Consider the following 41,176-nt stretch of genomic DNA (forward strand, 5'->3'; position numbering starts at 1 on the left):
CGAAGGGATCGTAAGAAATTGCTTCGTTCGACTTGCATGTGTTAAGCACGCCGCCAGCGTTCATCCTGAGCCAGGATCAAACTCTCATGTTAAAAGTTTAATTCCGAATCAGTATAAAACTGACTTGTTTACTATAAAGGTTTCGTTTCATTAAGAAACTTAAATGAATTTCAAGGATACATGTTTCATTTTGAAAATGTATTAATTCAAGGTTTGTTTCACTGTTCAGTTATCAATCTTCGTTTATTTGTTTCGCTCTGTGTGACTTGCTGTCCCTCAGTGCTCGATTATAGTATCATCCCAATCGTCTCGTGTCAACGCATTTTTTCATATTTTATTAAAGTAAATCTATAGCGCGAAACTGGAGATATTGTGCGAATTGTGTTAATTATTTACACAATAATCCATTAACCTCTTATTAGTGCAAATATACCCCCTCCGTACTGGAGGGTGGTCTAACACATTAAAACAATTACTGCTATTAGGATCTGATGCAGAATCTTTACTATTCTGAGCTCTAAATATCGATGCGGCATTTGTGATATTTTTAATACTAAATGGTGAGGCCACATCATGACCTCACCATTTAGTAATTATATCTTATTAAATTCTACAACTGCCTTAAATAAATCTCCATCAATGGATAGCTTAAGTGTTCCACCCATAGCCTCTGTTAGGCTGCGGGCGATGGAAAGGCCAAGACCATTGCCATCTGTGTAGCGGGACTTGTCACCACGAACAAATCTTTCCATAAGCTCATCTGCTGTGATGTTCAGCTCTTCCTTTGAAGTATTTCTAAAAACAAATCTAAGCTTCTTATCATCCTGCTCTAAATCCACATATGCTCTGGTATTTGGCTGAGCATATTTCACAATATTACTCATAAGATTATCAAATACTCGCCATAGGTATCTGTTGTCAGCCTGAAGATAAGCATCTGCAGCAGGAATGTTTGTCACTACTGTGATTTTATTGGCTTCAAGTCTGTCAGAAAATTCTCCAACGGACTGATTCAAAAGAGTTACTGCATTTACCTTTTCTATGTTAAATTTTATGTTTCCAGTAGAAACCTTTGATGCCTCAATTAAATCCTCGATAAGCTTCTTTAATCTCTTAGACTGTCTGTCCAGCACCTCCAGATATTCTTTAGCCTTATCATTTTCAATATCTTCTTTTTCAAGAAGATCCACATAATTGATTATTGAAGTAAGTGGAGTCTTGATGTCGTGAGAAACATTTGTAATGAGCTCTGTCTTCATACGCTCACTCTTGGTTCTTTCCTCAAGTGCAACTGTGATTCCAGATTGAATATCATTCATTGCCTTTGCATGCTCTTCAAGAAAAAGTGGCATTCCCTTTAAATCTACCTGAGCTGTGGTATCGCCCTCTGCGAGAGCTAAGGCTGTGCCCTTTATTCTTGCATAGCTTCTTAAAAAGATATGTAGAAGAATTCCAAAAGCCACTTTTTCCATAAACCACAGGAATAAAACATCCTGCGCATCTGTAACCATAATTCCAAGCCATTCAAGGATTACAATGATTACAAATATAGCCCATATTCTATAAGTCCACTTTATCGTGGAGCGTATATATTTTGTCTCCTGGTGAAAAACTCCAAGCCACTTTTTTATTATGCCTAATATCTTGCATATCAGACTATTCTTCCATACATGACGAAGCTTAACATTTACCGCAATATTTGAACTCCAAAGGAATCCTATAAGCACAGCAGCAATACCAGTAGCCGCAACAATCATTCCTATTAATCCAAAGGCTGATGAACCCAGTTCGTCAACTATAGAAACACAAACTCCAAACACAATAGACTCAGCAAATATAAATAACACAATCGCTAAATCAGCTGGAATTTTTTCAATAGGGCCTTCAACAATTCCCTCTACTCCCTTCTTATGTCCTGCTGCACATAAGAACATAATCCAAGAGCCAAATGCAATAACAAAGGAAAGAATAGCTGCCAATAGAAGAATAACCTTCAAGGTTGGTGCAAGGGATGCAACTGCCTTTGCCTGTGCATAAAAATCATTTGTATATGTGTTTGCTGCAAGCTTTGTCTCATTAGGGAAGCATACCACTGTGTAGTAGGTTAAAGCAGGGTTATCTTCATATATACCAAAGAATGAAATATTATCTATTGATACCTCATGCTTTAATTGAGTGAGTTCTCCATGTATGTCTGATAAGTCAGCAACATTATCAAGACTAAGTTTTCCTGTAGCTCCATCATCAGTGTTTAAGGCTAAAACATAACCCTGAACTGAGTCAGATAAAGGCTTGTAGCCCTTGCCATCTATATAAAGTAGATTAGTATCTTCACCTGATGCGCCACTTTCAATAACAGTTTCTTCTGGCAGATAATCTGTAGTAACTTCTGTTTTTTCTGTATCTTCTGATGATTCAGTCTCCTCAGAATCTTCAACTACATAATAGCTTTCATCTTCCTGAACTTTCTCTGTTTCAGATGAACTATAATAGTTTACGTATTCTCTTCCAGCTTCTAAATCTGCTTTATTATTATCCCAAATTCTAGAATAAATATTATTAGTATTAGGTGTTCCCTCAGGATGTTCACTAGTAACATAGCTACAATAATATTCCTGTATGGGATAGAATCTTCCATTACCAAAAACATAAGCCTTCTGTCCAATCAGGTCATATCCAATTCCTTCAATGCTAACACTTGTGTACACCCTTGAATAATCAGTACCAATGTAATTAGGTGTCCAAAAATCTAAAAGCTTCTCACTTAATTCAATTTCTGTATCACCATCGATTCCATAGTAATCTTTAAATGCATTCTTAGGAACTTTTACATCATTAAAATTTCGATATATGTAGGAGCTATCAGAATTGAGATCTATATCTTCAGTCTCCTTACCAGCGATAACTCCGTAGTAACAATTCATTCCTTCAAGTCGGCCTGAAGTAAATCCATTATCTGCATTATAGAGAATCCAGGTTGCATAATCTCTTCCAGCTTCCTTATATAGTTCGTTTTTGAACTCGCTGGTATTGCTTGAAAACAATCCCCAGTTTCCTAAAATGCCACATGCAAAAACACTAAATGCAAATATAAACGTAAATACGGTACAGGTTATACCTAAAAATATCTTTCCAGCTCTGCTGTAAAATCTTTTCATATCACCCTCCTAAAATCTCATCATTTGTTACTATTCACAGCAACATTATGAATCCATCTTATACCCGTGCCCCCAGACAGCCTTTAGGTATCTAGGATTGGCACTATCATATTCTAATTTTTCTCTGAGATGTCTGATATGAACAGCCACAGTGCTTTCAGCCCCTATTACTGTTTCCTTCCAGACATTCTCATAAATGTCGCGTGGGGAGAGCACTTCGCCCTTATGTGTCATAAGAAGCTTTAGAATGTCGTATTCTAATGGAGTAAGTGATACTGGATTTCCATCTAAGGTGACTTCCTTAGATTTATCATGTAATTCAATACCACCTATTGTGATAATATCCGTATTTACGATATTCGCATTTCCGTTCTGAGAGCCAAGCATGGTATAACGTCTAAGCTGAGACTTCACCCTAGCCATAAGCTCCACCGGATTAAAAGGTTTTGTAACATAATCATCTGCTCCTACTGTCAGGCCAACCACCTTATCAGCATCCTCACTCTTTGCAGTAAGCATGATGATTGGTACATTTGACTCCTTTCGAATCTCAGCCATGGCAGCTATTCCATCCATTTCAGGCATCATCACATCAAGTAAGATAAGCTGCATAGTTTCGCCTGCTGGGCTTTTCATTATTTCAACTGCCTCTCTTCCATTTGAGGCTGATGTTACATTCATTCCCTCACTCTCAAGATAAATCCTAAGAGCGGATACGATATCCTGTTCGTCATCACAAATTAGAATATTATTCATTTTTTCTCCCATGTAACTCCTGTAATTAATTACAAGGTTATTGTATTGAATAAATTTTTAAGTTCCAAGATGGTAAATCTTTAAGAATTGATTAAGAATCTCTCACACAGGTAAATAAATGCTGGCAAGGTTAAAAGCATAATTATTGTGTTCTGCATTATTGTTGTGGCAGCATATTTTACATCTGCATCATACTTGCGTCCTATGATTACATTAAGTGAGCCTGATGGCATTGCTGTCAACAGAACCATTGTCATAGCAAGTGACTTTTCCACATGTAAAAGAACTAAAACCACAAGTGTAATAGCTGGCACCAAAATCATTCTAAAGAAGGATGTAATGTAAGCCACCTTATCTTTTAGTACTTCGTCAGGCTTAATAGTATAAAGCTCCGCACCAATAATCATCATTGAAACAGGAAGCATACATCCGCCTAACACATCTACTGTCTCTGTTAAAACCACTGGGAAACGATATGGAATCACATAAAGAATAATTGCAGCGATAGCAATCCATATGATTACATTCTTCATAATTGCATAGATGGAAATCTTTTCCTTCTCGCTCTGCAATAGCATTACGCCTATAGAAAAATACACTACATCAAAAATGCAATTATATACTGCTGCATATAAAAGACCTGAGCCAGCCACAGTTTCTCTAATAATAGACATGCCAATAAAGCCAGTATTGGCAAATGCGATAAGCAAAGAAAACATTCCGCTCTTGGTCTTATCCTTAAAGAAAGGGCAACTGCCAAAATAACATAATGAAATAACAATAGCATAGTACACTAACGTAAATACGATAGTATAACCAATTCCTATCATCTGTTTGATAGAAAAATCTGCCTGTGATGACACAAACAAATTGGCTGGAAGAAAGATATATATCAACATTTCTGATAATCCTCTCTTCACAGCCTCATCCATAATTTTAAAATGTGCAGCAAAAAATCCTGCCGCCATCAAAACAAAAATTTTTAAAGTAATTGAAACTAATACACTCATCTTACCTAACTAATTCAGTAATCTCCTCATTTTTTCCAGCGAGGAAATATCCAAGATTTGCCCCACTGATTCTTTGCAGTTTCTCGATAGACTCCTGACTGTAGAATGCACTGTGAGGTGTTATGATTACATTTTTTCGACGAAGCAGACTACATCTGTTTAAATCTGGATTCTCTTCTTCAAGAACGTCTATGCCCGCGCCTCTAATCAATCCCCTATTCAGAGCATTTACAAGAGCCTGTTCATCAACGCTGCCTCCACGCCCTACATTAATAAATATCGGTCTACGCTTCATTTTAACAAAAGCATCCTCATTAAAAAAGTGTCTGTTTTCCTCGGTAAGATTCATATGATTAGTAATAATGTCAGCTCTGGAGAAAGCCTCCTTCTTGGTTACAAACTCCACTCCAGCCACATCAAACTGGCTGGCAGCATATGGGTCCACCGCCAGGACTTTCATTCCAAGAGCCAGAGCTATAGTAGCCACACGTCTACCAATTCTTCCAAAACCAAATATTGCCAGTGTCTGGCTGTTAAGATTAGGATTTCCATCTATGGAATAATATTTCCATTCCTTCTTATCATTAATCTGTCTGTCATAGAATTTCAGATTACGATTCAGCGCGCACATCAGCGCAATGGCATGTTCTGCCACTTCTTGAGTACAATATTCCTGAATATGGCACACAGCAATATCATTTTGTCTGGCACTCTCAAGATTAATATTGGAATAGCCTACGCCACTAACTGAAATACATTTTAAACTTGGGCAGGCGGCCAGTATCTCTTCATCAGCCTCAATAAATCCAGTAACCAGCCCATCTGCATCCTGCAATACCTTGATAAAATCATCCTTATCCTTATAGGCATGAACTACCGTATCAACTGGCTCGCCAAGTGCCTCCTCAATACTTTCAATTGTGATGGTATAATCCGCTTCCAATGCGCTTTCATAATCCGCAATTACGATTTTCTTCAAACCTTAACCTCCGCAAGTATCTCTTTGATGGCAATCAGCACCACTGCCATCTCCTGCTCTGTTCCAATGGTGATTCTTAAATATTTATCCAGTTTTGCATCTGCAAAATGACGTGTGAGAATTCCCTCTTCCTTCAACTTCTCACAAAGCTCTGAAGATGAAATTGTGTCATGATAGCAGAATACAAAATTAGCTTTCGATGGAATAACATGAAATCCCAAGTTCTCCAAATCTGATTTGAACTGCTCTCGATTAGTTACAATTCGGTTAATACATTTATCCAAATAATAGGTATCCTTTACTGCTGCAATTCCTGCTGCCATAGTAACTGAATTAAGATTAAATGGATTAAATGAAAACTTAATGCTGTTCATATCCGCAATAATCTCTTTTGAAGCAATAGCAAAACCTATATGTGTTCCCGCCATATTTCTAGATTTTGAGAAAGTACGAACAACAACAAGATTTGGATACTTGGTAGCAAGAGGCAAACAAGTCTCCCCCCAGTAGTCTGCATAGGCTTCGTCCACAATAACCATTCTCTCTGGATTCTTTTTAACAAGCTTTTCGATATCATCGATTGGAATTGCTCGTCCTGTAGGATTATTAGGGTTTGCAAAAATAATATCCCCTTCCAAATCCATATAATCATTTATGTCGATTGAAAAATCATCCTTTACAGGAATCTCTTCCATATCAAGTCCGTATGTCTTAGCATATGTGCGATAGAAGCCATAAGTAATATCTGGAAAATAGATCTTCATTCCTCTTCTGAAGAAACTCATAAGTACAAAGGAAAGAACTTCATCAGCTCCATTTCCAACAAAAACTTCTTCCTCGGTTACCCCATAAACAGATGCTACTGCCTTTCTAAATTCGTGACAATGTGGATCAGCATAGTAGCTCATGTTCCAAATCTCACTTTTTGAAATAGCCTCAAATACCTTTGGTGAAGGTGGAAGAGAAGTCTCATTGGCGTTTAATTTGATATACAGCTTATCCTTTGGCTGCTCACCTGGAACATAAGGCTCCATCTCTTTATATTCATCTACTAAAAAAATGCTCATTACAATAGTGTCCCTTCATAATTATTTATATGCGTACAAGTGGAAATGTCATACAGTGTGGTCCACCGCCCGCTTTTAAGATTTCGGTAATATCCATTTCGATTACCTTCATGCCTCGCTTAACAAGCTCCTCATTAACCTTTTTATTTTGTTTCAGCGATAGCACGCAGTGATTTCCAAGAGCCTGCAAATTACATCCATGGAGGAAAATTGCCTCCTCTGGAACGGGAATAAGCTCTATTCCTCTCTCTGCAAGGAGCTTCTTGAATTCCTCTGGTAATCCATCCACATATGCCACAGCCAGATGGTCATCCACCAGATTGAAGCACATGTCCAAATGTAAATATTCCCGCTTAAGAGGAACTCCAGTAACCTCGTATCCAAGTGGCTCAAGAATTGCTTTCAACTCCGCAAGTCCAGCCTCATCTGTTCTGTCAGCCATGCCAACTGCCACCCATTTTTCATTCATAAACATGAAGTCGCCCCCCTCAAAGAGACCTTCCTTCACTTCTCCAATTTTAGGAATTCCAAGCTCCGCCATGCGCTTTTCATAATCAACATGCTCCTTATAGCGCATATCCAGCTTAAAGTTTCCAAGTATATATCCTTCCTTAACGCATCCTCCGAAATCTCTTGCAAAAACTGAGTTTGGGCGCTCATCATCCGCATCTAAAAACTCTACTTCTACACCAGCATCCTCATAGCTTTTTACAAACTCCTCATGTTCACGAAGCATCACATCCACATCCATAGTGGTATCCTTCCACTTCTTTGCTATCTCATTGATTGGAGCTGGCTTTAAATACTCTGGTCTTGAAACCAAAACCTTCTTTAATTCCCCCGTTCCATTCTTAACAAACATTTAAAAATACCTCCGTAGTTTTCATAATCAGCTCAGGTAACACTCCAAAGCTGTATGGCACCTGCAATCTCTCAGTGCTTTTGTGTGCGTCCTTTCCATAGACTCCAAAATTGACTGCCTTAATGTTTAACTTTTTAATCAGCTCCAATGGAAGTGGATATAGCTGCTGCATCTGTGGAAAATTTTGTTTAAGTGTAGCAATTGATTCCATGGAATCATCCAAGGATAAATAACTGCTGTCCGACAGGCTAGGGAAGAATCCGTCCATTCTATATTCAATGTTATTTTCTTCCTCCACTACCTTGAGAATCTTTTCCAACTTCTCTAAAGCCTCATCATTTTTCTCTAAGGTATTATGTGGACAATAAGGTGTTGCATAGTAAAGCACTACAACTGGATGATAAATATTTGCCATTGCAAGCAAAATTCGTATATACGATACAGGAATCTCCCTTTTATCCACTCCAGCCTCCTGTAGCTTTACAGTCTCCTCAGCAAGAATTTTATCTATGGATTCATCCTGATTCTTTACCAGCTGATATAAATCTTCATATGACATAACAGACCAGCTGTTTTTTATCTGCTGAAAATCTTTTCCCGACTTTTCACAATAGCCTTTGTACTTAATATTCAAATCTGCCGATGCTCGTCTAACAGCCTTATCCCCTGCAGACACAAGCTTTTTAGTAATGTCTCTGACATCTGCATTCAGCACAAAATAATTAAAATATACCAAAGCTTCCTTGGCTGTCTGCACGTTATACCAGCCCTTCAAATCCTTACTTTTCAAAAGTGTAGGAGGCAGAGCATATTCCCCCTCGTAGGAATCCGAATACTCAGGATTCAAATTTAATTCCTTTATTAACTCTGCCATCACTGTAGTAGGATCATAGCCCTCGAAGCACTGTCCCACATGAGTCTCTCGACCCTGAATATAAAAACAGGGAAGAAGCTTTCCGCCAACACCTGTATAAATATAATGATGCTTATCTCCAGGATACATAGGACAGGTGTAGTCATTATTTATGGCAAGTACATAATCTAAGTCATATTCTTTCTTTAGCTTTTCAATTACTTCTATTCCCTCAATAATTCCAGTATGAAGATTTTCTTCAACAGGATTCAAAGACAAAAGAATATTTCCCGATAAATCACTGACGTGCTCTGAAAGCTCCTTAAGCAGTACCATAAATACTGCATCTCCGCTCTTCATATCACAGGCACCGCGACCAAAAAGATACTCACCAGACTCTAAATCCTTTTTTACTTCCTCTGGCAATTCAATTTCCTTTAACTGTTCTGCCAAGCCATCACAATCAAAGGCATAGCCGGCAAGAGCCCCATAATCTTCCACTCCCACCGTATCGGTGTGGCCATGGAAAATTATGGTTTTACTATTTTTATCCTTCTCCCCAAGTAAAAGTGCAAACACATTTCTTCGTTCTAACTGATCATTCTTTAATGTCTGCACTATAACCTGATTTGGATGTTCCTTGAAATAAGGAATTGACCTTAAATAATCTTCAATGAACACCCCTATATCTTTTTCTCCCTTTGTTGTATTTACACTGCTTACAGCCACCATATCTTTTGTCAGCTGCAACATTTCTTCATTTATTTTCAACATTTTCCCAAAATAAAAAGGCACTACATCTCTTACAATGTAAAGCGCCTTTGCTTTCTCCTATATTACTTTGTCTAAAAATGTTTTAAGTCTTTCTGACTGTGGATGCTCGAAAATCTGCTCCGGTGTTCCCTGCTCAATTAGCTGGCCTGCATCCATGAAGACTACCTTGTCTGCTACTTCCCTTGCAAAGCCCATCTCATGGGTAACAACCACCATACTCATTCCCTGGGATGCCAGTTCTTTCATTACATCTAAAACTTCTCCAACCATCTCTGGATCCAAAGCTGATGTCGGTTCATCAAACAACATAATCTTAGGATTCATGCAAAGTGCTCTTACAATTGCAATACGCTGTTTTTGACCACCTGAAAGTTGACTAGGATAAGCCGCCGCCCTATCCGCCAAACCAACTTTCTCTAAAAGCTCCATTGCATATTCTGTAGCTTCATCCTTAGACTTACCTAAAAGTCTAGTTGGTGCTATAGTAAGATTTTTTAATATGTTCATGTTAGGGAACAGATTGAAATGCTGAAATACCATTCCCATTTTTTGACGATGCTTGTTGATATCTGTCTTAGGATCTGTAATTAAAACATCATCTACAAATATATTTCCCTCTGTTGGAATCTCCAACAGGTTTAGAGAACGAAGTAATGTTGACTTTCCAGAACCAGATGGCCCTATAATTACAACCACCTCCCCCTCATCTACATTTATGGAAATATTATCCAGAGCCTTGATTGTTCCCCCTTTATAATATTTCTTCAGGTTTTCCACTCGAATTATTTTGTTATCTTTCATTAGCTCGTAACCTCCTTTCCAATTTTCCAACGAGATATGTTAATACAAGTACTAAAAGAAGGTAGATAGCTGCCACACCAAACAGTGGAAGAAATGCTGAAAATGTACGTCCTCGAATTAAATCTCCTGCCTTTGTTAAATCAGTAATTCCGATATAACCTGCAATTGATGTCTCCTTAATCAATACAATGAACTCGTTGCAAAGAGCAGGCAAAACATTCTTTACCATCTGCGGAATAATTATATGAAACATCGTCTGAAGGTAATTAAATCCTAATGAACGTCCTGCTTCAAACTGCCCCTCTGGCACAGCCATAATTCCTGCACGGATGATTTCTGCCACATAGGCACCTGAGTTAATTCCAAAAGCAAATACTGCTATCTGAACATCGTTATTTGATGTGGCAAATACAATAAAGTAAGCAATCAACAGCTGCACCACTGTAGGTGTTCCTCGAATTACTGTCAGGTAGATTTTGCAGATTACATTACAAACACTTAATATGTAGTATCCTAGATTTTTCCTTTTCTTCAGACTTTCAATGTTCTTATCGTATGTTGAACGAATTGAAGCCACCACTGTTCCAAGAGCAATACCGATTAGCACCGCGAACAATGTAATTTCAAGTGTTACAAACAATCCTTCAATGATTAGCTTATAGCGTTCGTTCTCAAGAAAAACAAATTTGAAATCTGAAATAAATTTACTGTGCCACATCATCCTTAGTCCTCAGCAGAAATATATTTGCTTACAATTGAATCAATTGTTCCATCAGCCTTAAGCTTAGCTAATGCATCATTAATCTTTTCAAGAAGCTCTTCATCATTCTTTGAAACACAGATTGCATATTCTTCTTCGGCGTATGCTGAATCAAGTAATTCAAGTCCATCATTTGCCTTTACATATGCTTTTGCTGGCTCGTTATCAATGATTACACAATCGACCTTTCCTGAAGCCAATGCCTGAACTGCATCAGGACCTGTTTTATAACGAACAATGGCATCATCACCGTAATCTTCTGTAGCGTAGATATCACCAGTTGTGTCCTGCTGAACACCAATCTTTTTCTCTGATGAAATATCGTCAATGGACTTAATATCTGAACCACTTGGAACGATAACTGACTGAACAGCCACAGCATATGTATCTGAGAAATTTACACTCTTTTTTCTCTCATCTGTAACTGTCATACCAGCCATTCCCATGCTGTATTTACCACTCTCTACACCCGCGATAATAGAACCAAACTCCACATCCTCAATAACAAGTTCAAAGTTCAATTCTTCTGCAATCTTTTCAGCTATCTCAACGTCAATTCCTTCGTACTCTCCATTTTCAACGAATTCATATGGAGGGAATGTAGCATTTGTTGCCATTATCAACTCACCTTCATAGTCTCCAGCCTTTGTCACACTAGCTGCAGACCCACAGCCTGTCATCACTGCCATAGCAACTACCAGTGTCATTATCAATGCTACTAATTTTTTTCGTTCCATCATACCATTACCTTCCTTTTCGTTTATTAACGTAAATGCGTTTTTGAATACAAAAAAAGGGCATATGTCATTTGACATATGCCCCTTTGCACATCGACGTTTTATTTATGTGCAAAATTATATCTATCCTTTATTTTGTTTGTCAACAAGAATGTTTATAACACTTTTGTGTATATTTATACTGCGTTAGAAATAGATTTTATTGTTAATTCTTAAAGCAAATTATCCTTTCTTTTTTCATATCATTACACAGCATAAATCCCATATTACTTACATCGTATATACGAATTATCTCCTTGAGACTATCATACTTTGAATCAAACTCCTCAAGTATATTTTTACAATCCTTCAAAAGCTCCATGTTGAAAATCTTAGTCTTATCATTTTCAAAAATAGCATTATAAAGAATTCCTGATTCCACCAAATCCTGAAAGAAATGGCTGCCATAAGAAAGCTCCGGATTGTATCCTGCTTCAGAATTTGCAATCTCACAAATGGCCTCGAATTCGCTGATATCTGCAAATGATGTTGGCACGCCAAGCTCTGGTGAAGTGGTACCAATGCGCCCCGGCACCATAAGAAGCAGCTTCTTGCCAGAATCCCTCATCTTCCAGTTTATAGTTCCAATGGCATTTGCGATGGTATATTTGTCCTTGTAGTCCATGTTGTAATAATTTACAGGATCCACATAGACAATCATATCAAGCTTCTCAGAACGAGACAGTCCCATTGCCGACTTCTCACATTCGAACAGTACCTTTTCAGCTCCAATCTCATCAGGCATTTCAAAGTCTCCCGAGTCCTCAAAAACCTGCAGAGGCCGGCACTGAAGTATGTTGATTACATAATCCCCATCCTCAGAAAAATTAATGGTAAACTCTGTATCCACAGGATAGTCATATTCCTTCTGAATTGTCCCCAATATGTCCTTCATCTGAGCCATAATCTCCTGTTTTTCCACAATGCCCTGACAGGATATAAACTGGATATCACGGTTGTGTCCCTGTTCCCTGAATAATCGCTCCACATCAAAGTCATGCTCCAACAATAGTCGCTGAAGATAATACGGCATAAACGGCTTAATCACATCCAGCTCCACCTGCTGCAATTTTCCTTCACTTCTGTTTATCAGTTCCAGCTTCTTCTGTGAATATTTATGCTTCTCCCCACAGTCTCTTGCAGTAGTAGCCTTTGGATTATCCAAACTTACAAGTCTTGGATAGGAGCCTTCCGTTCTATCTACTGCCGATGTTCCAAGTCCCATAACAAGGCGTAGCATTCCAGCCTCAGGGTCTAGGCTTTCCATAAATCTGTATGGACTGTAGGAATAGCCAACACCTGCCGCACAAGGCATATAATATTCACCATAATAGGAGCCTGATACTCTCTGAATCAAAAGTGCCATCTGCTCATCACGGGCCTGAAGACCACGTCTATTTCTGTAATCCAATGCAGACTTACTCATGGTGCTGGCATATACTGTTCTGATAGCATCCTCTAGCTCATTTAATCTCTGATCCATATCACCGGCATTTGGGCAGAAAACTGATTCGTATTTTCCAGCAAATGCATTTCCAAAGCCATCCTCCAGAATAGAGCTGGACCTTACGATAATTGGGTCCTGACCATAATATTCCAATAACTTTACCAGCTCCTCTTCCATATCACGGGAAAATTTTCCATCTAACAATCGCTGAGCAAATTCATCAGCCAGACTGAAGTATTCTTCTGGCTTTCTCTGACGCACCCTAATATCCCAAAAATGATTTTCCACAATGAATGTATAGAACACATCAGAGCCTACATAGAAGGAATCATGAGGCTCGAACTTTTCCAAAATATCAGGTCTGTTATTCTCTATTATCTTTCTTGCCAAAAGCATTCCGCATGCCTTACCGCCAATCATGCCAGTACCTATCATTCTGCTTTTCACATGAAGATAGTCCTCTGGCTTGAAGTTCTCCTTTATCATGACACGCATTCGCTCATCTCTTGTCATCATGATATTGCACATCCTGCTGCACTGTTCGGTCACATCAATGCCATTTTCATTCATGGTTGCAGTCATGTCGAAAAATCTATCCCAGCTGTCTTTGTTATCCCTGTCGGCACTGTTTGCTTCTTTTTCCAAAAGCTGATAAAAATGGCTGGCTCTCACACCGTCAAGCATCGGTGCAAACGTCCCTGCCTCTGGCTCATAAACGTGTGGTAAAAACATTGTTTCAGAATAACGGTTCCACACCTTATCCGGTCTTACAAATACATTATTCTTGTCAGAATATACATCTAAAAACAACTGGGTTGTATCACGAATTTTTGCAATAGCTTTAAAAGAATGTTTTCCTCGAATCAGAGGGAAGAATGCAACTGTATCCAGTTGAAAAAGATATGGACAGGTCACCTGGAAGAAATTTCCCATCATAAGGTCTGTGGCCCAGGCAGTCTGTAGCTCAGAAAGGCAGTCGAAAACATAGAAGGCGTCAACGCCCTCCTTCTCAATTATTTCATGGATGTCCACTGTGAAGGTTTCAAATCTGTGGGACAGCTCCACATTTACAATCTTCAAGCCTTCCTGTGGCTCAAACAGGGGCTCATGGCTGGCAAACCTGATATAAATCAGGTTTTTTCCATCCTCTATTGCCTGCTGCACGTATGGCCCTGCAAACAGTTTAAAATCTTTCAGACTATCCACTCGCCAAACCACATTATCCCCCAGTCGAATGTTATCAAACTGCTCATCCATCTGTGGAATTCCAGAACACACTCTATCAAACGCTGCCATAAAAACCTCCCCTAATCCAAGTCCGTATAATAAAAAAGGGCGCATGCTACCTGTAGCAAACGCCTTTGTCTTTATTTAACTTTACATCTATTTGGGCTGATATTCAACCCTCGTTGTAGTCCGGTCCTGAAATTCCGTATCTATTCCATAAACATTATTCAACTGTAACAACTTTTGCCAAATTTCTTGGCTTATCCACATCAAGCCCCTTATCAGCAGAAACAAAATAGCAGTAAATCTGCAGGGCTACGATTTCTGGGAACGCCATATACTCATCTTCCAGATCTGGCAATCCGATAACATGATATTCCTCAGAAAACTCTCCTTTTAGTTCGTTCTTTGCAAGCAGTACGACATTTGCACCACGAGCCCTTATCTCCTTAACATTTGAAAGAGATTTAGGTATCAAATGAGTCTGTGTAACTGCTGCAATAACTGGAGTTCCCTCTGAAATAAGTGCAATTGGTCCGTGCTTAAGTTCACCGGATGCATAGGCTTCCGAGTGAATATATGAAATCTCCTTAAGCTTAAGAGCACCTTCCATGAGAACATAATAATCAAGTCCCCTGCCTATCATAAACAAGTCTGATGCAGTAATTACTTCCTTTGCAAGCCTGTGAATAAAGTCCTTCTGTCCAAGGACTGTCTGAATTGCCTCTGGCACTTTTCGTAAGTTATCAATAGCTGAAGCAACATCTTCCTCACTCATCTTACCTCTGACAGTAGCAGTTTTTAATGCAACCAAATAGAAGATAAGAAGCTGAGTTGTATATGCCTTTGTACTGGCAACAGCAATCTCTGGACCTGCATCTGTATAGAGTGTATAATCTGCCACTCTTGAAATGGAAGAACCACGAACATTAAGAATAGCAAGGCAAAGTGCTCCGTTTTCCTTAGCCTTGTTCATGGCTTCAAGGGTGTCTATTGTCTCACCTGACTGTGAAACAGCGATAAACAAAGTATCACTGTCAAGAACAGTGTCTGAATAGATAAATTCTGATGCCATCTCGATTTCCACAGGGATACCACACCATTTCTTAAAGAGCTGTGCCCCCATCATGCCAGCATGCAAAGCTGTTCCACAGGCCACTATACAAATTCTGTTGAAGGACTGTAGAGCTTTATCCAGCTCACCATTAAATCCTAACTCTATTTCATTATTGAGTAAGTAATTGGAAAGAATTCTGCGAATGCATGAAGGCTGTTCGAAAATTTCTTTTGCCATGTAATAAGGGAATCCCATTTTATCAACAGCAGAAACCTCCCAATCGACCTTAGTCAACTGTACTTCCACTGGATTCTCATCAAAATCTTCGACAGTATATCCTGAAGGTGTCATTGTGAGAAATAAGTCTTCTCCTAAGACATAGTACTCCTTTGCATAGGCATAAAGAGCCGCCGGATCAGATGCAAGAATTGTCTGCTCGTCGGTCTTTGCTACAACAATAGGGCTGACATTTCTGACTGCAAAAATGGTATCAGGAATATCATCAAACATAATTACAAATGCAAAGGTACCCTTTAGCTTTTTGATAGTACGTTTGATTGCTTCCTTTGGATTGCCTTTATAAAATTTATCAATCAGAGCAGCGACCACCTCAGTATCTGTCTCAGAAACAAGCTTATCTTCCAGTTCGAACTCCTCTTTTAAAAGGGCATAGTTTTCGATAATACCGTTGTGAACAAGAGTAACTTTTCCTGATTTATGAGGATGGGCATTTTTATCGCTGACACCACCGTGTGTCGCCCATCTGGTATGACCAATGCCGCAGCTAAAATCAGCGTTTGATGGAGCAATCTCTCTCAAATCACTGACTCTGCCCTGGCATTTATAAATCACAGACTGACACTCGCTATTTCGTCGCACCGCAAGTCCAGCACTGTCGTACCCTCTGTACTCTAATAACTCTAACCCGTTTAAAATATTCGCTAAAGCATCATTTCCAATGAATCCAATAATTCCACACATAATTTATTCCTCATCCTTTCTATGAATGACAGCTACACTGTTAAATTTATTGTTAATACCTATCGCACTGTTTTTGTTTTGCAGTTACCTGCATATTTGCCAATGCGTACGCGCTAGGCTGCACGGGAGGGCACCCGCCGAATTTTCGAAAATCCCTCCTCCTCGTTAACCAGTATTAACTGGTGCATGGCGCTAAAACGAGGAATAAATACGTGATTTCAAGACCTATTAAATTTTCAATCTACAACAAAAATGATTCTAGTATACCTTATAACCCCTGTCAATTAAAAAGCACACCCTCAGGTGTGCCATCTCTGTCAGAATCCTAAAATATTTACCAGCACGCCTATTGCAATACCTATTACAGTATCCAAAAATCTGTTGCAGGCAAATAAATATGGATTGGAATCCCCAATGTGATTTACAACAATACTTAAGAAAACCACACAGGAGAAATACGACGCCTGCTTTTTCTTAATTATTACTGATGTGTAAATAACAAACACAATCATCAATGAGATTAAGACTGAACCTGCAAAATCATAGCTTCCAATTTGGGGCAGAAACAACTGCTTAATAACTATATAAAGGAACCCATAGAAGGTTCCTATAAATGTTCCAATCATTCTCTGCTTGGCATTTTTTATTGTGCTTTCCCTAGTTGCCTGCATGCACCAGAGAGCAGAAAGCTGTGAGTAAAACACAATTCCTGCTCCATTTCTATAATAATCCACTACAAAACATAATAAAACTGCAATGGCAGATTTAATTATTCTCATCCCGATTCTCGGAAATTCTACATGTAATTCTTTAAGTCTCTTCAATACTTCTAGTCCACCAATCCATTTTGAAATCTTGATAAATGTTCGAATGGTAAAATCTGTCGGCCTCTGAAAAGGCCACAGCCATCATTTATCAAACTGTTATTCACTGCAGTAAACATATTTACATCTAGTTCCGATAAATCTATATTTTCAAGAGAGACAACTCTGTCATATGCTTCATCAAAATATTTACATTCACCTTTTGGAATCTCTATTCTTCTGTTTTTTTGCTGCTCCTGTGACTCCACATATCTCAGGTGATTTGATACACCAATTTCTGCACTATCATCCATTGATTTTGTTCTTAGCTGAACCTCCACATGACACCTTGCCATATCATCAAACAGTGTCAGATGCAAAGATCTATAGCCTGCACTGGTAGGCTTATAAACATAGTCTCTATAAGTGGTCCACAAGCTCATATCCAACAACTCTGAACATTCCCGTCCAGTGGTATTTGCCTTAACAATTGTAAAGCCCTGATCCTCCAAAAATGATGGCAATTTATTTGCAATTTCATATAAGAGTTTTATTTCTTCCTCTTCTCTGTCCTGCCCTTCCTGAAGATGACACTTAGGTAGAGAAATAACTATGCGGTATGCAAGCAAGTCCCTAAAACAGCTTAGCTTTTCCTTTATTTCCTGAAGTGCTGGAAAGTGATGATACATCTGATAATAATCATAAATGAAATCTACAATGTATCTATTAAACTTCTCCTCTGCCCTGATGATAGATTTAATTCGCCCCTTAAAGGTGAATGCCAGATATGGATACTCCACCACCATATATTTATAGAACTCTCTAATTCTCTGGGACTGAGAAGTTAAAAACTCATTATGCTCCAGCAGCTCATATATAGTTTCAAGAAAAGAGCAATGAACTAAATCGATTTGATTATGTGTTGCTAATGCATTTTCCTCCAGGTCGTCTATGTATTTCTGAAGTATCCTAAAAATTGTTTCTCCGTCATATAAATAGTCATTAAGTTTAATCATGCTGCCTTCTCCGTACATTATTTACATTTATTTATAAAAGCACTTACCAGCTTCATGCTGTCCTCATTACTCTCATAAGAAAACTCTGGGTGCCATTGAACAGCTATAGCGAATGTTTGATTTTTCACTCCTATTGCCTCAACAAGTCCATCCTCTGATACTGCCATCTTTTCCACCTCAGGTGATAATTCTTTTATGGCCTGATGATGATAACTGTTCACTTCATGAATACCCTCGCCCAATATTTCTGCCAGCTTTGTCCCTTTTAATATTTCAACCTTATGGGCCGCCCTGTCATATGGAGGTTCCATGTGATGCTCCACTTTACACTGATATTCTGTAGGAAGATCTTGATAAAGTGTTCCTCCTAAATACGCATTTACGAATTGAATACCTCTGCATATTCCAAGTAATGGTTTGTCATCTTCAATACATTTTTTCAAAAGAAAACATTCCATGGAATCCCTTTCAAAACAATCCATGCCGCAAGTACTCTTCTTTTTCTCACCATACAGTGTGGGAGATACATCATGTCCTCCAGTAAAAAGAATACCAGCACAAAGGTTATATGCCTGTTCAAGCTCTTCTTTATCTGTGGTAAGGGGAAGCATTATAGGAAGTCCCCCGCATTTTTCCACAACCTTCATATATCCTGGAAGCATCCAATAGCTCTCTTTTTCGTCATCATATAATGGTATTAATCCAATAACCGGTTTCAAAATTCACCTCCGAAATTATCACTTGTAGTTAAGCTGTTGTCCCCAAATATGCCTTCTTTACTCTTTCATCCTTCAACAGTTCCTTACCAGTGCCTTCAATGGTAATTCTGCCATTTTCAATAACATAGGCTTTATCTGCCACATGTAATGCCATATTTGCATTTTGCTCTACCAGTAAAACCGTAGTTCCAACCTCATTTACTCTTTTAATAATTTCAAATATTTCGTTTACGATTATTGGAGCAAGTCCCAGTGATGGTTCATCCATCATAATAAGCTTAGGATTTGCCATAAGAGCTCGTCCTACAGCAAGCATCTGCTGCTCTCCACCTGATAAAGTTCCGGCAGCCTGCCATGATCTTTCTTTTAATCTTGGGAAGATGGAATAAACCTTTTCTATGTCTTCATCCAGATTTCCTTTTCTCAGATAAGCTCCTATTTTTAAATTTTCAAGAACTGTCTGGTCTGGAAATACATGACGTCCTTCTGGAACAAGTGTTATTCCATTTCGAACAATTTCATCTGTGCTGGAACCCATCAACTCCTTACCTGCAAGCTTTATACTTCCTGACTTTGCCTTTACAAGACCAATGATTGAACGGAGTGTACTTGATTTTCCTGCACCATTAGCACCAACCAAAGTTACAATCTGTCCTGATGGGACCACAAAACTTATATCCCTTACAGCCTCTATTCCACCATAATTTATGGATAATCCTTTAATCTCAAGCATCTCGTTCCTCCTGTGTTCCAAGATAAGCTTCAATAACCTTTGGATCAGAAGCAACAGCTTCCGGCTTACCCTGCGCAATCATTTTTCCAAAATCTATACAATAAATATGATCTGAAATCCCCATTACAAGATTCATATGATGCTCAATCAAAAGTACTGTAAGATTATACTTATCTCTTATCTGACAGATGAATTCAGCAAGCTCATCTGTCTCCTGTGGATTCATACCAGCAGCAGGCTCATCAAGGCATAAAAGCTTTGGCCCTGTAGCAAGTGCTCTGGCAATCTCCAGTCTTCTTTGCATTCCATATGGAAGACTTCCTGCCTCCCAGTCAGCATACTTATCCAGACCCTGCTCTTTTAAGAGCTGCCAGGTTTCTTCTCTGCTTCGCTGCTCCTCACTCTTATTTAATCTAAATGTAGCAGTAAAAGGATTCTGCTTTGCCCTCATATGCTTTGCTATCAACACATTGTCAAAAACTGACTGTTTTGGAAACAGTCTTATATTTTGAAAGGTTCTGGCAATACCAAGCTTTGTAATTTCATCTGGTGTATGAGAAATCTTAAAGCTGTTTGCTATAGTTTCACCGCAAAAATCCACCTTTCCATTAGTTGGATGATACACACCTGTAATGCAGTTAAAAGCTGTAGTTTTTCCAGCTCCGTTTGGTCCAATTAGAGCAACTATCTCGCCCTCTTTTACCTGTGCTGAAAAATCATTGACAGCAATTACACCTCCAAACTGCATGGTAAGATGTTCTATATTTAATACTACGTTTTTATCTGCCATCTATTCAGCCTCCGATACAGCTTTTTCTTTCTTGCTTCGCATTAGTTTCTTAGCACCATTTATTAATCTGTCCCAGGTAATCTCTTTACTTCCTGTAAGTCCATGGTTCCAAAAAAGTACCACCAGCATAAGAAGTAAACTAAACACAACCATTCGAAATCCATTTCGAAGCAAAGGAACATTCATGGCACCAAAGCCTGTATTTCCAATGCCTGGAATAAGTTCTGACCAGGTGTACTCTCTGTCTAAGAAACGTAACCACTCCTGCGAACCAGTTACTATAAATGCTCCCAGAATCGAACCACTTATACTTCCAATTCCACCAAGTACTACCATCAACAAAATGTTATATGTCAAAGCAACAGTGAATGTACTTGTAACTGCTGATCTCATATATACTGCTAGAAGTCCTCCTGCCACTCCGGCAAAGGCACTTGTTACAACAAATGAAAGCTGCTTGGTTCTAAATAGATTTATTCCCATAGCTTCAGCAGCAACATCATCATCACGAATCGCTTTAAAAGCACGTCCATAACTACTGTTCACCAAAAGAATCATAATAACAATACAGACAGCCGAAATAATAACGCATTCAAAAATACTTTTAAACTCTGGAATATTAGAAACTCCATAAGATGCATTTGTAATTTTTCCCAAGCCATCCCAGCCAAAAATCGCTCTTATTATCTCTGAAAAACCAAGAGTTGCTATTGCCAGATAATCACTCTTCAAACGAAGCACCGGCCAGCCAATCAAGGCTGCAATTCCTGCACAGACCACTGCACATAAAATAAGAGTTACAATAAGTGGAAGCTTGATATCATGTAGCCATGATGCCATTCCATACAGGTAGAAAATCTGGTCTCTCATCTCTACCGGAATAGTTAAGACACCAGTAATATATGCTCCAATGCACATAAAACCAGCTGTTCCAAGTGAAAACTGTCCAGTGAATCCAATAATTAAATTCATGGATACAGCTGCCACTGCATAAATACAGCTTCTTTCAATAATGGTAATTGCATAGGAATGAACCACACTATCAGACTCCAAAATAAATAAGTATAAACAGCATAGTAAAACCGCTACTATGCTGAGTATTAAGTTTCTCTTCTCTTTTACTTTCATATGCCTACCTCACACTTTCTGTACCGCTTTTTCACCAAACAAACCTGATGGTCTGAATATAAGAATAAGTACCAGCAAGGCAAAGGTAAAAGCATCACTAAATACTGAATAACCCATAGCCGTGATGACAATCTGGCAGATACCTACAATAAATCCTCCAATAACAGCACCCTGAATATTTCCAATACCACCTATGACTGCTGCAACAAAGCATTTCAATCCTGGAAGTGAACCGGAATAAGGCTGAACTGTATTGCGGTCTGTGAAATATAGAATTGAACCTACAGCTGCCAAGCCACATCCAATTACAAAGGTCGTTGTAATGATGTTATCAACCTTAATACCCATGATTCTTGCAGTTTCCTGATCCTTACTGCAGGCTCTCATGGCCATACCAAGTTTAGTATGATTTACAAGCATAATAAGTAGGAATGTAAGAACTATGGTAAGCACTGGGGCTATTATAGTTACTCTGGAAACACTTATATTTCCGAATGTATAAACATGTTTTAGGATATCAATCTGAGGATAGCTCTGAGGCATTGCTGTAAAAAGATAGTTTGCAAGATTCTGTAAAAGATATGATATTCCTATGGCACTAATCATTACTGACATACGAGGTGCACTTCTAAGTGGCTTATAGGCTATTCTCTCGATTACTACACCAAGTACGATTGTGCATAAAATGACAAAAGGTATCGCAAAATACCAAGGAAAAACAGCTAACGAAAAAATCATGAAGTATCCTGCCATCATGAATTCATCGCCATGAGCAAAGTTAATCATCCTAAGAATTCCATACACCATAGTGTAACCAATAGCTATAAGTGCATAGGCTCCTCCAAGAGATAATCCATTCAAAAGCTGCTGCAACAAATATGAAATCATATAGTTTTCCACCTTATCTATAGTTTTAGGGCTGTGTGTAATGCACAGCCCCATTTAACATTCAAATGCTATTTTTGTACTGTCTCAGTACTCTGATATGTCCATTCACCAGAAGTAATCTGGCAGATGTATGATGTATTTTTAATTGCATCACCATTAGCATCAAATTTGTATGGTCCGCATGCGTATCCTTCGCTCTCATCCAAAGCAGCCAGCGCATCTCTGATTGCCGGACCCTCTAATGAATCTGCAGCTTCGATAGCGTCACATAACAACATGTATGCATCGTAGGATACTGCGTGATTACCTACAATTGCATCTGTATCAAGGTTGGTAGCTTTTCTTGAAGCATCTGCATTGAGCCATTCCTTAAAGCCTGCATCAAATTCTGGATTACCACCCTCTGAATAGAATGTATCAGCTACAACTCCATTTGCATTATCACCAGCATCCTGAATAAGAACGTTTGAATACCAGGTATCTCCTGCAATCCACTGAACATCAAGACCTAAGTCATGAGCCTGATTCAAAAGAAGTGGAGCATAAAGATAATCAGTAGGAGCGAATACAGCCTTAACACCGCTGTTCTTTATGTTTGTAAGAATAGCCTTAAAATCACTTTCGTTTGTTTGGAATGTTTCCGAATCTACAACTGTACCACCTAAAACTGTGAATGAATCTGTGAAGGTCTTTACAAGACCTGATGTATATTCGTTACCGATGTTATCGATTGTAGCTACTTCTGTGAAGCCATTACTGTATGCCCAGTTTGCCATTACCTCGCCCTGGAATGGATCAAGATAACATGCTCTGAAGTAGTAATCATTTCCAAGAGTAACATTTGCATTTGTGCAGGATGTTCCGATTGCTGGAATCTTTGCATTGGAATAGTAAGAACCTGCTGCTATACATACACCTGAACCGTATCCACCTACAACTCCAACAACGCCGTCAGCGATAAGCTTCTGTGCAGCTGTAACTGCCACTGTCTTATCTGACTGATTATCCTGCCAGTCAAGTTGAATTTTATATTCCTTACCTCCAACAGTTACGGTTGGGCGAACATAATTCGCATATTCGATAGCCAATTCTTCCTGTGCGCCACCGCCACCATTCTCACCTGTCTTTGGCTCGAAGATTCCAATCTTTATAGTATCTCCTGATGCCGCATCTGAGCCGGTTGAAGAGGACGATGAAGACGCACCACAGCCAATCAGGTTCACAGCCATCAAACATCCAAGAGCGATTCCAAACAATTTAGATCTTTTCATATTACATTTCCTCCTTGGTAATTTCACTTTCGAAATGCATATATGAATACGCAAAAAGGCGCCGCTAAAAATAGCGACGCCTTTGTCGAAAGCAAAATATATTTTTCTGTATTTTATTAGTTATGCCCATTAATGTCAATACAATTTAGATTTAACATTTGGAAATCATTATAATGGTATCAATTTAAAAGCCGCTGTGTTCTGATACACTATCGGGCTATCATATTCAAAGGCTATGATGCCATCCTCCGGTGCTGTCACAGTCTGGATGATATCACCTGTTAGTGGCTCTGTGACATGTGCCATTACCTGTCCCATGATAACCACATCTCCTGCCTGAACCAGCGATTCCATAAAGCCTGCCGAACTGGTTCTGACACTAATAAAATTATTATTGTCAATCACTTTAGACTGACATCCCTGACTGTTTTCATAATCTATTATTTTTTCTTTTTCCAGGAATGCAAGGACTGCATCCACTCCCTGTCTGGCGCTTTTCCTGTTTATCTTTTCCGTACTGGAAGTATAAATAGAGAAGGCAAAGGTGTCCCAGATTTGCCAGTTGTAGTTTAGGGTTGCTGTATCAAAGGGTCTTGGGTTGTGAAGTACCACAAATGGTAATCCGAACTCCTTCGCCATCTCCACGTTTTCATTTCCAGTTTTCATGATTCTTACCTGCGGCACAAAATGCCCTGGCATATAAAAGGATGCAAACTGAATTCCATATCTGTAATCCTTTATCTGGTTAAATATTCCTGCAGCGATTCTCTGTGTGGTCTCGCCTTTATCATATCCTGGAAACATCCTGTTTATATCTGTATTGTCAATGCTCCAGAATCGTTTCTTGATATTTACAGAATATGGATTTCCGCAGGAAACTACCATGATTGATTTGCCCTGCCTAATCTTTCCCGCTTCTTCAAGCTTCTTTAGTTCCTTTATCAACAAGCTGCACACGTATATCTGCTGGTATTCGTTACCTCTCAGACTTCCAACGATGCAGACTGATTTTTCACCTTCTCCAAATTTAAAGCCCTTCACCCGGAAGCTGTCTCTGTATAATCCGTTAAACGAATAAATAGTTTCTTCCTTCATACCTGATTCTCCAATAATACTTTTTCTTTGAGAATTCGTCCCATCAGAGAACCTTCTTCAACTACTGGGTATTCCCTGACTGTAAAAATCATCCCCTTCTCAGGAGCCGTTATTTCTGCCAATACAGCCCCACTTAATGGATTAATAATTTTGCCTACAGATTCTCCTTTTTTCACCCTGCTTCCATGGTCCTTTTCCTTCATGTAAATTCCGGAACAAGGAGCATTGAGATAGCATACATCTTCTCCATCGGCGTCATATGCTACTATAGCATTTCTTATTTCAGGCACCTCTCCAGTCCATATTCCCAATTCGCTCATAAGAGAAAAAATACCGTCTGTAAGCTGATTTCCATATTCTTCTGTGATTCTCATACCCACCCCCATTTCCACAACAAGGGTCTTCGTTCCTTTGCTGTTAAGTGAATAGGCAAGAGTAGATTCCAAAACTGTGCTGGCACCATGTACCCATATCAAATCCATATTTGCTTTCTTTGCTATAGGTACAAGTACATCAGCATTCAATTCGTTTATACGAATCTGTGGAACCTCTGTAAGGAAAATATTGCTGGCATGAATATCTATTACAAGATCTGCTCCCTCCAGTTCCTCAATAATTTTGTATGCCAGATACTCATTCATATCTCCATCCAGATTGCCTGGAAAAATTCTATTCATATCCAGGTCAAAAGCTGGAATTCCTCTTGTAATGGAATCAATTCCAAAGGGATTCATCGCCGGATATATATCGACTATGCCGTTTAAGCTATCAACCTGCTCCCTAATCCTCCTAGATAGCTCATAGCACACATACTGTCCCTCCAATTCATCCCCATGGATTCCGGTCACTATGCATATTCTTTTCTGTCTCTTCTTCCTGTCAGCCATGAATCTATGCTTCGTAATTACGAATCTCTCATCCACAGGAAGCGACAGCCTCACTACATCTTCAATTGATTCCAACAATTCCTTCATCAACAACCTCTTCCACAACCACATTGACGTCCTGAATCTGAGTTACATTTCCGATGAATATCCCCTGATTTACAAGACAATCCTCTGAATCTCTTCCGTTAGATATTTTGATATATTCATCTCCCACAAGCTTATAATTGGTTGGATCAAACCCTAGCCATTTTCGGTCATTCCATATCTCTACCCAGGCATGTGATAGTCCCTCTCCCATCATCATGCCTGCAACATAGCGACACGGTATACCTTCCATTCTGCAAAGAGAAAGCATGATATGTGCATAATCCTGACAAACACCGCTCCCGCCAGTAAGTGCCTCCTCCGAGGTTGTAGACATATTTGTAACCCCTTGCACATACTGAAAAGAATTACTTAACCCTTCCATAATAGCTGATGCCTTATCAAGAGCTGAGTCAAATCTTTTCAAATCAAGCTTCTGATAATACTCCAAAGTCCTAAGTCCTGGCTTTGTCTTTGGCGTTTGATATTTAAATATACCTATCTTGTGAAGTTCATCTGCTTTCTCGTACTCTTCTCTGCCAGTTACGGCAATTCCATTTACATCAAATCCGAAACTGTTATGGAGCTCATTTGTATATCCAAATAAGGTAATGTTTCCGTAGGAATCCTCATCCTCACTGGTCACATTATCTGGATATACCTCCACCGACATATTTTCGATTTTTTGTAAATCATTATCATGTGGAACACACTTAAGTGAAAATCTATGATTTTTTACGTAGTCACTAAAAGTAAGCTTCATATGATAGCCAAACTGTAGCTTTTTCAAAGCTCCTCACCTACCAATTGTTCAATCTCATCTGTTAACGTCTCATAAGGCATATCATCCAACTGGACCAGATAATTTATGTGTGCCATCCTCGTACTGTCATATCGCATGGTGCTTTTATCGATACGATTAGTCAGTCTTCTTGTCTCCTTACGAATCCTCTCCGGAAATACTTTTAATCGTGAATATAAATCAATTCGTTCCACAAGCTTACCAACACGTATCATGTTCCGTATTGAGGACTCCTCAATGTCATCATCCGCCATTCCCCAGAATGCAGCTATATTGTCCGTCACATGCTGCAAGCCAATTAATGGTGATTTGTTAATTGCCGCCTGATTCATGGCATATACCGCCAATTGGATATATGAAAGGGATTCACTTCCGATTTCTTCCCTTAGCACAATCGCATTATCATAGGCCCTCATCAGGTTAGAAAAGATTGAATTCTCATCCTCCAAAGAAAAGCAATATCTAGCGACAAAATCCTCCTTGCTCTTGTAGATGTTTGGAATATCCTGACTTTCACAGAACTTTTCGTACTCCAAATCATCAATATCAATCATTGAATCAAATCTGGCCTCAAAAACCTTTATAGTTGTATACACTCGCTCTGTATATCTGCCAAGCCAGTATAATCTGTCTGTGTTCTCTACTGAGATAATACCCATGTATCTTTAAATCCTCCTCCCTGAGAAGAATTAACAATAAATGAATCTGGATTTCTGGAAAATCTGGTCAATCCACTTTTCCATACCATTGGTTCATCCCCCATAAGTACAAAGGCTCTCAAGTCCGCTTTTCTTGGAAGAAGCTCGCATTTTTCCATGATATCGATATCCAGAAAATCTATAACCTCCTGTGCAATAAATCTTCGAGGCTCACTCTTCAACATCTCCTTGAAGTTTACTTTTTCCTCTGAACTCATCTTGCTGCCGAACACTACTCCGTAACCACCAGCCTCTGCCACATCCTTTAAAACTAGCTTGTCAAAATTCTCCAGCACATACTTCATATCCTCTTTGTAATATGGTAAATAGGTTGGTGCATTCTGTAATATTGGTTCCTCTCCCAAATAATATTTCACCATCTTTGGAACAAAATAATATATTCCCTTATCATCAGCCACACCATTTCCTGGTGCATTGATAAGTGCAACATTTCCCTTTCTGTAAATATCAAAAATGTGAGGAATGCCAATTACTGAATCCTTCCTAAAGGTCATTGGGTCAAGATATTCATCTGATATTCGTCTGTATACAGCTCCTACTCTCTCTTTACGTCCAGAATAATCAATAAAATACAAGTGATCATTTTCAACTATCAGCTCGTGTCCAGAAGCCAAATGCGCACCTGTCTTTTCTGCAAGATACGAGTGTTCAAAATATGCTGCATTATATCTGCCTGGAGTCAAGATGACCGTGTGTCCTCCCACATTCACATGGTCCATAGTACGACGTAGCATAGCGGCATAGTTTCTGTTGTCTTCAACATGTTTTCCCGTAAAAAGATCCGGTGAGCTTCTTCTGGAAATCATTCGCGCAATCATTGGGTAAGATGCGCCTGAAGGGATTCTTAGGTTATCCTCCAGAACATACCAGTCTCCATCCTTCGCCTGAACTAAATCAATACCTGCTATGTGGGCATATATTCCCTTTGGTGGCTTAATTCCATCGCACTGAGGTAAGTATCCGCTACCGGCATAAATGAATTCCTCCGGTATGATGCCGTCTCTAACAATATGCTTATCGCCATAGATGTCGTTAATAAAACAATTTAGAGCTACAACTCTTTGCTTCAATCCCTTTTCAAGGTAAGTAAACTCATCCTTATCAATGATTCTTGGAATCATATCAAACGGAAAAAGCTGCTCTTTGAATTCATTGTTTTTATAAATTCCAAACTTAACACCATACCTGGCCAATTGCTCATTAACAGCCCCAGAACCTGCATAGATTTCCATATCCTCAACCCGTTCTTTTTTACTAAAAATGTCTGCGTATGTTGTCATGCTCTCTCTCCTCCTTTCTGTAAAATAAAAAGGCGCCTCAAGCCACAATTGTGACTCAAAACGCCTTTGTTTGATTAAAGTATACGGAAATTCAAAGAATATGCAACCGTTTTCTATTAAATTATCTCAATTTCTTTCATCCAGAGATTTACTGCTGCATCACTTGGCATTCTGAAATCTCCTCTTGGAGATAAAGTTACCGTACCAACCTTTGGTCCATCTGGCATACAGCTTCTCTTGAACTGCTGAGTGAAGAATCTCCAGTAGAATTTCTTCAACCATTTAAGGATTTCTTCACGACTGTAGTCACCATCAAAGGATTTTTGTGCAAGCCTGAAAATCTTTGATGGTGAAAATCCAAAGCGAAGCATGTAATACAAGAAGTAATCATGAAGCTCATATGGTCCCACCAAGTCTTCTGTCTTCTGTGAAATCTTTCCATCTTCATCTGGTGGAAGAAGCTCTGGGCTGACTGGTGTATCAAAAATATCTTTTAGTGTACTGCTGAGAATTCCCTCTGTTCTGTTTGCCTCATATTCCACAAGCCATCTTACAAGTGTCTTTGGGATAGACGAATTGACAGCGTACATTGACATATGGTCCCCATTATAGGTAGCCCATCCCAGGGCTAGCTCTGATAAATCACCTGTGCCAATTACGATTCCACCAAGCAGATTTGCCTTATCCATAAGAATCTGGGTGCGCTCTCGCGCCTGACCATTCTCGTAGGTGACATCATGATTATTACTATCCTGACCAATATCTTCAAAGTGCTGGCTGACACTTGCTTTAATGTTAATCTCCTCAAGGGTTGTGCCATATGCTTCTGCTAGTCTGCAGGCATTGGTGTAGGTTCTGTCTGTAGTACCAAAGCATGGCATTGTAATGCAGTGGATTCCCTTTTTATCAAGTCCCAATCTGTCATAGGCCTGAACTGTAACAATAAGAGCAAGTGTAGAATCAAGACCGCCAGACAAACCAATAACCACATTTTTGCAACCAATATGTCTGATTCTAGTCATGAGACCTACTGCCTGCATAGTAAGAATCTCCTCACATCGGCTTTCCAAATCATATTTTACAGTAGGAACGAATGGTGTCTTTGGTGGAGCAAATGTTATCTTTGTCTCCACTGGCTTTAATGAAAACTCTGCCTGATGACTTTCACAATCCGTATTTACGATAAATGTATTCATGCGCCTGCGTTCGTGTACTAATCTATCCACATCCACATCTGCGATTATCATCTCATTATCAAAGATTTTTGATTCCGCATATACAGTACCATTTTCTGCAATGATATTATGACCTGCAAAAACCATATCCTGTGTAGACTCTCCCACACCTGCATCTGCATAAGCATAGGCACACAGAAGACTTCCTGATTTTGCCTTAATAAGATTTTTTCTGTAATCAGCCTTTCCAATCACTTCATCACTGGCTGAAAGGTTGAAAATAATAGTAGCCCCGCTTTTTGCCAATTTTACTGATGGTGTATCTGCAACCCAAAGATCCTCGCAAATCTCGATACCAAATTTCAGATTGCTTATTTCTTTGCAGGCGAATACCTGATTACTACAAAGAACTGCAAAGCCTGCAGCGCCAAAGCTAATCTCTTCCATAAGGCTGTCATCTGCAGGAGTGAAATGTCTCAGCTCATAAAACTCACTGTAGTTTGGAATGTTCTTTTTAGCTGTAGCTCCGAGAACTTTTCCACCTTTAATCACTGCTGCAATATTATAAAGCTTTCCTTTCACCTGATATGGCAATCCAACTATAGAAACGATGTCCAAATCTGCTGTGGCACCAGCAATATCCGCCACTGCCTTCACTGCACCTTTAAGCAAAACATCTTGTAAAAATAAATCTCCACAAGTGTATCCAGTTATGCCTAATTCTGGGAAACAGATAATCTTTACACCCTGCCCCTCAGCTTCCTTTATCAATCTTACTATCACATCCGCATTGTGCTCAGTATCAGCCACCTTAATGTCTGGTGTAGCACAAGCAATTTTTATAAATCCGTCTTTCACTTTAGTGTTCCTTCCCGAAAAAAATAAAAGACGCCCGCTAAAAAGCAGACGTCTTTGTCTTCATCTAAAATTTTACTTCTTTTTTATTCTTTATTCAACGGCATTTTGTAAGGCCAAATATTACGTTGTAGACTTTGTTACTTTAATGTGTTAAACTGTTAAAGATTTATTTTTGATTTAATTAGCGGAGGGTACAATATGGAAAACTTTTTATCACATGTCGAAAATATCAACAATGCGGTAAACGGCTTCGTTTGGGGTTTACCTATGCTGATTCTTCTTGTAGGCACAGGTATTCTTATGACATGCCTTACCAGATTCTTTCAGATTTCCCATTTTAAGCATTGGATAAAAAACACAATCGGTGGCATTTTCAAAGATTCTCATGTTACTGCTCACACTGGAAAAGAAGATACTCAGATATCTCAGTTCCAAAGTCTTTGCACAGCACTTGCTGCCACAATCGGAACTGGTAACATCGCTGGTGTAGCTGCTGCTATCGCATCCGGTGGTCCTGGAGCAATTTTCTGGATGTGGATTGTTGCCTTCTTTGGCATGATGACAAACTTCTCCGAAAATGTTCTTGGTATCTACTACCGCAGAAGAAATGAAAAGAATGAGTGGTGCGGTGGTGCTATGTACTACCTTCATGATGGTCTTGGTGCAAAGAATGGATGCAAGCATATTGGTGCTGGTCTTGCTGCATTGTTCAGTATCTTCTGTGTCATTGCTTCTTTTGGTATTGGAAACATGGGACAGATTAATTCCATCGCTGTTAATATGAACTCAGCTTTCGGAGTTCCAAGTATTGTTACAGGTATTTTCCTTATGTTCCTTGCTGGTCTCGTTATCGTAGGAGGCTTAAAAAGGATCGCATCTGTAACAGAAAAGCTTGTACCTTTCATGGCTGTTATATACATGATTTGTGCTATCATCGTTTGCTTGGTTCACATCAATCAGGTTGGCCCTGTTTTCACATCAATCATCAAGGGTGCTTTTGGTATGCGTGCTGTTGGTGGTGGTATCGTTGGTAGCGGTGTTGCCATGGCTGTTCAGTGGGGAATGAAGCGTGGCGTATTCTCAAATGAGGCAGGTCTTGGTTCTTCTGTTATGGTTCACTCAAGCTCAAATGTAAGAGAGCCTGTTGTTCAGGGTATGTGGGGTATCTTCGAGGTATTTGCAGATACAATTGTTGTTTGTACAATCACAGCTTTTGCTGTTTTATCAAGTGGGCTTGTGGATTTGGAAACAGGTGTTGTTATTTCAGATCAGGTTTCTACTGCACTGGTAGCTGAAGCTTTTTCTACTGTATTCGGTCAGTTTGGCTATGCATTTATCGCAATTGCCATTTTATTATTTGCTTTCTCTACAACACTTGGCTGGAGCCAGTATGGTAGCAAGGCTTTCGAGTATCTCTTCGGAAGAAAGAATATTAAGTTCTATCAGATACTTTTCGTTTTATTTATAGTTGTTGGTGCAACAATGGACCTTACACTTGCTTGGGACCTTTCAGATACGTTTAACGGTATGATGGCCATACCTAACCTTATCGGTGTAATCTCACTAAGCGGTACTGTTATGAAGATTACTCACAACTATGTTCAGAGAAATCTCCTTCATCAGGATGTGAAGCCTATGCTTTCTGCTTTAGACGATATTCAGGAATTACATGAGCAAGAGCTTTTAGAAAAAGCACTTAAGAAAAAGTCATCTGAAAAGACAGCCTAATTTATTGCAAAATTATAGAGCTAAGACATTAGCATGTGCTTTGTCTTAGCTCTTTTTTTGACTATCTTAATTCTATAACTTTAAATATTCTGTTCATGAAGTAATTTCATAGCTCTATGAGAAATCAGCTCCTCATCAGTCATTGCCAGAAGCTCTTCCCTTGAAATCCAGCGATAATTAATTGTCTCACCCTGCTGCAATACTACAGAATCTTTTCCGCAATCAGTCTTGCACAGATATAGAACGTAAATTGAATGATTCTTATCCTGCACCATTCGACCAATTTCTTGTAGAGTTCCGTCAATTCCTGTCTCTTCTTTAAGCTCGCGCTTTGCTGCAATATCGGGATTTTCCCCTTGGAGGGCTGAGCCTCCAGCTGAAAGCTCCCACTGACCACCATGAGTTTTCTCATGGTCTCGTTGCATAATCAGATAGCTTCCGTCTGTATGCTTCACAATAATATCGCACACCAGGTGATATATATTGTCAGGGATATGCTGACCACGCACAAGTGATGCACCTTCTATTTTAGTAAAATCCCTGTTGTACGCATCCCATATTTCTGCCATAAAAACTCCTTTATATTTCCTTCTTTGCTCTAATCACAGAATAATTTTTCAATTCACAGACATCACCAAACTTAACAAATCCATTCTTAGTCCAAAATGCTTCTGCCTGTGGATTGCCGTATACCCATGCCAACTGAATTGTATTAAAGCCATTATCAACAAGTACTGTAGACAATTGTGAAATAATATCACTGCCTATACCTTGTTTTTGGGAATCTGCGTCCACCATAAAAAATCCTATGTATGCTGCCTGTGGATTTGGGTATCTACAGATTAAGTCCAAAATTGCTACAAGCTTATCTCCATTGAAGTATCCCACATAAAACTTATCTGAGATTGTCTTGCCTAGAGGTACTGCTTTCATATCAGATTCTATGCTCTGCTCAGTAACATATGGCGGACGATAATCATAGTATAACTTATTTTTGCTACATAGATTATATATTTCAGGAATATCGTCCTTCTGCAGTTTCTTTACCACATATTCTTTTGAAAAAACATTTATGTCCATATGATACCCCCAATTCATGTTGGATTATATTCCGTGAATAATTGGAATTTATCTAATCTTAACATGATTGAGTGCCCATTCTGTGACCAGTGAATTTATTTATAAGATTCCACCGTATTCGTATCCAGCTTCCTCAACTGCTGCCTTAATAGCTGACTCATCAACATCCTTTGAATTTGTAATTGTTACAAGATTCTCCTCGTGTGATGCTACTGCGCTGTCGATACCATCAATTGCCTCAAGTGCCTTCTTTACATGAGCCTCGCAATGCTGACACATCATTCCCTTAACTGTAATCTTCATATTATTTACTTCCTTTCTATCCTCTTTAGTTTCTTGTTCTATTAAAATCCCTGATACAGGGTTCTTAATCTTTTTATCTTTTGAACTATCATATGGTTTAATCAAGTTGAGCCTAAGGGCATTACTTACAACACAGAAGCTTGATAGTCCCATTGCCGCTGCTCCAAAGATTGGGTTAAGCTCCCATCCAAACGCAGCAATATAGCATCCTGCTGCAAGAGGAATTCCAAGCACATTGTAGAAAAATGCCCAAAATAAATTCTCATGAATATTTGTCAGCGTCCTTCTTGAAATTCGAATAGCTGCTACAACATCTTTGATACTACTCTTCATTAATACTACATCTGCAGCATCAATTGCAATATCTGTTCCTGCACCTATGGCTATTCCAAGATTTGCAGATGTAAGAGCTGGCGCATCATTTATTCCATCTCCAACCATGGTTGTTGTGCCATGCTCCATAAGTTGTCTTATCACAGTTTCCTTCCCATCTGGCTTAACTGAAGCAACGACCTCATCAACACCGGCCTGCTCAGCTATGGCTGCTGCAGTGATTTCATTGTCTCCTGTCAGCATTACCACATGGATTCCCATGTTCTTAAGTTCTGAAATAGCCTCCCTAGAATCTTCTTTAATAATATCAGCTACGGCAATTATTCCAAGAAGTTTTCCTTCTCTGGCAAATAGTAGAGGGGTCTTTCCCGACCATGCAAGATTATTAACTATGTCATTATCTTCCTCATTAAGTTCACCAACTACACCCTTGATATATTTTGTGTTTCCACCATATATCATATCACCATCAAGCTTTGCTTTTATCCCGCTTCCAGAAAGTACTTCAAATTCAGTAGTTTCTTTCAGCTCCAAATCTCTCTCAGAGGCATATTCTGTGATGGCTCTAGATATAGGATGTTCACTCTTTGCTTCCAACGCGTAAGCTACTTTTAACAACTCCTCCTTAGAAACATCTACAGGAATCAAATCTGTTACCTTCATCTCTCCTGTTGTGATTGTACCAGTTTTATCCAGCGCTACAATCTGAGTTTTACCTGCCTGTTCCAAAGAAGCTGCTGTTTTAAATAAAACCCCTGTTTTTGCCGCAACACCATTTCCAACCATAATAGCTACTGGTGTCGCCAAACCAAGCGCACATGGACAACTTATTACAAGAACCGCTACTGCTCTTGCTATTGCATATCCAACTGTCTGTCCAACCAAAAGCCATACAATAAACGTAATCACAGAGATGGATATTACCGCTGGTACAAAAACTCCTGATACTTTATCTGCAATTTTAGCAATTGGAGCCTTTGTAGCCGCTGCATCACTCACCATCTTTATGATGGCAGAAAGTGTGGTATCCTCACCTACTCTCTTCGCCTCACAAACCATATAGCCAGAAGAATTTATTGTGGCCGCATAAACGTTATCTCCTACAGATTTCTCTGCTGGTACACTCTCGCCTGTGAGGGCTGCCTCATTTACTGCACTTTCTCCATCTACCACTATACCATCTACGGGTATACTGTCCCCTGGGCGTACTACGAATCTGTCTCCCACCTGCACCTGTTCTATAGGAACTGTCACTTCTGAACCATCCCTAAGAACCACAGCTGTTTTTGGAGAAAGATTCATTAATCCCTTTAAAGCATCGGTAGTCTTTCCCTTTGATTTGGCCTCTAACATCTTACCGACTGTAATCAACGTAAGAATCATAGCCGCAGCCTCAAAATAAAACTGCTTCATGAAATACATGACCTGCTCTGTATCATTTATAAGTACTGCCGATGTCATAGCAAATAATGCTACAACGCTATATGTATATGATGCTGTAGCACCTAATGCCACCAATGTATCCATATTTGGAGATTTATGTATTAGCCCTTTGAAGCCACTGATGAAAAACTTTTGATTAATCACCATGACAAGTCCAGCTAAAATAAGCTGATACAATCCCATTGCAACGTGATTACCATCTAAGAATCCCGGCAATGGCCAGTCCCACAGCATATGTCCCATAGATACATATAAAAGTGGAATTAGAAGAATAATTGAAGCAATCAATCGCTTCTTCATCTTTGGCGTCTCTATATCCTTCAGTGAATCGTCGTTTGATGTCTGAGCCTTTGAAACACCATCCACCTTTTTGCTGGCGCCATAACCTGCTGCCTCTACAGCAGCTATTATGGCTTCTGGCGAAGCTGTTCCTTCTACTCCCATTGAATTAGTTAATAAACTTACTGCACAGCTGTCTACACCATCTACAGCACTTACTGCCTTTTCTACTCTGGTCTGGCAAGCTGCACAGCTCATACCTGTTACTTTATATTGTTCCATATAACCACCTATTTTTTCTGTTGCTATACGTTTCTGTTACTTCATAAGCTTCTGTAATGTACAAACAAGCTCATCAATCACTTCGTCATTGCCTTCTCTGATATTATCTGCCACACATGTCTTCATATGATTAGCAAGCAATACCTTGTTAAAACTATTCAGTGCAGATGTAATAGCAGATACCTGTACAAGAATATCAGTACAGTATGCGTCTTTTTCAAGCATATTCTCTACGCCTCTCACCTGTCCTTCAATTCTTTTGAGCCTGTTCATGAGATCCTTAAACTCTTTATCATCTCTTTCTTTTGTCTTACCTGAACAGCAGCAACAATCCTCCTGAATCATTTTTTCTTTATTTGAATTTTCTGCCATGAATTATCTCCTTTTACATTTCTAACCGAATTTTATATACCCCTATAGGGTATCCTTTTTGAATGAATTATATACCCCGTAGGGTATATTGTCAACAATGATTTAATACATACTATTTTCGCATAATAAGACTACACTTATGCCTATGTTGTGTAGAAAAAAAGAGATAGGTTTTTAGCCCATCTCTTTTTTTGTTTTATTCTATTATCTCTGTAAAAAACGGTGGCTTTGAAATAAGTTTAACTTTATCCTTATCTGCGCCACAACGCCCCAAATCTCTTTTAATATCCCAACTTGGGTGATTGTAAGTATTAAGGAAAATAGCATCAATTCCCACAGCAGTAGCCACTCCTACATCAGCAAGAACTTCATTTCCTATCATCACACACTCTTCCTTTATAAGGGAATGTTTATCAATTAGCTCCTGAAGAAATTTTCCATCTGGCTTTTTTATTCCCTTATCTGAGGAAATAAAAATATCATCAAAATACTTTGTGAGATCAGTATCTTCCAATTCCTTTTCAGTAAATCGTCTTTGAGCATTTGATAACAGATATATATTACAACCAGCGTCTTTAATGGCAGTCAAAGCCTCTGCCACACCCTCATATCTTTTCAACTTTTCTCTAGAAACTTCTCTAAATGAATTACAAAGCTTTCTCATTTCTTCATCAAAGACTGGTTTTCCTATGAGCTTTTCAAAAACCCATTCGATTTTAATTTCTGGATATTTACTTCCATTTTCCTTAGCCAGCTTTTTCTCCTCAGATTTACAAAGCTTTAAATACTCCTGGTTTAACTTCTTGGGTTCAATCTTAGTTCCAAAGTTTTCTTCAAGATAAACCGACATGTACTCCCAAAGTTTAGGATTTTTCTCATCAGTATGTATATCAATTAGTGTTCCATATAAATCAAAAATGTAGTTCTTGTATTTCATTATCTGTTTTTGCCCTTTTCTATTTGTAGCAGTGATAAAAGATTGTATCGATATCCACCACAACGCTTTCGTTTTCTTCTAGCAACTTTGCAAAATGTTTCTCTAATTTAGCCCTGTTTGCCTTAATATATTTTCCGCTATTCGGATAACGTCGATTCATTCTTTCAATCAATTCTTCAACCGTGGTATATCTGAGTGGTCCAGGTATTTTTGTTACCTGTACTTCACGAAAAAACTCTGAAAGCATAGCCTTAGTCTCTGCCTGACGTCTCTCCATTGCTTCTCTTTCCTCTTTTGCAAATCTATTGTCTACACCTGCATCAGAAAGAATCTGCTCCCAGAATGCGTATTCTTTAACCACGCCAAAGTAATTTACTGAAAGCATTCCACCTGGCTTTACTGTCTCTGCAGCACGGCTAACAAACTTTTTTATATCTCCTAAAAAATTAAGGAGGTAATGAGCAATAACCTTATCATAGGAATTTGGCGTAATATTATCCCAGGTGCGGACATCTTCAAGATCTCCCCAAAATAGAGAAATATCTACAGCTTCTGGCAATGACTTTTTGTTATCTTCAATATACTGTGCGAAATCCTCTGCCCAACTTTCTTTTACATCATATCCATCAATAGTTATTCCCTCAGGAATTCTATCCCAGTTTTCTCTCCAAAGAGCAGAATATCCACAACCTAAATCAAGACCTTTTTCATTTTTCTTCAAGCCCAGATTATTAAAAATTTTCTCGTACCACTCTATGCCATCAGCTGCATGAGCCACCGCGTTTAAACGTCTTGAATCTGCACGTTGATCTTTTTCAACTTTTCTGATAATGTTTGCAGCTAAGTCCCAGTTAGCCTTCTCCTCTGTTCTTGCAAGTACAGCCTGCATGGCCTTAACTGCTCGTTGAAGCTCTAGAATCTTATTCTCTGTCTCCTCAATCTGCTGTTTTAAAATATCAGCAATTGGCTCTCTTTCACCATGTTCAAGATTATCCTTAATCTCTTCTAAACTAAATCCAACATGCTTTAAGGCAATTATTTTCTCCAAAACATTAAGTGATTCATTATCGTATAAACGATAATTTCCTTCAGTATACCCAACTGGCTTAAGTAGCCCCTTCTCATCATATAGTCTAAGTGCTTTCTGTGTTACTCCTGTTCTCTCTGCAATTTCGCCTGATGTCATTTTCTTGTTCATAATTTTACCCTTTCCGAGGAAAGATTTACATGCATGTTTATTCCCCTAACTCATCTTTACAAATCAAAGAATAAAGTATGCCCCAGGGGAAGAGTCAACAAGATAATTTATTTTTCTTCAAAAACTTTTTTATAAAGCTCCTCATACTCAGTTTCACTTATTTCATTGTCATCTTTATAGTAGGATTTCACACCTGTATCTTCCCAGTCTTCCCATCCAAACCTAAGTGAATCTGTCACCTCAAGATCACCATTAAATTTAGATAATTCGTATGTACATCTACCACCATGTGTTGTATCGCTATGAACTATCCAATATGCACCGTCATATTTCGTGTAAGAACACATTGCAGCTGTTCCTTCACCCTGAGAAAAACATACAACCTTACCATCTTTACAGTCAAAACACATATCTCCGTATACAGGATTCTGTAAAATGAATTCAACTTCACCATCATTATCTAAGTCAACCGGCTCCATTTTTTCTACCAACATGGTGACATCTAACTCTTCCTCTGGAGTAGAATCTTCAAACTGAAAGTAAGTGTTATCCATCGTCCAGGTAGTATCATCATAATAAGAACGAGCTTCAGCCTTAATCTTACCATCACAAAAAGCCTGAAATAATTCTTCCGGTGACATCTCTGCTATATCTGTGTCAATTTTTTCCTCACCAGCCATTGGTACTTCAGAATCCTTTAGGGTAACATCCTGCTTTTCTTGATTCTGTGCAATCTCTGTATTGTCATCTACATTGTTTGATTGCATGAAAAACCATACTCCGTATCCAGTTATCAATAATATTGCCACTATTATTGTTGTTATTGAGATTATTCTCTTTTGCTTTCTTCTCATTTTTGTAAATTACTCTCCCAAATAATTATCAGCTATATTAGTATTGAGTGATGAAGCTTCGCTCGTCTTCTTCTACAGGAATTCTTTCTTTTTCAAGACCATGAATAACTATATATCTATCTGAAGCCATTGATTTTAAGAACATATATATTTCCTGTTCTGTACCCTGGATTTCAACAGAAACTGAGCCATCATATTCATTCTTCACATATCCCGTCAAGCGATATTGATTAGCAACATTACAAGCCTTATACCTAAAACCCACACCTTGTACTCGCCCTGTAAAAACCATTTTATATCTTACTAAATCTCTCATATCTTAACCCTTCATCTATAAGAATCACATAGAACTATAATACACTATTACTAACATTAAATGTAAAAAAAAGAGATGGATAATATCCATCTCTTTTTCCTTTAATTAAGCGTGCGTGAGAGGATTCGAACCCCCGACACCTTGGTCCGTAGCCAAGTGCTCTATCCAGCTGAGCTACACACACATATAAAATTATTACTTCAAAGAGTAAATGCCGTAGACCGGAATCGAACCGGTACGATGTCGCCACCACGGGATTTTAAGTCCCGCGCGTCTGCCAGTTCCGCCACTACGGCATAGTCTATAAAAGACTAATGGGACCTACAGGGCTCGAACCTGTGACCCCCTGCTTGTAAGGCAGATGCTCTCCCAGCTGAGCTAAGATCCCATAATGTTAAAACTGGAAAACGACCCCAGAGGGACTTGAACCCTCGACCTCCGCCGTGACAGGGCGGCGCTCTAACCAACTGAGCCATGAGGCCAAATTTTTTATTTGATAGAAAGTGGACCCTCAGGGACTCGAACCCTGGACCGACCGGTTATGAGCCGGTTGCTCTAACCAACTGAGCTAAAGGTCCATATTGTAACACTAACAAGCAAGACCCTTATAAAAAAAATTGGCCTCTTTCTACTCAATAGAAAAAAGCCGATGATCGGACTCGAACCGATAACCTGCTGATTACAAATCAGCTGCTCTGCCAATTGAGCCACATCGGCTTAATACTAAGTATTGCCTTTAGGCAAATGACTCCGACGGGAATCGAACCCGTGTTACCGCCGTGAAAGGGCGATGTCTTAACCGCTTGACCACGGAGCCAAACTAGCTGAAATCCAACGCCTGAACTCAGCGACTGATTAATAATAACATACAAAATTGAAATAATCAACTCTATATGAGCTCCCCAAGTAGGACTCGAACCTACGACAACTCGGTTAACAGCCGAGTGCTCTACCAACTGAGCTATTGAGGAATATTTATCTTTGGCTGCAATAGCAACCTCAAAACTTCATACAGATTACAAGAATTAGTCTACATATCTTTTCCTTAGAATAAACCTTCGATCTATTAGTATTCATCAGCTGAATGCGTTACCGCACTTACACCTTGAACCTATCTACCTTATCGTCTTTAAGGGATCTTATCTCCTTGAAGGAGGGGATATCTCATCTTGAGGGGGGCTTCACGCTTAGATGCCTTCAGCGTTTATCCCGTCCAGACTTGGCTACTCAGCTATGCCGTTGGTCGACAGCTGATACACCAGTGGTCCGTCCACCCCGGTCCTCTCGTACTAGGG

The 41,176-nt window shown here is 39.1% G+C and carries 35 protein-coding genes, 8 tRNA genes and 2 rRNA genes; 1 reads left to right on the forward strand and 44 read right to left on the reverse strand.

The features are described from left to right. From BUA88_RS13065 to BUA88_RS13195, 27 genes are all read right to left on the reverse strand, one after another. Positions 1-92: ribosomal RNA gene (locus tag BUA88_RS13065) — 16S ribosomal RNA — on the reverse strand; the annotation flags it as partial. A 501-nt stretch (positions 93-593) separates the two neighbouring features. Beyond that, entirely contained in the window at positions 594-3,158 is a 2,565-nt protein-coding gene (locus BUA88_RS13070; protein WP_072918801.1) for a sensor histidine kinase, read from the reverse strand. A gap of 45 nt (positions 3,159-3,203) precedes the next feature. Further along, positions 3,204-3,914, reverse strand: a complete 711-nt coding sequence (locus BUA88_RS13075; protein ID WP_083572529.1) for a response regulator transcription factor — start codon at positions 3,912-3,914, stop codon at positions 3,204-3,206. A gap of 80 nt (positions 3,915-3,994) precedes the next feature. Further along, positions 3,995-4,924 (reverse strand): AEC family transporter, encoded by a 930-nt coding sequence (locus tag BUA88_RS13080; RefSeq protein ID WP_072918805.1) that lies wholly within the window; start codon positions 4,922-4,924, stop codon positions 3,995-3,997. 1 nt (position 4,925) lies between these two features. Further along, positions 4,926-5,903 carry an NAD(P)-dependent oxidoreductase gene (locus BUA88_RS13085; protein ID WP_072918806.1) on the reverse strand — a complete coding sequence of 326 codons (978 nt, stop codon included), beginning with the start codon at positions 5,901-5,903 and terminating at the stop codon, positions 4,926-4,928. Further along, the gene (gene hisC, locus BUA88_RS13090) at positions 5,900-6,970 is read right to left on the reverse strand and encodes a histidinol-phosphate transaminase (protein WP_072918808.1); all 1,071 of its coding nucleotides are present in this window, start codon (positions 6,968-6,970) and stop codon (positions 5,900-5,902) included. Before hisC ends, BUA88_RS13085 begins: the two co-directional genes overlap by 4 nt. 25 nt (positions 6,971-6,995) lie before the next feature. Further along, the gene (locus BUA88_RS13095; protein ID WP_072918809.1) at positions 6,996-7,832 is read right to left on the reverse strand and encodes a dimethylarginine dimethylaminohydrolase family protein; all 837 of its coding nucleotides are present in this window, start codon (positions 7,830-7,832) and stop codon (positions 6,996-6,998) included. Continuing rightward, positions 7,822-9,459 (reverse strand): M20/M25/M40 family metallo-hydrolase, encoded by a 1,638-nt coding sequence (locus BUA88_RS13100; protein ID WP_072918810.1) that lies wholly within the window; start codon positions 9,457-9,459, stop codon positions 7,822-7,824. Before BUA88_RS13100 ends, BUA88_RS13095 begins: the two co-directional genes overlap by 11 nt. A 57-nt stretch (positions 9,460-9,516) precedes the next feature. Beyond that, positions 9,517-10,260, reverse strand: coding sequence for an amino acid ABC transporter ATP-binding protein (locus BUA88_RS13105; RefSeq protein ID WP_072918812.1), 744 nt, complete (start codon positions 10,258-10,260; stop codon positions 9,517-9,519). Continuing rightward, positions 10,250-10,978: an amino acid ABC transporter permease gene (locus BUA88_RS13110; protein WP_072918857.1), complete on the reverse strand. Its 729-nt coding sequence runs from the start codon at positions 10,976-10,978 to the stop codon at positions 10,250-10,252. Before BUA88_RS13110 ends, BUA88_RS13105 begins: the two co-directional genes overlap by 11 nt. A gap of 5 nt (positions 10,979-10,983) precedes the next feature. Further along, entirely contained in the window at positions 10,984-11,757 is a 774-nt protein-coding gene (locus BUA88_RS13115) for a basic amino acid ABC transporter substrate-binding protein (protein ID WP_072918859.1), read from the reverse strand. Positions 11,758-11,962: 205 nt separating this feature from the next. Continuing rightward, positions 11,963-14,539 carry a PEP/pyruvate-binding domain-containing protein gene (locus BUA88_RS13120; RefSeq protein WP_072918813.1) on the reverse strand — a complete coding sequence of 859 codons (2,577 nt, stop codon included), beginning with the start codon at positions 14,537-14,539 and terminating at the stop codon, positions 11,963-11,965. Positions 14,540-14,693: 154 nt separating this feature from the next. Continuing rightward, complete coding sequence (gene glmS / locus BUA88_RS13125) at positions 14,694-16,508, reverse strand: glutamine--fructose-6-phosphate transaminase (isomerizing) (RefSeq protein ID WP_072918814.1); 1,815 nt, start codon at positions 16,506-16,508, stop codon at positions 14,694-14,696. Positions 16,509-16,825: 317 nt separating this feature from the next. Beyond that, positions 16,826-17,287 carry an FUSC family protein gene (locus BUA88_RS13130; protein ID WP_083572528.1) on the reverse strand — a complete coding sequence of 154 codons (462 nt, stop codon included), beginning with the start codon at positions 17,285-17,287 and terminating at the stop codon, positions 16,826-16,828. 50 nt (positions 17,288-17,337) lie between these two features. Continuing rightward, positions 17,338-18,327 carry a nucleotidyltransferase family protein gene (locus tag BUA88_RS13135; RefSeq protein WP_072918817.1) on the reverse strand — a complete coding sequence of 330 codons (990 nt, stop codon included), beginning with the start codon at positions 18,325-18,327 and terminating at the stop codon, positions 17,338-17,340. A 17-nt stretch (positions 18,328-18,344) separates the two neighbouring features. Then, entirely contained in the window at positions 18,345-19,046 is a 702-nt protein-coding gene (locus BUA88_RS13140) for a gamma-glutamyl-gamma-aminobutyrate hydrolase family protein (RefSeq protein WP_028248162.1), read from the reverse strand. 28 nt (positions 19,047-19,074) lie between these two features. Then, positions 19,075-19,779: an ABC transporter ATP-binding protein gene (locus tag BUA88_RS13145; RefSeq protein WP_072918820.1), complete on the reverse strand. Its 705-nt coding sequence runs from the start codon at positions 19,777-19,779 to the stop codon at positions 19,075-19,077. Beyond that, positions 19,772-20,569 (reverse strand): ABC transporter ATP-binding protein, encoded by a 798-nt coding sequence (locus BUA88_RS13150; RefSeq protein ID WP_072918822.1) that lies wholly within the window; start codon positions 20,567-20,569, stop codon positions 19,772-19,774. The genes BUA88_RS13145 and BUA88_RS13150 overlap by 8 nt, the downstream gene beginning before the upstream one ends. After that, positions 20,570-21,697: a branched-chain amino acid ABC transporter permease gene (locus tag BUA88_RS13155; RefSeq protein WP_072918824.1), complete on the reverse strand. Its 1,128-nt coding sequence runs from the start codon at positions 21,695-21,697 to the stop codon at positions 20,570-20,572. A gap of 9 nt (positions 21,698-21,706) precedes the next feature. Then, positions 21,707-22,585: a branched-chain amino acid ABC transporter permease gene (locus BUA88_RS13160; protein ID WP_072918826.1), complete on the reverse strand. Its 879-nt coding sequence runs from the start codon at positions 22,583-22,585 to the stop codon at positions 21,707-21,709. A 68-nt stretch (positions 22,586-22,653) separates the two neighbouring features. After that, positions 22,654-23,856: an ABC transporter substrate-binding protein gene (locus BUA88_RS13165; RefSeq protein ID WP_072918828.1), complete on the reverse strand. Its 1,203-nt coding sequence runs from the start codon at positions 23,854-23,856 to the stop codon at positions 22,654-22,656. Between the two features lie 168 nt (positions 23,857-24,024). Next, positions 24,025-24,951 carry a M14 family metallopeptidase gene (locus BUA88_RS13170; RefSeq protein ID WP_072918830.1) on the reverse strand — a complete coding sequence of 309 codons (927 nt, stop codon included), beginning with the start codon at positions 24,949-24,951 and terminating at the stop codon, positions 24,025-24,027. Then, entirely contained in the window at positions 24,948-25,925 is a 978-nt protein-coding gene (locus tag BUA88_RS13175) for a M14 family metallopeptidase (RefSeq protein ID WP_072918832.1), read from the reverse strand. Before BUA88_RS13175 ends, BUA88_RS13170 begins: the two co-directional genes overlap by 4 nt. Further along, positions 25,900-26,712: a transglutaminase-like domain-containing protein gene (locus BUA88_RS13180; RefSeq protein ID WP_072918834.1), complete on the reverse strand. Its 813-nt coding sequence runs from the start codon at positions 26,710-26,712 to the stop codon at positions 25,900-25,902. Before BUA88_RS13180 ends, BUA88_RS13175 begins: the two co-directional genes overlap by 26 nt. After that, positions 26,709-27,383: an alpha-E domain-containing protein gene (locus tag BUA88_RS13185; RefSeq protein ID WP_028248153.1), complete on the reverse strand. Its 675-nt coding sequence runs from the start codon at positions 27,381-27,383 to the stop codon at positions 26,709-26,711. Before BUA88_RS13185 ends, BUA88_RS13180 begins: the two co-directional genes overlap by 4 nt. Next, positions 27,365-28,723 carry a circularly permuted type 2 ATP-grasp protein gene (locus BUA88_RS13190; protein ID WP_072918836.1) on the reverse strand — a complete coding sequence of 453 codons (1,359 nt, stop codon included), beginning with the start codon at positions 28,721-28,723 and terminating at the stop codon, positions 27,365-27,367. The genes BUA88_RS13185 and BUA88_RS13190 overlap by 19 nt, the downstream gene beginning before the upstream one ends. Before the next feature lie 116 nt (positions 28,724-28,839). Next, positions 28,840-30,756 carry an NAD(+) synthase gene (locus BUA88_RS13195; protein WP_072918838.1) on the reverse strand — a complete coding sequence of 639 codons (1,917 nt, stop codon included), beginning with the start codon at positions 30,754-30,756 and terminating at the stop codon, positions 28,840-28,842. A gap of 198 nt (positions 30,757-30,954) precedes the next feature. On the opposite strand from BUA88_RS13195, the gene BUA88_RS13200 reads away from it, so the two are divergent. Continuing rightward, entirely contained in the window at positions 30,955-32,484 is a 1,530-nt protein-coding gene (locus tag BUA88_RS13200) for an alanine/glycine:cation symporter family protein (RefSeq protein ID WP_072918840.1), read from the forward strand. Between the two features lie 80 nt (positions 32,485-32,564). Here the strand turns inward: BUA88_RS13200 and BUA88_RS13205 are convergent, their stop codons facing one another. The 17 genes from BUA88_RS13205 to BUA88_RS13285 all read right to left on the reverse strand — a co-directional run. Beyond that, positions 32,565-33,053, reverse strand: coding sequence for an NUDIX hydrolase (locus tag BUA88_RS13205; protein WP_072918841.1), 489 nt, complete (start codon positions 33,051-33,053; stop codon positions 32,565-32,567). A gap of 10 nt (positions 33,054-33,063) precedes the next feature. Then, a complete protein-coding gene (locus BUA88_RS13210) occupies positions 33,064-33,564 on the reverse strand; it encodes a GNAT family N-acetyltransferase (RefSeq protein ID WP_072918843.1) in 501 nt (166 codons plus the stop codon). Positions 33,565-33,663: 99 nt separating this feature from the next. Further along, positions 33,664-36,204 (reverse strand): heavy metal translocating P-type ATPase, encoded by a 2,541-nt coding sequence (locus tag BUA88_RS13215; RefSeq protein WP_072918845.1) that lies wholly within the window; start codon positions 36,202-36,204, stop codon positions 33,664-33,666. Positions 36,205-36,240: 36 nt separating this feature from the next. Beyond that, complete coding sequence (locus tag BUA88_RS13220; RefSeq protein WP_072918847.1) at positions 36,241-36,576, reverse strand: metal-sensing transcriptional repressor; 336 nt, start codon at positions 36,574-36,576, stop codon at positions 36,241-36,243. A gap of 196 nt (positions 36,577-36,772) precedes the next feature. After that, complete coding sequence (locus BUA88_RS13225) at positions 36,773-37,513, reverse strand: HAD family hydrolase (RefSeq protein WP_072918849.1); 741 nt, start codon at positions 37,511-37,513, stop codon at positions 36,773-36,775. Between the two features lie 19 nt (positions 37,514-37,532). Then, positions 37,533-38,711, reverse strand: a complete 1,179-nt coding sequence (locus BUA88_RS13230) for a MerR family transcriptional regulator (RefSeq protein ID WP_072918851.1) — start codon at positions 38,709-38,711, stop codon at positions 37,533-37,535. Between the two features lie 107 nt (positions 38,712-38,818). Then, a complete protein-coding gene (locus BUA88_RS13235) occupies positions 38,819-39,565 on the reverse strand; it encodes a hypothetical protein (RefSeq protein ID WP_072918853.1) in 747 nt (248 codons plus the stop codon). A gap of 37 nt (positions 39,566-39,602) precedes the next feature. Beyond that, positions 39,603-39,881: an acylphosphatase gene (locus BUA88_RS13240; protein ID WP_072918855.1), complete on the reverse strand. Its 279-nt coding sequence runs from the start codon at positions 39,879-39,881 to the stop codon at positions 39,603-39,605. Positions 39,882-39,991: 110 nt separating this feature from the next. Then, positions 39,992-40,065 (reverse strand) — tRNA-Arg (locus BUA88_RS13245). Between the two features lie 28 nt (positions 40,066-40,093). After that, a tRNA-Leu gene (locus BUA88_RS13250) sits at positions 40,094-40,177 on the reverse strand. A 19-nt stretch (positions 40,178-40,196) separates the two neighbouring features. Next, positions 40,197-40,269 (reverse strand) — tRNA-Val (locus tag BUA88_RS13255). Positions 40,270-40,289: 20 nt separating this feature from the next. Beyond that, positions 40,290-40,363 (reverse strand) — tRNA-Asp (locus BUA88_RS13260). 22 nt (positions 40,364-40,385) lie between these two features. Continuing rightward, a tRNA-Ile gene (locus BUA88_RS13265) sits at positions 40,386-40,459 on the reverse strand. A 66-nt stretch (positions 40,460-40,525) separates the two neighbouring features. After that, positions 40,526-40,598 (reverse strand) — tRNA-Thr (locus BUA88_RS13270). A 28-nt stretch (positions 40,599-40,626) separates the two neighbouring features. Then, positions 40,627-40,698: transfer RNA gene (locus BUA88_RS13275), tRNA-Glu, on the reverse strand. Positions 40,699-40,779: 81 nt separating this feature from the next. Further along, positions 40,780-40,852 (reverse strand) — tRNA-Asn (locus BUA88_RS13280). Between the two features lie 75 nt (positions 40,853-40,927). After that, positions 40,928-41,176: ribosomal RNA gene (locus BUA88_RS13285) — 23S ribosomal RNA — on the reverse strand; the annotation flags it as partial.

This window comes from Pseudobutyrivibrio xylanivorans DSM 14809, from assembly GCF_900141825.1.
GTDB classification, from domain to species: Bacteria; Bacillota; Clostridia; order Lachnospirales; family Lachnospiraceae; genus Pseudobutyrivibrio; species Pseudobutyrivibrio xylanivorans.

Bases quoted from the DNA above. Each gene is read 5' to 3' on its own strand.
- BUA88_RS13070 (WP_072918801.1), bottom strand. From the start codon at position 3,158: ATGAAAAGATTTTACAGCAGAGCTGGAAAGATATTTTTAGGTATAACC.
- BUA88_RS13075 (WP_083572529.1), bottom strand. From the start codon at position 3,914: ATGAATAATATTCTAATTTGTGATGACGAACAGGATATCGTATCCGCT.
- BUA88_RS13080 (WP_072918805.1), bottom strand. From the start codon at position 4,924: ATGAGTGTATTAGTTTCAATTACTTTAAAAATTTTTGTTTTGATGGCG.
- hisC (WP_072918808.1), bottom strand. From the start codon at position 6,970: ATGAGCATTTTTTTAGTAGATGAATATAAAGAGATGGAGCCTTATGTT.
- BUA88_RS13095 (WP_072918809.1), bottom strand. From the start codon at position 7,832: ATGTTTGTTAAGAATGGAACGGGGGAATTAAAGAAGGTTTTGGTTTCA.
- BUA88_RS13100 (WP_072918810.1), bottom strand. From the start codon at position 9,459: ATGTTGAAAATAAATGAAGAAATGTTGCAGCTGACAAAAGATATGGTG.
- BUA88_RS13105 (WP_072918812.1), bottom strand. From the start codon at position 10,260: ATGAAAGATAACAAAATAATTCGAGTGGAAAACCTGAAGAAATATTAT.
- BUA88_RS13110 (WP_072918857.1), bottom strand. From the start codon at position 10,978: ATGTGGCACAGTAAATTTATTTCAGATTTCAAATTTGTTTTTCTTGAG.
- BUA88_RS13115 (WP_072918859.1), bottom strand. From the start codon at position 11,757: ATGGAACGAAAAAAATTAGTAGCATTGATAATGACACTGGTAGTTGCT.
- BUA88_RS13120 (WP_072918813.1), bottom strand. From the start codon at position 14,539: ATGGCAGCGTTTGATAGAGTGTGTTCTGGAATTCCACAGATGGATGAG.
- glmS (WP_072918814.1), bottom strand. From the start codon at position 16,508: ATGTGTGGAATTATTGGATTCATTGGAAATGATGCTTTAGCGAATATT.
- BUA88_RS13130 (WP_083572528.1), bottom strand. From the start codon at position 17,287: ATGAGAATAATTAAATCTGCCATTGCAGTTTTATTATGTTTTGTAGTG.
- BUA88_RS13135 (WP_072918817.1), bottom strand. From the start codon at position 18,327: ATGATTAAACTTAATGACTATTTATATGACGGAGAAACAATTTTTAGG.
- BUA88_RS13145 (WP_072918820.1), bottom strand. From the start codon at position 19,779: ATGCTTGAGATTAAAGGATTATCCATAAATTATGGTGGAATAGAGGCT.
- BUA88_RS13150 (WP_072918822.1), bottom strand. From the start codon at position 20,569: ATGGCAGATAAAAACGTAGTATTAAATATAGAACATCTTACCATGCAG.
- BUA88_RS13155 (WP_072918824.1), bottom strand. From the start codon at position 21,697: ATGAAAGTAAAAGAGAAGAGAAACTTAATACTCAGCATAGTAGCGGTT.
- BUA88_RS13160 (WP_072918826.1), bottom strand. From the start codon at position 22,585: ATGATTTCATATTTGTTGCAGCAGCTTTTGAATGGATTATCTCTTGGA.
- BUA88_RS13165 (WP_072918828.1), bottom strand. From the start codon at position 23,856: ATGAAAAGATCTAAATTGTTTGGAATCGCTCTTGGATGTTTGATGGCT.
- BUA88_RS13170 (WP_072918830.1), bottom strand. From the start codon at position 24,951: ATGAAGGAAGAAACTATTTATTCGTTTAACGGATTATACAGAGACAGC.
- BUA88_RS13175 (WP_072918832.1), bottom strand. From the start codon at position 25,925: ATGAAGGAATTGTTGGAATCAATTGAAGATGTAGTGAGGCTGTCGCTT.
- BUA88_RS13185 (WP_028248153.1), bottom strand. From the start codon at position 27,383: ATGGGTATTATCTCAGTAGAGAACACAGACAGATTATACTGGCTTGGC.
- BUA88_RS13190 (WP_072918836.1), bottom strand. From the start codon at position 28,723: ATGACAACATACGCAGACATTTTTAGTAAAAAAGAACGGGTTGAGGAT.
- BUA88_RS13200 (WP_072918840.1), top strand. From the start codon at position 30,955: ATGGAAAACTTTTTATCACATGTCGAAAATATCAACAATGCGGTAAAC.
- BUA88_RS13205 (WP_072918841.1), bottom strand. From the start codon at position 33,053: ATGGCAGAAATATGGGATGCGTACAACAGGGATTTTACTAAAATAGAA.
- BUA88_RS13210 (WP_072918843.1), bottom strand. From the start codon at position 33,564: ATGGACATAAATGTTTTTTCAAAAGAATATGTGGTAAAGAAACTGCAG.
- BUA88_RS13215 (WP_072918845.1), bottom strand. From the start codon at position 36,204: ATGGAACAATATAAAGTAACAGGTATGAGCTGTGCAGCTTGCCAGACC.
- BUA88_RS13220 (WP_072918847.1), bottom strand. From the start codon at position 36,576: ATGGCAGAAAATTCAAATAAAGAAAAAATGATTCAGGAGGATTGTTGC.
- BUA88_RS13225 (WP_072918849.1), bottom strand. From the start codon at position 37,513: ATGAAATACAAGAACTACATTTTTGATTTATATGGAACACTAATTGAT.
- BUA88_RS13230 (WP_072918851.1), bottom strand. From the start codon at position 38,711: ATGAACAAGAAAATGACATCAGGCGAAATTGCAGAGAGAACAGGAGTA.
- BUA88_RS13235 (WP_072918853.1), bottom strand. From the start codon at position 39,565: ATGAGAAGAAAGCAAAAGAGAATAATCTCAATAACAACAATAATAGTG.
- BUA88_RS13240 (WP_072918855.1), bottom strand. From the start codon at position 39,881: ATGAGAGATTTAGTAAGATATAAAATGGTTTTTACAGGGCGAGTACAA.